The 40,751-nt window shown below is 31.9% G+C and carries 28 protein-coding genes and 4 pseudogenes; 28 read left to right on the top strand and 4 right to left on the bottom strand.

Features of this window, described 5'->3' with window-relative positions; translation table 11 throughout:
• On the top strand, window positions 1-756 hold a 756-nt coding region (locus tag COL05_RS15700; RefSeq protein ID WP_142337530.1), incomplete at its 5' end, for a serine hydrolase domain-containing protein.
• A gap of 562 nt (window positions 757-1,318) precedes the next feature.
• On the opposite strand, the gene COL05_RS15695 is transcribed toward COL05_RS15700, so the two are convergent.
• Entirely contained in the window at window positions 1,319-2,470 is a 1,152-nt protein-coding gene (locus COL05_RS15695; RefSeq protein WP_098669296.1) for an anion transporter, read from the bottom strand.
• A 958-nt stretch (window positions 2,471-3,428) separates the two neighbouring features.
• Between COL05_RS15695 and COL05_RS15690 the strand changes: the two genes are divergently transcribed.
• From COL05_RS15690 to COL05_RS15560, 25 genes and pseudogenes are all read left to right on the top strand, one after another.
• On the top strand, window positions 3,429-4,853 hold the full coding sequence (locus COL05_RS15690) for an alanine/glycine:cation symporter family protein (RefSeq protein ID WP_098669295.1): 1,425 nt from the start codon (window positions 3,429-3,431) through the stop codon (window positions 4,851-4,853).
• A 124-nt stretch (window positions 4,854-4,977) separates the two neighbouring features.
• Window positions 4,978-5,958 carry a glutaminase GlsA gene (gene glsA / locus COL05_RS15685; protein ID WP_098669294.1) on the top strand — a complete coding sequence of 327 codons (981 nt, stop codon included), beginning with the start codon at window positions 4,978-4,980 and terminating at the stop codon, window positions 5,956-5,958.
• A gap of 233 nt (window positions 5,959-6,191) precedes the next feature.
• Window positions 6,192-7,508, top strand: coding sequence for a sensor histidine kinase (locus tag COL05_RS15680; protein ID WP_098669293.1), 1,317 nt, complete (start codon window positions 6,192-6,194; stop codon window positions 7,506-7,508).
• 4 nt (window positions 7,509-7,512) lie between these two features.
• A complete protein-coding gene (locus COL05_RS15675; RefSeq protein ID WP_000274068.1) occupies window positions 7,513-8,457 on the top strand; it encodes a response regulator in 945 nt (314 codons plus the stop codon).
• 675 nt (window positions 8,458-9,132) lie between these two features.
• Window positions 9,133-10,707, top strand: a complete 1,575-nt coding sequence (locus COL05_RS15665) for a spore germination protein (RefSeq protein ID WP_142337529.1) — start codon at window positions 9,133-9,135, stop codon at window positions 10,705-10,707.
• A gap of 26 nt (window positions 10,708-10,733) precedes the next feature.
• Window positions 10,734-11,825 (top strand): spore germination protein, encoded by a 1,092-nt coding sequence (locus COL05_RS15660; protein WP_098669291.1) that lies wholly within the window; start codon window positions 10,734-10,736, stop codon window positions 11,823-11,825.
• The gene (locus tag COL05_RS15655; protein ID WP_098669290.1) at window positions 11,822-13,015 is read left to right on the top strand and encodes a Ger(x)C family spore germination protein; all 1,194 of its coding nucleotides are present in this window, start codon (window positions 11,822-11,824) and stop codon (window positions 13,013-13,015) included. Before COL05_RS15660 ends, COL05_RS15655 begins: the two co-directional genes overlap by 4 nt.
• Before the next feature lie 220 nt (window positions 13,016-13,235).
• On the top strand, window positions 13,236-14,228 hold the full coding sequence (locus COL05_RS15650) for a DUF4046 domain-containing protein (RefSeq protein ID WP_098669289.1): 993 nt from the start codon (window positions 13,236-13,238) through the stop codon (window positions 14,226-14,228).
• Between the two features lie 91 nt (window positions 14,229-14,319).
• The gene (locus COL05_RS15645) at window positions 14,320-15,564 is read left to right on the top strand and encodes an NAD(P)-dependent malic enzyme (RefSeq protein WP_098669288.1); all 1,245 of its coding nucleotides are present in this window, start codon (window positions 14,320-14,322) and stop codon (window positions 15,562-15,564) included.
• A 167-nt stretch (window positions 15,565-15,731) separates the two neighbouring features.
• Entirely contained in the window at window positions 15,732-16,079 is a 348-nt protein-coding gene (locus tag COL05_RS15640; RefSeq protein WP_098669287.1) for a DoxX family protein, read from the top strand.
• A 314-nt stretch (window positions 16,080-16,393) separates the two neighbouring features.
• The gene (proC, locus tag COL05_RS15635) at window positions 16,394-17,212 is read left to right on the top strand and encodes a pyrroline-5-carboxylate reductase (protein ID WP_098669286.1); all 819 of its coding nucleotides are present in this window, start codon (window positions 16,394-16,396) and stop codon (window positions 17,210-17,212) included.
• Between the two features lie 200 nt (window positions 17,213-17,412).
• Window positions 17,413-18,765, top strand: a complete 1,353-nt coding sequence (gene brnQ5 / locus COL05_RS15630) for a branched-chain amino acid transport system II carrier protein BrnQ5 (RefSeq protein WP_098669285.1) — start codon at window positions 17,413-17,415, stop codon at window positions 18,763-18,765.
• Window positions 18,766-19,039: 274 nt separating this feature from the next.
• Window positions 19,040-20,455, top strand: a complete 1,416-nt coding sequence (locus COL05_RS15625) for an amino acid permease (protein WP_098669284.1) — start codon at window positions 19,040-19,042, stop codon at window positions 20,453-20,455.
• Between the two features lie 166 nt (window positions 20,456-20,621).
• Window positions 20,622-21,263, top strand: coding sequence for a nucleotide excision repair endonuclease (locus COL05_RS15620; RefSeq protein ID WP_098669283.1), 642 nt, complete (start codon window positions 20,622-20,624; stop codon window positions 21,261-21,263).
• A gap of 198 nt (window positions 21,264-21,461) precedes the next feature.
• Entirely contained in the window at window positions 21,462-21,680 is a 219-nt protein-coding gene (locus tag COL05_RS15615; protein ID WP_098669282.1) for a small, acid-soluble spore protein, alpha/beta type, read from the top strand.
• 1,252 nt (window positions 21,681-22,932) lie between these two features.
• Entirely contained in the window at window positions 22,933-24,162 is a 1,230-nt protein-coding gene (locus tag COL05_RS15600) for a helix-turn-helix domain-containing protein (RefSeq protein ID WP_098669281.1), read from the top strand.
• 1,191 nt (window positions 24,163-25,353) lie between these two features.
• On the top strand, window positions 25,354-26,673 hold the full coding sequence (gene hblC, locus COL05_RS15595) for a hemolytic enterotoxin HBL lytic component L2 (RefSeq protein ID WP_098669280.1): 1,320 nt from the start codon (window positions 25,354-25,356) through the stop codon (window positions 26,671-26,673).
• Window positions 26,674-26,734: 61 nt separating this feature from the next.
• Window positions 26,735-27,955: a hemolytic enterotoxin HBL lytic component L1 gene (gene hblD, locus COL05_RS15590; RefSeq protein ID WP_000714435.1), complete on the top strand. Its 1,221-nt coding sequence runs from the start codon at window positions 26,735-26,737 to the stop codon at window positions 27,953-27,955.
• A gap of 36 nt (window positions 27,956-27,991) precedes the next feature.
• A complete protein-coding gene (hblA, locus tag COL05_RS15585) occupies window positions 27,992-29,119 on the top strand; it encodes a hemolysin BL binding component B (RefSeq protein WP_098669279.1) in 1,128 nt (375 codons plus the stop codon).
• Between the two features lie 374 nt (window positions 29,120-29,493).
• Window positions 29,494-30,894, top strand: coding sequence for a hemolysin BL regulatory component HblB (hblB, locus tag COL05_RS15580; protein WP_098669278.1), 1,401 nt, complete (start codon window positions 29,494-29,496; stop codon window positions 30,892-30,894).
• A 21-nt stretch (window positions 30,895-30,915) separates the two neighbouring features.
• Window positions 30,916-31,158, top strand: a pseudogene (locus COL05_RS32340) (IS4 family transposase); the annotation flags it as partial.
• A 415-nt stretch (window positions 31,159-31,573) separates the two neighbouring features.
• On the top strand, window positions 31,574-33,979 hold the full coding sequence (locus COL05_RS15575) for a PAS domain S-box protein (RefSeq protein ID WP_098669277.1): 2,406 nt from the start codon (window positions 31,574-31,576) through the stop codon (window positions 33,977-33,979).
• 367 nt (window positions 33,980-34,346) lie between these two features.
• Entirely contained in the window at window positions 34,347-35,846 is a 1,500-nt protein-coding gene (locus tag COL05_RS15570; protein WP_098669276.1) for a spore germination protein, read from the top strand.
• 20 nt (window positions 35,847-35,866) lie between these two features.
• The gene (locus tag COL05_RS15565; RefSeq protein ID WP_098669275.1) at window positions 35,867-36,949 is read left to right on the top strand and encodes a GerAB/ArcD/ProY family transporter; all 1,083 of its coding nucleotides are present in this window, start codon (window positions 35,867-35,869) and stop codon (window positions 36,947-36,949) included.
• 2 nt (window positions 36,950-36,951) lie between these two features.
• Window positions 36,952-38,031, top strand: coding sequence for a Ger(x)C family spore germination protein (locus tag COL05_RS15560; protein ID WP_098669274.1), 1,080 nt, complete (start codon window positions 36,952-36,954; stop codon window positions 38,029-38,031).
• A 380-nt stretch (window positions 38,032-38,411) separates the two neighbouring features.
• Here COL05_RS15560 and COL05_RS15550 read toward each other — a convergent pair.
• The 3 genes and pseudogenes from COL05_RS15550 to ansR form a co-directional block, all read right to left on the bottom strand.
• Window positions 38,412-38,525, bottom strand: a pseudogene (locus COL05_RS15550) (IS3 family transposase); the annotation flags it as partial.
• Between the two features lie 103 nt (window positions 38,526-38,628).
• Window positions 38,629-38,831 (bottom strand): annotated as a pseudogene (locus COL05_RS31900) (DUF1304 domain-containing protein); the annotation flags it as partial.
• Between the two features lie 69 nt (window positions 38,832-38,900).
• Complete coding sequence (gene ansR, locus COL05_RS15540; protein ID WP_098669272.1) at window positions 38,901-39,278, bottom strand: HTH-type transcriptional regulator AnsR; 378 nt, start codon at window positions 39,276-39,278, stop codon at window positions 38,901-38,903.
• Between the two features lie 184 nt (window positions 39,279-39,462).
• Between ansR and ansA the strand changes: the two genes are divergently transcribed.
• Window positions 39,463-40,467 carry an asparaginase gene (gene ansA, locus COL05_RS15535; protein ID WP_098669271.1) on the top strand — a complete coding sequence of 335 codons (1,005 nt, stop codon included), beginning with the start codon at window positions 39,463-39,465 and terminating at the stop codon, window positions 40,465-40,467.
• Between the two features lie 53 nt (window positions 40,468-40,520).
• Window positions 40,521-40,751, top strand: a pseudogene (locus COL05_RS15530) (lyase family protein); the annotation flags it as partial.

Raw genomic sequence — 40,751 nt, 5'->3', positions numbered from 1 at the left:
GGTGTCATTCAAGGAAACGGATATGATGGTAACCAGATTACGATCCGGCAAATATTGAATCATACAAGTGGTATTGCTGACTATATAAATTCAAAAGACTTTGATATTACGGATATAAAAAAATCGTATACGGCTGAAGAATTTGTAAAGATGGGGATTTCTCTTCCACCAGACTTTGCTCCAGGGAAGGGTTGGTCTTATTCAAACACAGGATACGTAATACTGGGGATCCTTATCGAAAAAGTAACAGGAAACAGCTATGCGGAAGAGGTTGAAAATCGGATCATTGAACCGCTTGATTTGTCAAATACATTCCTACCTGGCAATTCAAGCGTGATTCCAGGAACCAAGCATGCCCGTGGATATTTACAACTAGACGGAGCAAGTGAGCTAAAAGACGTTACTTATATTAACCCAGGTAGCTCGGATGGAGATATGATCTCTAATGCTGACGACTTAAACAAATTCTTCTCTTACTTACTCAGTGGCAAATTACTGAAGGAACAACAACTAAAACAAATGCTTACTACTGTTCCTACAGAAAGAGAGGGAACTAGATATGGTCTTGGAATTCTTGAAATTACGCTTCCGAATGGTGTTACGGTATGGGGACACAGGGGTGCTGTTCCAGGGTTTTCCACTTTTGTTGGTGGAACACTTGGAGGAAAACGTACATTTGCTATCAATGCGAACAGTTTAAACATTAATAATCCGGAATTTTTTAAAGATATTTTACTTGCTGAATTTAGCAAGTAGGCAAAAAGGAAAAACGTAAAAATTTTGTCATTTGTAATTTCAATTGGAATGGATTATCGTTTGAAATGAGTATAGAGGGGGTTAAGTATATAGAAACAATCAAACCAATCATGAGAGATGGCTAAGTAAAAGGATTGATTTATACATTGGCCGATTAAAAGAGCAACAGATATAATGAGTGATTAGTATGTATATAGTATTGTATTTGTGTTGGTATCGTCACTGCATTTTAATAAGGAAATGTATTTTCTTTTGAAGCTAAAAAAAATGAGTGCTTTTTAATTTATTAACTTTAGAAATTAAAAATTTTTGTTTTGTTAGGCTGATGGGCATGCTATACGATCTCAAAGCCATTAACCTAATAGATTTATTAATTACATAATAAAAAATGAACTGAATTCTAATAAATAACGTAAAAGCTAAAAGATTTTCGCTTTGGGAACATCTCAAAATATTAAATTGATGGTAACTTTGTTGTATCTCTTTAAACATACCTATATTAAAACCCAAATTTCTCAATTTAATGCTGAGAAATTTGGGTTTTTCTAAAGTAATCAATTTTTTAAAAAATTTTTAGAAATTTAAAGATAAAGTATTGTATACATGTAAGTATGATTAAAAATGAAAAGTTGTAAATGCTAAATTTAATGAAATACGCCTTACTCTCTTTACCATTGGCCTGAATGAATAGTTTATAGGAGATTACACTGGCTAAAGATGCGATAATTGTTCCCAGCCCTCCAATATTTACTCCTAGTAATAAAGCTTTCCAATCAGAAGTAAAGTTTGATAGAAGAATTGAAGTAGGAAAATTGCTAATCAATTGACTCAAAAATATGGAACTAAAGAAGACTGAAGTATCTCCTCTTAAATTAGCGCGAGCGAAGGTCTCCAGCGCATCAGAATGAGAAATGTTTCCAATAAAAATAAAAAAACAGACAAAGGTTATTAGAAGAAAGTAATCAACTTTTAATAGTAAGTTTCTATCTAACGTAAAAGCTGCCATCAGTGTAACTATTAGCGCAATGTAATAATTAATGAAACCAAAAATAGATGCAATGATAGTGATAAGTATCAAAATCCAGATGGTAGCTTTTTTTCGATTCTTCAGGGTAATAACAGGTAGTTCTATTTTTAAATCTGTTTTTTGAAGTTTTTGAGTAAATATAAATAACAAACTAATTCCAAGTACAGCTAAAAGCAGGATTGAACCTAAAAATGGGATGAGCTTAATTCCATAGTAAGAATATAAGTATAAATTTTGTGGGTTTCCCATAGGCATCAAGCTACTACCGATGTTTGCCGCAATTGTCTGCAGGATAATTGTATCCATCATGTTCATTTGTGTTTTTTTACTAATGACAAGTGTTATTGGTACAAAAGTGAGGAGAGCGACATCATTTGTTACAAACATGGAGCAAATAAAGCATAACAAAATTAGAATAATAGATATTGACCTGCTGTTATTGCATTTATTTAAAATCGCAACGGCAAGTTTGTCTAATATCTTTAGCTGTTCCAAGGCCTTAATGGCCACCATTAGATTAAATAAGCTAATTAACACTTCAAAGTTAACATATTCGATCTTTGGCGAATGTATTAAGCAGCTTACAATTGCTAGTATCAGTGAAATGGTAAGTACTAAATCCTTTTTTAAAAATTCCAATTTCATAAGGAGTCTTTTTTTATTTTGAACGAATACTATTTCTTTCACAATACACCACCTGTAATCTATGTTAGTAAATATACGTTTTTGGGGATAACTCGATATTGTTAGAAAAGAGGATGTCATAAGGTCCTAAATAAGAGTTTTGTAATGTTTCATCCCTTCAACAAAATCCTTTTTTTCTTAGTGTCTTTAATGTTGTAAATATGTGCAATATAGACGAACCCAACTAGGGGGATTAATTGAGAAAACAAATGTTTTTTGTATGATACCATAAATAAATTAAATGTTTTATTTTTTAAATATTCTTATAATATCCTGTTGATTCTTGATTTCAAATACTTTATATGAACTTCTAAAAGAGAAAAAATATGCATGTTTTTATGAAGAAAATAGAGGCTTGTCAAAGGTTAGGTAGAACGGAATCCGCGACGTTTGAATTCTGTATAAAATTCACAAAACCTCAGTGTTTTTTAGATGAAAAAACCTTAAAATATTTTTTTGTTTTTATAAAAACCTGTACTTTTTCGTAACATTCTGTACTTTTGATTATAAATTAAAGACAAGCTTCACTTAGTTGAAGATTGAAAGCGCTTCATAGTTTTTCTGTGAATTTTTTACCTAGCCTATTTTTGAGATTAGTAGTGAGAAAGGAGATATTTCCATGTTCTTGAGAAAATTAACAAAAAATCAGTTAATCACTAATGATTATTATGATTTAAATGTAAATCACCGGTAAACGAAACAAACATAATAGTACAACATTAGTGGATAAGAATATTAGTTTTACAGAAGGGGATAGAGCACCGGGTGTATAAACGTGAAGTTCTTCAAAATTTCAGTTTTACAGTTGCATATTGTGATGTTTGCTTAAACAGACCAATCCTATTAGTATAGAAAATTTTTATCCTTGTTGTATTTGAATATGAATGAGGTATTTATGCCAGGGAATATAGGTGATTTTATATAGATTATAATAGATAAATTTTTGGTATGGAGTGATAATATGGAAAGGTTTTTTGTAGATTTAGTTGGATCAACGAATGATTTTTTATGGTCTAAATTGTTAATTATTATGCTTGTAATTTGCGGAATTTATTTTACATTTAAATTGAATTTTGTACAGTTTCGAATGTTAAAAGAGATGGTCCGTGTATTAATGGAGGGAAAAAGTGGTTCTAAAGATCAAATCTCTCCTTTTCAAGCGTTTTGTATTGGTATGGCAGCCCGTGTTGGGACAGGGAATATTACAGGAATTGCGATTGCGATTGCATTAGGTGGTCCTGGAGCTGTATTTTGGATGTGGATTATTTCTATTATTAGCTCGGCCTCCAGTTTTGTCGAAAGCACATTAGCACAGATATATAAAGTAAAAGATAAAACTGGTTTCCGCGGTGGTCCATCCTATTATATGGAAAAAGGGTTGAATAAACGTTGGATGGGAGTACTATTCTCTATTTTAATCACAATTACTTTTGGTCTTGTATTTAATTCAGTACAATCAAATACAGTTACAATTGCTTTTCAAAACTCATTTGGTACAGATCGTCTAACAGTTGGGATAATCATGGCCATTGCTTTCGCTACGATCATCTTTGGTGGTGTACAACGTATTGCAAAAATGGCTGAATACAAGGTGGTATTTTTAGCGGTATTATACATTGGAGTTGCATTATTTGTTGTAGTTACCAACATATCAAAAATGCCGGAAGTTCTTTCTCTTATTGTTCAAAACGCATTTGGTTTTAAACAAATAGCAGGAGGTTCAATTGGTGCAGCACTTATGAATGGAGTTAAACGTGGTTTATTTTCAAATGAAGCTGGTATGGGAAGTGCACCAAACGTTGCTGCAACAGCAACAACAAGTCATCCGGTGAAACAAGGACTGATTCAAGCATTTGGTGTATTAACGGATACACTGATCATTTGTACTAGCACTGCCTTTATTATTTTGCTTTCTGATGCATATAAACAACCGGGGTTAAATGGTATTGCACTTACACAAGCAGCATTAAGTGAACACATCGGTTCTTGGGCATCGGGTTGTCTTGCTATCTTTGTTTTTTTATTTGGATTTGGTGCGTTAATTGGCAACTATTATTATGGTGAAACAAATATTCGCTTCTTACATACAAGTAAAGTGTGGTTAATGATATACAGAATAAGTGTGTTGGCTATGATTGTATTTGGTTCTGTTGCAAAGATCCAAATTGTATGGGATTTAGCGGATTTATTTATGGGCTTTATGGTTATTATTAATTTAATTGCTATTACCTTACTTTCAAAAGTAGCATTTGCGGCGTTACAAGATTATATAAACCAGAAAAAAGCTGGTAAAGATCCTATTTTTTATAAAGAAAACATTAAAGGGCTTGAAAATATTGAATGTTGGGATAGTTATGAGAAAACTTCAAAAAAGAAAAGTGTGTAATAAGAAGGATATTCAGACTGCAATATGTCTGAATATTTTTCTTGGTTCTAGCGCAAATATTATTGATTATAGTAAAGAAAAAATCATTCTATATAAAGTTAATAGTACGGGGGAATATGATTAAATGATAAAGGATTCAAGCGTTCAAGTTGAGGGTCAAGAAAAAGTTTGCTTAGATCAATGGGTAGCTCATTATCGAACGTATGCAGCTAAGGGACAAAGCGCCAGTTATATTCCAGCTCTGGGGGAAATAAATGTATCGCAGTTAGGTATTTGTATAGTAAAGCCAGATGGAACAATGATAAAGTCAGGAGATTGGGAGATACCTTTCACATTACAAAGTATATCAAAAGTAATCGGTTTTATAGCCGCTTGTTTAAGTCACGGTATTTCTTATGTATTAGAACGAGTTGACGTAGAGCCAACTGGAGATGCCTTTAATTCAATTATTCGTTTAGAGATACATAAACCAGGAAAACCTTTTAATCCTATGATTAATGCTGGAGCGATTACGATAGCTTCACTTTTGCCAGGGACATCGGTGCAAGAAAAATTAGAATCTATATACGTATTAATTGAAAAAATGATAGAGAAGCGTCCCGCTATTAATGAAATAGTATTTCAATCAGAATGGGAAACGGCTCATCGTAATAGAGCATTAGCATACTATTTAAAGGAGAACGGTTTTCTAGAATCAGATGTGGAGGAGACACTAGAGGTTTACCTAAAACAATGTTCGATTGAAATAAATACAGAAGATATTGCCTTAATAGGGCTTATACTGGCACATGATGGATATCATCCTATTCGCAAAGAACAAGTGCTCCCTAAAGAAGTAGCTAGGTTAACAAAAGCTTTAATGCTTACTTGTGGAATGTACAATGCTTCTGGAAAATTTGCTGCTTTCATTGGATTACCAGCTAAGAGTGGGGTATCTGGCGGAATTATGACACTTGTTCCCTCAAAATCTAGGAAGGATTTATCGTTCCAAGATGGATGTGGTATTGGTATTTACGGACCAGCCATTGATGAGTATGGGAATAGTTTACCAGGAGTTATGTTGTTAGAACATATTGCAAAAGAATGGGATTTAAGTATATTTTAAAAAGGAGCACAGATATTTTGGTGTTAGAGCGAGTCCAAAAGTGTTCAGACCTTATATTGTGTCTGAACATTTTTGAGTTATAAAGTATCTTTCTAAAGTAGAAGAGTGTAATAAATACTCACAATCTATAATGCTTTCGTTTATATCTTATTTATCAGTTTTTGAAAAAAATAGAGTAAGTATTGTATTAATGCAAATAGGTTTGTATACTGACTGTTAGGCGAAAGTGAGAAGTGATTATTTTGAATCTTAGTAATTTAGTAAAAAAAGACATCTATATTCTCGTTTTAATGATACTTACAGTACCCTTAGTAGGTGAAATAAAGTCATTTCCTTTAAATGAAACATTTAGAATGAGCTTTGGTGCACCAACATTTTTCTTTTTTTTGTTATTGTTTCGACGAATTCCAGCATTTTTACCGGGTTTTTTAACAGCGATAGTCGTGGTAGTATTTCGTATCTCAATGGATGTCATTATAAAGGGAAATATGGATTGGCTAGCCGCTTTTCATACTCACTATCCTAGTTTTTTCTTTTATTTTACTTATTCGTATCTCTTTCATTTAGCAAAAATCAAACGTTTTTATCATCAACCACTCATGATTGGTTTTATTGGTTGCATGATTGAAATACTGTCAGACTGTGTGGAATTAATGATTCAATATTTCGTATTAAAAACATCAATCACATCCGAGGCAATAAATGAGATCATTGTTATCGCATGTTCCCATAGTTTTATAGTTCTAAGCTTTTTCAATATGATGAAATTGTATGAAGCGCAATCAAGGGAGAGACACATAAAAAAACAAAATGAACATATGCTTATGCTCATCTCTAATTTATATGAAGATGCTGTTCATTTAAAAAAAACATTACAAGATGCTGAGAATATAACAAAAAAATCCTATGATTTATATAAAACCTTAGACTCTTTTGAGCATAAACAGATGGATTTTCAGTTTCAGGATTTAAGGCAACAGGCATTACAAATTGCTGGCGAGGTTCATGACGTTAAAAAGGATAACCAACGCATTTTTGCGGGACTTTCAAAACTAATTTCTGATGAAAGTTTTACAGATTATATGTCTGTACATGAACTAGTAAACATCATTATACGGGCAAATACGAAATACGCACGGTTGCTAGAGAAAGACATCCAATTTGTGTATAAAATTGATGGTGTGCATTCTCATTATCATATTTATACCATCTTATCTATTATAAATAATATCGTTACAAACGCTGTAGAAGCTATCCAAAGTATGGGAATCATCACAATTGACATTAATAAAGACCATCATTTTGTTGAATTTCGAGTAGGAGATAACGGTCCAGGTATTTCTTCAAAATATAAAGATTCAATTTTTGAGCCTGGTTTTACTTCTAAATATGATGATTTAGGCAATCCATCGACAGGCATCGGACTATCGTATGTTAAAGAAATGGTCGAACAACTAGAAGGTGATGTTACGCTTGAGGACAGAACCGAAGGAAAAGGATCAATTTTTATAATTAGATTAGGGATTGATCATATAATTTCGAAAGGGTGATTCTATGTATTTTTATATAGTAGATGATGAAAAAGCGGTTCGCTCAATGTTGGCTCAAATTATCGAGGATGAAGATCTTGGAGAGGTTATAGGAGAAGCTGAGGATGGTTTATCTTTAGAGCAACACATGCCAATCCTTAAAAAGATTGACATTTTATTTATCGATTTGTTAATGCCGATTCAAGATGGAATAAAAACAATTCGTCAAATAAAGCCTTCGTTTAAAGGGAAAATCATCATGGTTTCTCAAGTAGAATCAAAAGAGTTAATTGCTGAAGCTTATTCGCTTGGCGTTGAATACTATATTATTAAGCCAATTAACCGGATTGAAGTCTTAACAGTTGTTCGGAAAGTCATTGAACGAATTCGTTTGGAAAAATCGATAAAAAACATTCAAGAATCGCTTAATATGGTATTAAAATTGGATAGTAATTCAAGTGCGCAAGAAAAATACCGTAATGAAAAACATTTAAATACTTTTAATCACTTTCAAAATTCCATTCATTTTCTTTTGTCTGAATTAGGAATAGCCAGTGAAAGTGGAAGTAAAGATTTAATGGATATGCTAGATTATTTATATAAATATGAACAAGATAACACGTTGGAACAAGGTTTTCCCTCACTAAAAGAGATTTTTATGAATTTAGCTCAAAAAAAACTTGGGGATTCAGCTGAAGACGCCGAATTAAAAAGGTTTATAGAAGCTTCCAAACAACGGATTCGGAGAGCAATTTATCAATCATTAAACCATTTAGCTTCCCTTGGACTTACTGATTTTTTAAACCCGAAGTTCGAAAATTATGCTTCTAGATTTTTTGATTTTACTACCGTAAGGAGAAAGATGACAGAATTGAATAATGAACCAACAGTACCTGCTCGTATTGATACGAAAAAATTTATTCAAGTTCTTTATTTTGAAGCAAAACGAATACACTTGGAATTAAGATGATAAACTCTTGCTCATTATTATTTTCAATTAATAGATTGATAGTTGTTTTCATGTATTTGTTTTATATAGTCTTTCTAAGAGAGTAGTTTCCTTTATTTCATATCGGTTTTAAAATCAGAAAATTCCGTATAAATTTGGTAGAAATGTACTAACTTGGAACAAAAGAATATGTATTTTTTACACATTAATATTCATTTAAAAAACGAGTATTTCTAAAATAAAATATAACTACATAGTAAGTTGAATTGAAAAAAAGATGCTATCTTCTAGCATCTTTTTTTCTTTAAGAGAAAATATCATTGATATTTATATTATTTGAAATTCAAATGCAGGCATATAAATAAAGGAAAAGGAGATAATATTTAACAAATTATAATTGGAAATGGTATTTTAGGTCAGAAATGTTTCTAATTAGGTTATTGGTACTAAATAAGCATAATGTCTTGCTTTTCTGCTCTTTAATCTTACAGTTATTTTTTTATTAAGTACATACCGTTCTTTAGAAGTCTCAATCCTAGCAGAGTATATAAATTGGGTGATAAACATGTGGAACATAATAACTTCTTATCTTCCAGATTGGAAAGTCTTTGTACAAGCTTTTATCTTGTTTTTAATACCGTATACTATCTCAAGATTTTTTCATTGGGTTCGTATGTCAGAGAAAGAGTGGGAAGAATGAGTTGGTGGAAGTCAAGAGACAAACAAGTGAATAAAAATAATATTCAAAGTAAAACGAAACAAGAGTATAAACCTTCTCAAAATGCAACCGTTCATTTCACAAATGATTTTGCCTCTAACTTAGAACTTATAAAGCAACAGATCGGACATAATTCTGATGTTCGTTTTCGGAAGTTTAATATTGGACGCACAGATATTCAAGCTGGGATCATTTTTGTTGATGGTCTATCAGATAAAGAGATCATTGACAAACACATTATGAAGTTACTAATGGATGATTTTTCTGATGAATATAAAAATGAATCTTCTTATGTGGAGGGGACTGTTTCAAAAGAATATATTAAAAATAAAGTTCTTACAATTAGTGAAGTAGCAGAAGTCCATTACATAAAAGATTTGATATCCAAAGTATTGATAGGTTCAACAGCTCTCTTAATTGATGGTTTAGCAGATGTGTTTATTCTTGGTACAACAAAAGCAAATAAACGAAACATTGAAGAACCAGTATCAGAGGCATTAGTCAGAGGGCCACGGGTCGGTTTTACTGAAGTATTAAGTGATAATACCTCACTTTTGCGACGGCATTGTGCGGATGAGAACTTATCATTAGTAAAGCTACCAGTAGGAGAACGTGCAAAGAAAGAGTTAGTTATCGCATTTATTAAAGATCTTGCTAGTATAGAATTGGTGGAAGAAATAAAAATTAGAATTCAGAAAATTGACATAGATAGTGTACTCGAATCTGGTTATATAGAGCAACTCATTGAAGATAATTATCTCAGTCCTTTTCCGCAGATTCAAAATACAGAACGACCTGATCGTGTTATTAGTGCTTTGATGGAAGGTCGAGTAGCTATTTTGTTAGATGGAACACCATTTGTTTTAATTGCTCCAGTTACATTTAGTTTGCTGCTGCAATCACCAGAAGATTATTATGAAAGGTGGCTTCCTGGTACGCTTCTCCGCTTATTACGCTTCATGACAGCTTTTGTTTCATTATTTGCTCCAGCACTGTATATTTCTTTTATTTCATTTCATCCAGGATTAATTCCCACTAAGCTCGCTATTTCTATTATCGGATCGCGAGAAGGAGTTCCTTTTCCCGCTTTAATAGAAGCGTTAATTATGGAAGTAGCTATCGAAGTTTTGCGAGAAGCAGGTTTACGTCTGCCTAAACCGATTGGACCTGCAATGGGAATTGTGGGCGGTTTAATAATTGGTCAGGCTGCCGTAGAAGCAGGAATTGTTAGTCCAATAATGGTTATCGTTGTTGCGGTAACAGCTATTTCTTCTTTTACTATTCCGCAATATAGTGTGGGAATTACGTTACGCATTCTTCGTTTTATAGCTATGTTTTGTGCTGCGATATTTGGCTTGTATGGAGTTATTCTCTTCTTTCTTTTACTTTGCAGTCATTTAGTGAAACTGAAAAGTTTTGGCATTCCTTATACCAGCCCTGCTGTTCCATATCGATTTAGTGACTGGAAAGATTTTATGGTTCGCATGCCATTAAAAATAATGAGACGTCGACCGAAAATAATGCATACTAAAAAAACTATCCGCAAACGGTAGCTGATGACGAAAGGAAGTGGCCTTCAGTGATTACTGAACCTAAAGACCGAATAACAACTTCGCAAGCAGTTGTTATTATTGTAAATTACATACTTGGAACAGGAATCCTCACTCTGCCCAGAGCATCTGTGGAAAAAGTGAAAACACCAGATGTATGGCTAAGTGTGATATTAGGTGGGATACTCGCAATGGTTTCAGGAGTAATTATGGTCAAATTAAGTCAGCAGTTTCCAAATAAAACATTTTATCAATACAGTCAAGATATTGTAGGGGAATGGATAGGCAGGTTTCTTAGTTTTCTTATTATAGGGTATTTTCTTACAACCTCAGCATTTCAAATTCGTTCAATGGCAGAAGTAATAAGCTTTTTTTTGCTGGAAGGAACTCCTACATGGGCCATTATTATGCCTTTTATGTGGATAGGTCTCTATTTGATTATGGGTGGTATTAACTCGATTGCACGGATGTTTGAAATAATATTTCCTATTACTTTTTTTATTTTTTTACTCATTTCCTTTATGAGTATCGGAATATTCGAGATAGATAATCTCCGTCCCGTATTGGGTTTGGGGATTAAACCAGTGTTAGATGGGATAAAAACAACGTCTCTCGCATATACAGGTCCTGAAATTATGTTAATTCTTTTGGTATTTATGGAACAACGAAATAAAGCAGTAAAAGCTATTTTATTTGGAATTTCTATTCCGTTAATCTTTTATGTAATAACTGTTGTAATGGTCATTGGTGCATTATCAATTGATGGAGTTGTAACAAGAACATGGCCGACAATTGACCTTATGCGCAGTTTTGAAATTTCTGGATTGATATTTGAACGTTTTGAATCTTTACTGCTTGTAATATGGATTATGCAAATATTTGCTACCTATACGATTAGTTATTATGCAGCTGCATTAGGATTAGCGCAACTCTTTAAAAAGAGTATTCATCCGCTTATTTTTGCTTTGATTCCAATCATTTACATCATTGCTATGACTTCGAAAAATATAAATGACTTGCTTAAATTGGGGGATATGCTCGGTAATGCTGCTTTATTTTTATTTGGTTTACTGCCACTGCTTCTTCTTATTATTACGCGATTAAAAGGAGGAGTAGTGTGAAAAATAAATTTAATTATATGCGGTTCTATTTGGCTTTGTTATGGACGCTTTTGCTTCTATTTTTAACAGGATGTTGGAGTAGTAAAGAAGTAGAAGAGTTGAGTTTAACTGCAGGTATAGCACTAGATAAAGGGAAGGATTCAACAATTGAGAAAGAGGATGAGGAAGGAGGTTATCCTAAAAGAAATCTTATAACAGCTACTTATCAAATTGTTAGTTCGCAAGCACAAAGTAAAGGAAATGGACAACAAAAACGTTATATAAATGTTTCTGAGACCGGTGATTCCATTCATCAAATTGTTCGTGAGTTTTCATTGAAAAGAGAGAGCACAATGTTCAGCCCACATTTAAAAAACATTGTTATTAGTGATAGTCTTGTACGTACATACAGTTTAGAACAATTACTTGAACAGTATCTCCGTGACAATGAAGTTCGGCTTAGCTGTATGCTCTTAATTAGCAAGGGTTTAGCGAAGGAGGTATTGGAATCAAACAAAAAAGGAGAAATCCCAGCATTTCGTTTGTCTGGAATTGCAGATAATAGAAATAGAACAACAAGGATTTTACCTCCTGTATCGCTTGCTAAATTGGAAGGAAAGATGCGGTCAGAGTCCAGTTTTCTTTTGCAAAATGTAATCTCGATAAAAGGGGAAACAAAATTTGCAGGAGCTGCTGTAATTAAAGGGAAGACAAAAAAGTTGATGGGCTTTTTAAATGAACAGGAATTGGAAGGAGTAGTATGGATAAACGGAAAAAGGAATGGTGGTGTGGTAAAAACTTTTGATAAAGAATCAAAGAAACTCATTATATACGAAATAAAGTCAATAAAAAGCAAAATCATACCACATGTTAATGGAAATAATATTTCCTTTGATGTAAACATTGAATCAGAAGGACGTTTGTCTGAAAATTGGATGCAATCAGGAAAAAAATTTAAAAATAAATTTTTAAAAAAGGAAGAAAAAGCTATTGAAAAAGAAGTAAGGCACTTAGTACATCATGTTACAAAAAAAATGCAAAAAGAATATCAAGTCGATATTGCGGGTTTTGGCAACCAATTAAGAATTAAACACCCAAGAACATGGGAGAAAGTCAAAAAAGATTGGGATCAAACATTTAGTAAAGTACCGATTAAATATCATATAAATGTAACTATACAAGATTATGGAGCGTCAAGTTTAAAACGATGAGACGTCTCAATTGACCTTATATTTACACAAAAACAAAAAGTTACAAAANNTTTTGTAACTTTTTGTTTTTTTATGTCCTTCTTATTATAAATTAAAGAAATGATTTTACCTTATACGTTTTTTTGCGTTATAAAAGTAGATCACAATAGTTACTATTGGCTTTTTATTTAACGTTAGGAAAGAGGAATCGTTATATGTCTTGAATAGGAGGGAGTTTGAAGTGCAAGCGAAAGCAGTGCAAATAGAAGAAATCTATCAAGAAATATTAGAAGGTAAAAGAAGTAGGTTTCCACCGAGTACATGGAAAGAAGATAGCAATAGAGAGCTATCTAAAAGGGTCACAAAATATTTAATTGAAACAATTTTAAAATGGAATGAAGAGAATATTAAACAAAAATGGAATACGTCTATAATTATAAAATATCGATTACTCGGCGCGCTCAAACATAGTTATGATAACAGTCCATATAAGATGATTGAAGACTTATATCCTAATAGATTTAAAGAGTGGGAGTTTGGTATGGCACCACTAAATTTTTGGACTAAAGAAAAAGCTCTTGAAGCATTAAAATGGACTGTTGAAGAAAAAGAAAAGCTAAGTAAAGTAGAACTACTCAAATTCTATAGTAAAAAATGGTTAGAGAAAAATAAACTCAGTGCACCATTAGTTATGTATTGGAATGGTAGCCCATATGCAATGATAAATTCTTTATATCCTAATAAATTTAAAGAGTGGGAATTTAGTATGACTCCTAACAAGTTTTGGACTAAAGAAAAAGCATTGGTAGCATTAAGGTGGACTATTGAAGAAAAAGAAAAATTAACTTCTTTTCAATTATTACAAGTTTACAGTGTAAAATGGCTTACTATTCATAAATTAATTTCTCCTTGTCAAATATTCTGGAATAACAGTCCGTACGCCATGATCAACGAATTATATCCTGGTCAAAATAAAGAATGGGAATATAAATTCACACCTACCGGATTTTGGACTAAAAAAAAAGCATTAGAGGCGCTGAAGTGGACTATTGAAGAAAAAGAAAAACTAACAGAGGGGCAATTACTATCTATTTACACACAAAGATGGTTAATTAAACATAAGTTATGGACACCATTAAGAAGATATTGGAAGGGAAGTCCATACAATATGTTAAATACTTTATACCCCAATCGTTATGCAAAAGATATGTTAAAAGGTTATAAAAATAAATAATGATTATATTAGAAGTCTTACTTATATCATGCAATATCAAGTTTAAGATAGAGTTAATGAACTCTTAACTTAATTATAGGAGCGAAATTATATGTCACCTTTACGAGATGAAACATTAAAAATGCATAAAGAAAAACAAGGGAAGATTGGTGTTTATTCTAAAGTTAAAGTACAAAATTCAACAGATTTAAGTCTCGCTTACTCGCCAGGTGTTGCTGAGCCATGCTTAGAGATTTATAAAGATGAAAGCAAAGTATATGATTATACAATGAAAGGGAATCTAGTTGGCGTTATATCTGATGGAACTGCAGTATTAGGTCTTGGGAATATTGGGCCTAAAGCAGCTATGCCAGTGATGGAGGGGAAAGCTTTACTTTTCAAATCATTTGCTGAGATCGATGCTTTCCCTATTTGTTTAAACACTAATAATCCGGATAAGATTGTTGAGGTTGTTAAATTATTAGAACCAAATTTTGGCGGGATAAACTTAGAGGATATTGCAGCACCTCAATGCTTTGAAATTGAGGAGCGCCTAAGAAAATCTTGTGATATTCCTGTTTTCCATGATGATCAACACGGTACAGCTATTGTAACGATTGCTGGCCTAATTAATGCACTTAAGTTAATAAATAAAAAAATTGAAGATGTGCAAATCGTTGTAAATGGCGCTGGTGCTGCTGGGATAGCCATTGTTAAGTTGTTACTCCATATGCATGTGAAAAATGTTATTTTGTGTGACACAAAAGGGATAGTATATGAACAGCGACCAATTGGAATGAATGCGCTTAAAGAAGAAATAGCTCGTATTACAAATATAGAACAGAAGCGGGGAACATTAGCAGAGGCCCTTATTGATGCTGATGTATTTATTGGCGTATCAGCTGCAGATGTAGTTGATGAGGGTATGGTTCGTTCTATGAATCATAATCCTATTATTTTTGCCTTGGCTAACCCTACACCTGAAATTATGCCTAATAAAGCAAAAATAGCAGGAGCACTAGTAGTTGGTACAGGACGTTCTGACTTTCCTAATCAAGTAAATAATGTATTAGCTTTCCCCGGAGTTTTTCGTGGAGCTTTAGATGTACAAGCAAAAGAAATTAATGAAGAAATGAAGCTAGCAGCTGTTTATGCAATAGCTGAGTTAATTTCAGAAGAAGAGCTTCATGTCAACTATGTCATTCCAAATCCGTTTGATCCTAGGGTGGTGCCACATGTAGCATATGCTGTCGCACGTGCTGCAGTGGAAACCGGTGTTTCAAGAAAAAATATCAACATGTCTGAAATTAAGAACAATCTATTCAGGTTAACAAAAGAGGTAAATATATTAAAATAAATATTTTTCTTAAGAAAATATTATGTAGTAAAGGTTATCTACTTAGTTCTTAGCGTATAAAAAGTTAAATTATGTATATCTCCCTTTCAGATATTGGTAAAACGCATATATTTATTCCTTGTGAAGTATGAAAATTAACAAAGTATTAAAAGGAGCGAGTTTAAAAGATGATTGTTCTTCAGGTAGTTTTAGCAATTTTTATTGTAGTAGGGGGATTCATAAAAATTTTCCGTATATCTTTTCAGGTAGAACATTGGCAACAATATCAATATTCATTATGGTTTATGTCTATAATTGGTTTTGTTGAAATTGTTGGAGCAATAGGTATAATCGGTGGTATTTGGAATCAATACTTAGCGATAGGAGCAAATACATTATTAGCAGTTCTCATGGTCGGAGCCATTCATGCTCATATGTTTCGAGCAAAACAATCTATTTTAATGGCAATTCCTGCATTACTTTGTTTCATACTATCTACGGCGATAATTATTTGGAATTTAAATACATTTTATTAAGCTTAACCACAAGTTGTTAAAATAAGTAATTTTTAGAGGGATATGTAAGCTCTGTTTAAAATAGTGAATAGTTAAAGAATATTAATTCAAAAAATTATCATCATTTTACTCTTGTTTTTAATAGTTCTATGAATAGAAAGTTTCTTCATTTTTTTTATGCATGCTTGTAAACGACATACGAAAACATAACTCATTATAGGAAGGAGAATTTTTTAAATTCTATTGATAAAACCAGTAATTGTAATAGCCCTTATTTAGAATAATAATTTCAAAATCAATAAAGTTTAGAATAGAAGGAGCAAGATCAAATTATTATGAATAAACAAATAGGATTTATCGGATGTGGAAACATGGGTATTGCTATGATAGGTGGAATGATTAATAAAAATATAGTGTCTCCAAATCAAATAATTTGTTCAGATTTAAATGTCAGTAATTTAAAAAATGCTAGTGATAAATATGGCATAACTATAACTACTAACAATAATGAAGTCGCTAACGGTGCCGACATTTTAATTTTATCAATTAAACCAGACTTATACACATCGGTAATTAACCAAATAAAAGACCAAATAAAAAATGATGTAATTGTTGTAACTATTGCTGCAGGAAAAAGTATTAAGAGCACTGAGAATGAATTTGATAGAAAGTTAAAGGTTATTAGAGTAATGCCTAATACACCGATACTTGTTGGGGAAGGAATGTCTGCATTATCTTTTAATGAAATGGTTACAGAAAAAGATATAAAAGAGGTACTAAATATATTTAATAGTTTCGGCCAGACGGAGGTCGTAAATGAAAAACTAATGGATGTTGTTACATCTATTAGTGGTTCTTCTCCAGCATATGTGTATATGTTTATAGAAGCCATGGCAGATGCTGCTGTACTTGACGGTATGGCGAGAAAACAAGCTTATAAATTTGCGGCTCAGGCTGTATTAGGTTCTGCAAAAATGGTATTGGAAACGGGAGTACATCCAGGTGAATTGAAGGATATGGTTTGTTCTCCCGGCGGAACGACGATAGAAGCTGTAGCAACACTAGAAGAAAAAGGTTTAAGAACAGCTATCATTTCAGCAATGAAACGTTGTACGCAAAAATCTATGGAAATGTCTCGTTTAACTAGTAAGTGAGAGGCTTTGTTTAGACGTAACTTCACATCCCTTAATGTAAGCTGTTATTTTAATTTAAAAGCTTGTTGCTATTCTCTTATAGGGAGCGGGGTCATACATTGCCTTTCGTAACGGTGCTCTAGGCTGGAATAAACTATATTAATATATAAATTATGGGGAAAATAAAGAGCGTATACAAATGTGTAATCGGAGGAGTTGTTATGTCAAATAAAGTTCCTACTTCCTTTATCATTATTATAGGATTGATGCTGTTTGCATTGTTTTTTGGAGCAGGAAATTTAATTTTTCCACCTATGCTTGGTCAAATGGCTGGAAAAAATGTATGGATAGCTAATGCAGGATTTTTAGTTACTGGAGTTGGTTTACCGTTGTTAGCAATAACAGCATTTGTCTTTTCAGGTAAAAGTGATTTGCAATCTTTAGCTAGTCGTGTGCATCCGGTGTTTGGTATTGTATTTGCGATCGTTCTCTATCTAGCAATTGGTCCCTTTTATGCTATCCCTAGATCTGGAAATGTCTCATTTGAAATTGGAATTAAACCGTTTTTATCAAATGATGCAGGTCCTGTTGCATTAACTGTATTTACAATCTTATTTTTCACAGTTACATGCTTATTATCCCTTAATCCTACAAAAATTATTGATGTAGTTGGAAAAGTTTTGACTCCTATCAAATTGACTGTTATTGGGATTCTCGTAGTCGTTGCTTTTATTCACCCAATTGGAAGAATTCAAGCACCTATTGAAGTGTACGTATCAGATGCATTTTTTAAAGGTTTTCAACAAGGATATTTAACATTAGATGCTCTTGGAGCTTTTGTTTTTGGAATCATTATTGTGAATGCAATTAGAGAAAAAGGAGCTACGACTAAAAAGCAACTTATGATTGTTTGTGTAAAAGCTACGGCTATTGCTGCTACACTCTTAGCTCTTATTTATACTGCCCTTTCCTATATGGGCGCTTCTAGTGTAGAAAAACTAGGTCGTGTAAATAATGGGGCTGAAGTTTTAGCAAAAGTTTCGGACTATTACTTTGGTTCGTATGGTGCAATTTTCTTAGGTGTAATGATTATAGTAGCATGTTTAATCACAAGCGTAGGACTTATCACTGCTTGTTCTTCTTTTTTTCATAAATTATTTCCAAAGATTTCTTACAAAAAACTTGCCATTATTTTGTCTGTTTTCAGTACACTAGTTGCGAATATAGGATTAACACAATTAATTAAGATTTCAATCCCTGTATTAATAACTATGTATCCAATTGCTATTAGCTTAATATTCCTAACATTTTTACATTCTGTATTCAATGGTAGATTTGAAGTATATCAAGGGAGTTTGATATTGACATTTATTTTTAGTTCGTTAGATGGATTAAAAGCTACCGGAATAGAAAGCGAAATAATCAATAATTTTTTTGAGCATTTTCTTCCTTTATATAGTGTAGGTTTAGGGTGGGGGGTTCCGGCTATTATAGGCGGTGTATGTGGGTATATTGTTAGTATATTACGGAAGAAAAATACCGTAAGTTGTAGTGAAACTCAATTAAATAAATAAATTCTTTTTGTTTATCATACCATTATCGGGGACACAAAACTAATTATCCATTTGAAATGACAAAATCTTTTATTTATATTTTTGGAGATAAATTGAATGGGCTATAACACATTATAGCTGATGTTTGTTGAACATTGGAGGAAAGAGAAAAAATAGAATGTTTCAAAATTATTTAACGTAAAAGAAATATTATAAGACTATGTAATAACTAAATAAATTTATATACAACAATAACGAGAAGAACAAACCTTATTTTAAAGGGGATACAGAGAATATGAGTAAGTTATTAAAAAAGAAATCCGTTACAAAATTGTTAGAGCATAATCAAAGCAAGACCTTAACGAAAACATTAGGAGCATTTGATTTAATTATGTTAGGGGTAGGCTCGATAGTTGGAACGGGCGTTCTTGTGTTAACTGGATTAGTTGCAGCAAGAGATGCTGGTCCAGCAGTTATTTTTTCATTTGTACTTGCAGCAATTATATGCGGATTTATAGCATTATGTTACGCGGAAATTGCTTCTACACTCCCGGCGTCTGGTAGTGTATATACATACTCATATGCAACAATTGGTGAGTTTGTTGCTCATCTAGTAGGTTGGTCATTGCTGTTAATATATATCGTGGCAACAGCGGCTGTCGCTGCTGGATGGACAGGCTATTTCCACAATTTAATAAAGGGATTTGGATTAGAGATACCTAAAGCTCTAGTAACGATTCCTTCGCATGGTGGTATGGTAAATCTACCAGCAGTAATTATTACATTAATATTAGCATGGATGTTATCCCGTGGTACGAGGGAAAGTAAACGAATCAATAATATAATGGTATTGATTAAAATTGGTATGATTTTATTGTTTATTACAGTTGGTATATTCTATGTAAAACCAACGAACTGGATACCAATTGCACCATACGGTTTAAGTGGGATTTTTACGGGTGGAGCAGCTATTTTATTCGCTTTCACGGGTTTTGATATATTAGCAACTTCAGCAGAAGAAGTAAAAGATCCGAAACGTAATCTTCCCATCGGTATTATTGCATCATTAATCATATGTACAATTATTTATGTTATGGTATGCCTTGTTATGACAGGAATGGTTTCCTATAAAGAATTAAATGTTCCTGAGGCAATGGCTTATGTAATGGAAGTGGTAGGACAAGGGAAAGTCGCTGGTACAATTGCTGCAGGTGCTGTAATTGGCCTTATGGCTGTTATTTTTTCAAATATGTATGCGGCAACACGAGTATTCTTTGCAATGAGTCGTGATGGATTGTTACCGAAATCATTTGCGAAAGTTAATAAGAAAACTGGAGCACCCACTTTTATAACTGGATTGTCAGGAATAGGGAGTTCTATAATAGCTGGGTTTATTGATTTGAAAGAATTGGTTAATTTAGTTAATATCGGTAGTTTGGTGACATTTGCGTTAGTTTGTCTATCAGTTATTATTCTCCGTAAATCACACCCAAATTTAAAACGTGGATTTATGGTACCTTTTGTACCTGTATTACCAAGTGTTTCAATTGTTTGTTGTGTGTTTTTAATGCTAAATTTACCGTTGAGAACATGGATGTACTTTAGTATTTGGATTACTATTGGGGCGGTCATATATTTCTTTTATTCGATAAAACACAGTAATTTAAATAAGGAAACGATCTCGAAATTACATGATAAAATTGCGAGATAATAATGATAGAAAATTTTATTAATAATCATATTGATAGTTGAGTAACATAGAAACAGTTTTTTGACATTTAGCAAGAAATAAAATGAAAAATCCTAGGACAGCTGAGTGCATTTTTTAGAAACTTTGCCTGTTTTTCATGATTTAAAACTAATAAGGAGAGGAAAGTATGAGTGAATTGCATTTTATGAGTCTAGAAGAACTGGATAATGAATTAGAAAAAGATGACAGTGGTATTTATTTTATTAAAGATTATAATGACAATATTATTTATATAGGCAAGGCTTTTAGTATAAAAAGTAGAGTATTAGCTCATTTTAATAGTTATTCCAATATTAAGGAATATGTACATTTATTTAATAAAGTAGCGTATCTCATTGAAGATAGTTTGTTAAAACGCTCATTGTTACAAGTTACTTATATGATTAAATATAAACCAGTATTAAACAAAGAAGTCCAAAAAGAATTCCCAGAGTTATATACTCAATACATTAAGCAAACAAATAAAAAATCCATGTTGTTAGAAATGGATGAAGCTAAAGAAAAAAGGGATGAGTTAAAGAATAGATTAGTAAAATTAGTAGGCGGAAAAACTATGTTTTATGACATAATTTCTCTGTTAAACAATGGATATAACTATCATGTTCTCGCAAAAGTATTGAGCATAGAACTTCAAACTTTAATTATAATGAAAGAACACCGAAATAAATTCCCGATACCACATAATTATAAGAGGACAATAAAACATCAAGATATAATGTATGCTTTATCTGGAAAAAAGAATTTAAGTACTTCAAGGTTAAACACTTAACTTTAAAGTAGTAAATTAGTTGCTTTTGTAGATTTTATTGTCATATTGAAATGCAATGTACATTTATGTTTCAAATTTAATTGGTGGCATAAGGGGAGGGAAAGGGTTCTCATAAAAATATTAGAAGAAATTAGGTTACTCATGCATAAATAGCATAATTAGGCACATGTTATTTATAAATATATTGGAAGTGCAATTATAAATATTCAAAGATACGAAAATAATACAAATGAAATTCTTACTTCTGCTACTACAAGTACTATTGAGCAAATGAAGTATGAAATTGCTTTTGAACTAGGAGTCACACCGGGACCTGATACATCATCATCTGGAAATGGTTCGATCGGTGGAGAGATTACAAAACGCTTATTTCGAATGCCTGAAAAACAGTTAACAGGTCAATACAGATTACACTAAGAAAATAATCCGTATACATACGGATTATTTTTCCTTTAATTTACAAAAAAAATAAATTTTGAAATTGAAAAAACCTCTCAGATTCCTTTGTAATAACCTTTTGTAGTTGTGTTAATGGAATAGGTATCGAAAGATAATTAATTCAATATGGATGATGTATGGGCCGTTAAAAGAGTTTTGGTATTGTTTGTAATTTTAATTCCATGATACTTAAGCTGCTATAATAAAAAAAAATATGTCTAAATCGATATAAAGGAATAATTATCAAGTGATATTTCTTTTTTATAGAATAAGTAAAAACTGATATTGTAGTAATTACTGTTTTGAGGTCAATTTACTGTGCACCTTAATTATTGAAGTTTTTTTGTTGATTAACAACTATTGTATTTGGAAATGAATAATAAGTTTATCCCGCTATTTGTGGGAAGTAAGACCCCTACCTCAAAATTTAGCGGAAGCAAAGAAGTTAGNNGTGGGGGATGAACAAAACCCCCACTGATTAAAGTTTCACTTTATGTGATGCGGTAATAAAACTATCTAGTTTGCTCTTCTTAGTATTTGTAAAGTATATATATTTTTTCCTCTTTTGTGGAAAGTAAAACTAATGTTGCGACTAGTTATAAAAATTTTGGGTATTCCATTCGTTTTTTATTCTTATTTTTTGTTGAGGAAAAGACCTTTCTCTCAATTAAATGTTTAATTGAGTACTTGAATTTCCTACACCTTGTATTTTTCAAAGCATAGTGCTTCAAAAATAGCCTTATCACTTTCAGCTGTTTCCAATTTCATGACTTCGTTATTATCTTTTTTAAATTTGGAACGAAGTGGTTTTTCAGTTTCATATTTAAATTAGCAGTATTTATTTTTTGAATTCAATTTGTATAAGTGATTGAATTGGAACTTTGACTGTTGTTTCTTGCGGTGATACAGTACCTCCTGTAACTTTCGCTGCATTTTAAACCTCTTTCCAGCTTGGTCCTCGCATTGACTACCACTGTATTTTGTAGTATTTCACTGTTTTCTCAAGTTCAATAATTATATCTTGTAGAATTAAGAAAAGAACTTAGTGTATTTCATTTACTTATCTACTCTGATATTTAGATGCTAACTACAATTAAATAATATATGATTTTTATAAAAAAGATATAGTAATATTTTGTTGTGAATTGTACTAATTTGATATTTTATAGTATTATTTGTCGTGAATTATATATAACAGAATATATTTTATGGATCTATAAAGGAGAATGTAATGAATACTTCCATCGATATACAACACTTGTGTGATCTTGCACATAAAGCATTTAATGCCCCTGTGCATATTTTATCTGTAGACAGAAAAATTTTATATCATTCTACATCTGATAATGTTTGTAGTCCTTTTTATTCTTCAAAAGAAGAACATCTTACTGATATTTATCAAGAAAATGATCCCTGTAACTTGCCACTTTTCCGAAGTAACAACTATCTTGAAAATTTTGTTCTAATTCATATAGAAAATCATGATGATATTAAAGGGACTATTATAATCGGTCCTACTATACATCCAAAAGATTCAGATGATATGATCATAAAATTTCAGAAAGAATTTAAATCAAATGATAACATTCAAGAAAGACTTGCCTATTATCAGTGTTTATCTGAGATTAAAAAAACTACATTAATTGATATGGGAATTTTATTACATTACATGATTTTCAATGAAAAGTTAGATGTAGATATTGTTTTGGAAAAAAATAAAGTACTAGAGGAAGTTCCTAATAAAATTGTGAAACCTGATTTATATATATTAAAACGCCGACAAAACAAACCTAAAACTCACAATATGGCATTAGTAAATGATTTCTTTTCGACTATCAAAGAAGGAAATAAAAAAAAGTTAATACAGTATATGTATGCGGTTTCGCAAGAAGATGTTGAACTTATGCTAATAGAGGATCCGCTCAGGAATCAAAAAAACCTTGGAATTATTGCGATTACCTTAGCCACTCGATATGCAATAGAAGGAAACCTGCCACCAGATATTGCTTTTGCTCATAGTATTTTATATATACAAACCTTAGAACAATTAGATAATGTAGAATCTGTAAAGCGATTGTCAGGGGACGCTTTACGTACCTTTGCAGATCGTGTGAAAGAATACAATGCAAAAAAGTATTCTTACGCGGTTACTACATGTATAAAACATATTAATAAAAATGTTTACGATGGAATATCTCTGAATGAACTTGCTAATCATTTAGAAATTACGCCTACTTATCTGTCTAAACTATTTAAAAAAGAAATGGGAATCACTTTAAGCGAATATATTCAAAGGGAACGAGTGGAAGAAGCAAAAAAATTATTAACACTCACTACTTATTCGTTATCAGATATCTGTGCTTGGCTTAACTTTAATGACCAAAGTTATTTTATAAGAGTTTTCAAAAAAATCACTAGCATGACTCCTAGGCAGTACCGTGAAAAATATACAATAATATAAGCTTGTTACCTGCTGTCTACAATGTAAAGACTTAAAGATGGGTATAAGTATCCCGAAAAATGAAAATACACTAACCATTATTTTGCTAAAGGAAACAAAAAGACAGAAGGCTGCAAAGTGCTCCAAGGAAACTTTGCAGCTTTTTTGTAATTTAAAACCTATGTTTATAACGATGATAAGTTTATAGACTAATATCTTCATAATGAATATTTGTTAATGGTGATATTAGGATGTTTTGTGGAAAAATCAACAATATAACATAGATTACTAAATATATCTATATTTTATGCAATTATACATAACTAAATAAAGGTAAAAAAGTATAAAAAGACCTATTATATTATTCTATAAGTATTTTTTCTAAAATAAAATTTCTTGGTTGATCTAAAATAGTTATTTTTTAACCGTATATACATTAATTTGTAATCATTACAATTACAGAAATGAAATTTACGAATAACTATATTTGTATAATTTTTTTCGGTTCATATTTTTATTTAACGGTAAATTATCGAGTATAATCGACAAAATTTTTCTATTTACGCATTAAAAATTTAATGTTTTAATGAACAACATAACTGGTATGACCAGACAGAAAGGAGAAGGTTACGCTAATAGGAATTATAGTGTAGTTGTAAGTAACATTGTGTCGGGATTAATTTTCTAAAAAATCAATCTATTTTTAAGGGGCCAAGAATCTTAAAAGAATCAAATTTGTAATAAAACTGTTCTAAGTTTCTGCATAACAAAAGTGAAGTTATTCCGCAATAAAAGTATAAGCAATGTACAGCATAATTTCACCTTTTGTAGTCTAGTAAGGATTTTGCTGACAAAACTAAGAGGTATATTATGAAATTGAAATTAAACAATGTTACGACAAGATTAACCGTAAGCATTGGTTTATTGATTCTCGCAGTTCTGTAAGTTAAACCGCAACCCTAGGGAAGAATTAATAAATTATTATTCATAGGATGCCTGATTCAAATATATTTAATAAATTTTTATTATTTATTTTTGAAAAATAGAGTATCGAAATGAGAGATAAATAAAATCCTTACATCCTATTAGAAGTGAAAAATAACAATATTAACCTATCTGAAAGATTTCTCCTTCCTAACCAGTTTACAAAGAGAAAGGTCGTACAAGTTATATGAATTAAGTTATAAAAACAGTGGTAAAGGAGTGTACGGAATGAAAAATAAAATAATTACAGGATTATTAGTCACATCCATTGTAACTGGAGGAAATATTCCTATCAATACTCTCGCAACACCAATCGTTCAAGCGGAAACTCAACAAGAAGGCATGGATATTTCCTCTTCATTACGAAAATTAGGTGCACAATCTAAATTAATTCAAACGTATATTGATCAATCTTTAATGAGTCCTAATGTACAGTTAGAGGAAGTCACAGCTTTAAATACAAATCAATTCCTAATCAAACAAGATATGAAGGAATGGTCATTGGAACTCTATCCACAGTTAATTCTATTAAATTCAAAAAGTAAAGGATTTGTAACAAAATTTAATAGCTATTACCCGACATTAAAATCGTTTGTAGACAATAAAGAAGATAGAGAAGGGTTTTTGGATAGACTTGAAGTACTTCAAGAAATGGCTATGACGAATCAAGAAAATACGCAACGGCAAATCAATGAATTAACAGATCTTAAATTACAGCTTGATAAAAAGTTAAAAGATTTTGATACTGATGTGGCAACTGCGCAAGGCATACTAAGTACAGATGGAACCGGAAAAATAGATCAGTTAAAAAATGAAATATTAAATACCAAAAAAGCAATTCAAAATGATTTACAGCAAATTGCATTAATACCAGGGGCTTTAAATGAACAGGGATTTGCTATATTCAAAGAAGTTTATAGTCTTTCAAAAGAAATTATTGAACCAGCTGCTCAAGCAGGGGTGGCAGCGTATAACAAAGGAAAAGAAATTAACAACTCTATTCTAGAAGCTGAGAAAAAAGCAGTGCAAGAAGCAACAGAGCAAGGTAAAACTGCTCTAGAGATTGAATCAGCAAAAAAAGCAGCTCGTGAAGCAATTGAGAAAAGCAAACAAGGTGAAATAGCAGCCGCAGCCGCAGCAAAAACACAAGAGTATGACCTGATGAAGGTCATTGATACCGAAAAGATTAAGAAAACATTTGGCGTTTTTGCTGAAGTAAATAAATTAACAGCAGAACAGCGAGCATATTTAGATGATTTAGAGAAACAAAATCAAAAAATATACGATTTAACAACAAAATTATCAATAGCTGATTTACAAAAATCAATGCTTCTTCTTACACAAAATGATTTGCATACGTTTGCAAATCAAGTAGATGTAGAACTTGATCTACTAAAGCGCTATAAAGAAGATTTAAATCTAATAAAAAATAGCATTACAAAATTATCTACTAATGTTGATACAACTAACGAGCAGTCTCAAAAAGATACATTAAGACAATTAAAAAATGTAATAAATTACCTTGAAGAACAATCATATAAATTTTAATATTACGTTTTTGGGGAATTCATAAAGATTATAAGCATTTAGCGAAAGAAGGAGAATAGTCATGAAAAAATTTCCATTCAAAGTACTAACTTTAGCTACATTAGCAACTGTTATAACTGCTACTACCGGTAACACTATTCATGCATTTGCACAAGAAACGACCGCTCAAGAACAAAAAGTAGGCAATTATGCATTAGGCCCCGAAGGACTGAAGAAAGCATTGGCTGAAACAGGGTCTCATATTCTAGTAATGGATTTATATGCAAAAACAATGATTAAGCAACCAAATGTAAATTTATCTAATATCGATTTAGGGTCAGAGGGGGGAGAGTTGCTCAAAAATATTCACCTTAATCAAGAGCTGTCACGAATCAATGCGAATTACTGGTTAGATACAGCGAAGCCACAGATTCAAAAAACTGCTCGTAATATTGTAAATTACGATGAACAATTTCAAAATTATTACGACACATTAGTAGAAACTGTACAAAAGAAAGATAAGGCAGGTCTAAAAGAGGGTATAAATGATTTAATTACTACAATCAATACAAATTCAAAAGAAGTTACAGATGTGATTAAGATGCTACAAGACTTCAAAGGGAAACTATATCAAAATTCTACAGATTTTAAAAATAATGTTGGTGGTCCAGATGGGAAAGGTGGATTAACTGCAATATTAGCAGGTCAACAGGCAACGATTCCACAACTTCAAGCTGAAATTGAGCAACTTCGTTCTACTCAGAAAAAACATTTTGATGATGTATTAGCATGGTCAATTGGTGGTGGATTGGGAGCAGCTATTTTAGTTATTGCAGCTATTGGAGGAGCGGTAGTTATTGTTGTAACTGGCGGTACAGCAACACCGGCTGTTGTTGGTGGACTCTCGGCTCTTGGTGCAGCTGGTATTGGTTTAGGAACAGCGGCTGGTGTCACAGCATCTAAGCATATGGACTCCTATAATGAAATTTCTAACAAAATCGGAGAATTAAGTATGAAAGCAGATCGTGCTAATCAAGCAGTTCTTTCGCTTACTAACGCGAAAGAAACATTGGCATATCTATATCAGACTGTAGATCAAGCGATATTGTCTCTAACAAATATTCAAAAGCAATGGAATACAATGGGCGCAAATTATACAGATTTACTGGATAATATCGATTCTATGCAAGACCACAAATTCTCTTTAATACCAGATGATTTAAAAGCCGCTAAAGAAAGTTGGAATGATATTCATAAAGATGCAGAATTCATTTCAAAAGATATTGCTTTTAAACAGGAGTAGAACTAAAATTTAAAACCTAAATTGGAGGAAAATAAAATGATAAAAAAAATCCCTTACAAATTACTCGCTGTATCGACGTTATTAACTATTACAACTGCTAATGTAGTTTCACCAGTAACAACTTTTGCAAGTGAAATTGAACAAACGAACAATGAAGATAAAGCTCTTTCTGCAAATGAAGCGAGAATGAAAGAGACCTTGCAAAAGGCTGGATTATTTGCAAAATCTATGAATGCTTATTCTTATATGTTAATTAAGAATCCTGATGTGAATTTTGAGGGAATTACCATTAATGGATATGTAGATTTACCTGGTAGAATCGTACAAGATCAAAAGAATGCAAGGGCACATGCTTTTACTTGGGATACGAAAGTAAAAAAACAGCTTTTAGATACATTGAATGGTATTGTTGAATACGATACAACATTTGACAATTATTATGAAACAATGGTAGAGGCGATTAATACAGGGGATGGAGAAACTTTAAAAGAAGGTATTACAGATTTGCGAGGTGAAATTCAACAAAATCAAAAGTATGCACAACAACTAATAGAAGAATTAACTAAATTAAGAGACTCTATTGGACACGATGTGAGGGCATTTGGAAGTAATAAAGAGCTCTTGCAGTCAATTTTAAAAAATCAAGGTGCAGATGTTGATGCCGATCAAAAGCGTCTAGAAGAAGTATTAGGATCAGTAAACTATTATAAACAATTAGAATCTGATGGGTTTAATGTAATGAAGGGTGCTATTTTGGGTCTACCAATAATTGGCGGTATCATAGTGGGAGTAGCAAGAGATAATTTAGGTAAGTTAGAGCCTTTATTAGCAGAATTACGTCAGACCGTGGATTATAAAGTAACCTTAAATCGTGTAGTTGGAGTTGCTTACAGTAATATTAATGAAATGCACAAGGCGCTTGATGATGCTATTAACGCTCTTACTTATATGTCCACGCAATGGCATGATTTAGATTCTCAATATTCGGGTGTTCTAGGGCATATTGAGAATGCAGCTCAAAAAGCCGATCAAAATAAATTTAAATTCTTAAAACCTAATTTAAATGCAGCGAAAGACAGTTGGAAAACATTACGAACAGATGCTGTTACATTAAAAGAAGGAATAAAGGAATTAAAAGTGGAAACTGTTACTCCACAAAAATAGGGAAATATTAATTCTGTTGTAAAGTGATCTAAAACATAGAAAGTCTATGATTACACTGTTAAACAGAAAAGTGATAATTAATAAATCCTTATATAACAGAAAGGCGGAGTCTCATTAAAGACTTCGCCTTTCAATTATATATAAGTATTATTCGAATAAAAAATAACCTTGTAGTTTATTTGTTTTTTAAAATTTGCAACAGAATCGGTTAATTTGAAGCAGATTATATAAATTTTCTTTAATACTTAATGATTTGAAGGCAGCTAAAGAAAGTTCAAACGATACTGATAAAAGATGTAGAACTTATTTTGAAAGACATCGCTTTTTAATAAGATTAGAACTTGAAACCATACCCTATAGAGGAGGAATACGAAATGATGAAAAAAATCCCTAATAAACTATTCGCTGTATCAGCATTTTTAACTATAACAACTACTTATGCAGTCATACCAATAGAAACTTTTGCAATTGAAATTGAACAAACGAACACTGAAGATATGTCTCTTTCAGCAAATGAAGAACAGATGAAAAAAGCTTTGCAAGATGCTGGTTTATTTGCAAAAGCTATGAATGAATATTCTTATTTGCTAATTCATAATCCAGATGTGAGTTTTGAAGGAATAACTATTAATGGAAATGCAGATTTACCTAGTCAAATTGTACAGGATCAAAAGAATGCAAGATTACATGCTGTTACATGGAATACACAAGTAAAAAAACATCTTTTAGATACATTGACAGGCATTATAGAATACGATGCAAAATTTAGAAATCATTATGAAACAATAGTAGAGGCGATCAATACTGGAAATGGAGATACTTTAAAAAAAGGGATTACAGATTTACAAGGAGGAATTCAACAAAATCAAAAGTCTGCAAAAGTATTAATAGAAGAATTAATTCAATTAAAAACTGCTATTGGAGAAGATGTTAGAACATTTGGAAGTCATAAAGAGACATTGCTATCGATTTTAAAAAACCAAGGTGCTGATGTGGAGGCTGATCAAAAGCGTCTAGAGGACCTTTTAGGACAAGTAAAATATCAGAAAGACATAGAATCTAAGGGATTAGACATGGTGAAAATCCCCTTTATTCCAACCTTGATTGCTGGTGGCATAATGATAGGTGATGCAAGAGGTAAGTTAGGTTGGCTAGAGCCTGAATTAGCAAAATTGCGTCAGACTGTAGATTATAAAATAACATTGAATCGTGTAGTTGGAGTTGCATTTCATAATATTAGTGATATGCATAGTATGCTTGATAGTGCTATCACTGCTCTTACTTATATGTCTACGCAATGGGAGGATTTAGATTCTCAATATTCGGGTGTATTGGGACATATTGATAAAGCTGATCAAAAAGCTGATCAAAATAAATATAAATTCTTAACCCCTAGCTTGAATGCAGCGAAAAACAGTTGGAACACATTAAAAACAGATGTTGTCACTTTGCAAGAAGGGATAAAAATTGCAGAGAAAAAAGAACAGGATTTTTTGAATCAGCTTCGTCCAGCAAATGTTTTCTACTTTTATAAAAAAATTCATAACGCATACACTTTTGAAATAAAGACGGGAACAAATGCGCCAAATGCGTCTTATAAAGTTATGAATTTAACTAAAAACACTGTTCATAATATGTGGAGTGGAGGGGCTAATACTAACATGTGGGTTGATTGGCTTTCATTCAATCCAAATGATGAATTTGCGGTAGTAGCAGTAGTGGATGGTAAAGAATATGTTGTGTATAAAGACAAAGTACAAAATATAATGAACTGAATCTGAAAAGTAACGAAGTAATTGGAGCTGGACAATAAACTAGAAACCAAGATAATTGAAAAATTGCAATGGCATATATCTCCTTATGTCCTAGAATACTTAGCTCAAGAAAAAGAACTCGTTCAGCGAAAAAGTAAATATTGAACCAAGGCGTTAGTTGCATTATGTGGATGGTTTTACTGAAAGGTTTCAAATACATTACTCATACAATTATGTAGTTATCCTGAAGTATCTACAGGTGTTCTAATCAACCCTGAAGAACTACTTAGCTTCTTAAGTGGAGTAATTTTATACAAAATTAAGTGAATGTTTTTGTACATAGATTAGTTGACATTTATATAGGTTTTTTCCAGTTTTAAAGATAGTTTTGTTTTTTGTGTTATTTTTCAAAAATTACAGATGAAATTTCTATATTCATGAACTCAGCGCATAATGATTGTTCGATGAAAGGACATACCACGTCCCTTTAGAGTTTCAGACATATTACGATAACTTAAAGAAAAAAGATAATAGTAGTAAACGGTTGCTATTATCTTTTTCGAACTATTTTTCATTAAAATACCTCATTTGCTGTGCTCCTTATTTACTTTTCTAAGTTTTATGCATCTGAACTGTTTATACTATTTGTAGGATTTTTAGCTTTTTTGTCGAATACACTTAATGCAAGGAGGGACATTACATGATTATTAAAGATTATTTCATCAATCTTTCTATTTTTTCTTTATTAGTTAGCGCAGCAATATTTATTCAAGTGTTTACAATTCATCCTAGTCGATATTTAGAAAAACTCTATGGAGGGATTATTGCAGTTACGTTAATGTTCTTTTCTTTTCCATACATGGGATTTTCTTACGATCTTCGAGTTGTTCCTCTTATTCTATCTTTTATTTACTTTGGTCGTATTGCTGGTTGGATTACGTTAATTAGCATAATTTTAATGCGTATCTTTTACATTGGAGGGTATTGGGAACCTCCTGTTATTGCTTATTTAGGTATGGGGATTCTATTTTCTACTTTTAAAACTTATTTAAAAAAACTACATCCTTTTAAAAGTGCATCTTTATATTTTTCTGTTTTTATTGGAATAAAGTGGTTAGTTGGCGTATTATTTAATACTACATTACTTTACACAGGAGGCTTATTATATATAGCGTTAGGACTTTTAATTGGGCTATTTCTTATGGAAGCCTACCAGAGATTGTATTATTTAACAAAGGACTTATCTAAAATGAATCGAGAATTAAAAAAATCGAAGCAAGAACTTACAGATACCGTACATGAGCTTCAAGGAGGAATTTTTAAATTTAAAAAAGTGGATAAGCACTTTATACACACTTTATGTGATGGACAGTTTTATTATCAAAACGGATTTTATTCTGAACAGGTGGTAGGAAAAAGCTTACGTACTATTGATGCTTCTATTATTCCTCCACATTTAGTTCCACAATTGATGAAGTACTATCTTCAGGCATGGGAAGGAAAAGAAATTATATTTGAATTACCTTGGCCAAATGATAAAACTATTATTCTTATTGCACTTAGGCCAATTAAACGAAATGGACAAGTTATTGAAGTTGTTGGTTCTGCAGTTGATATAACTGAAAGGAAAAAGGTAGAATCAGAATTAAGTGCTACCAAAGAATTATTAGAATCATTTATAAAGCACAATCTAGATGCAATTACCATTTCTGATCGAGAAGGGCATATTTTACAAGCTAATAAAGCTTATGAAAAGATATTTGGGTGGTCATCACAAGAAATCATAGGTAAGAGATTACCTTGTGTACCAGATTTTTTAATGGAAGAATCGCTTGAAAATATTCAGAAAATTCTAACAGGTGAATCGGTAGTTACTAGATTAGAAACTGTTAGACAACGGAGCGATGGGAGTCTTCTTGATATCAGTCTGACAGTTTCTCCTATACTAGATGTAAGAGGAAATGTGATAGCTTTATCAGCAATATGTAGAGACATCTCTGAAAGAAAACAAGCAGAAAGAGAACGGCATCGATTACACCAGCAATTAAGAGATAGTGAAATGAAGTACCGTGCACTAATCGAACAAGCAACTGATGCGGTATATGTAGTAGAGCTGAATGAAGATAATGTTCCAAGTCGATTTATTGAGGTAAACCCTGTTGGGTGTAGAAGATTTGGATATAGTAGAGAAGAGTTGCTCTCATTATCATTTTCAAATATAGTACCACAAGATTCTCAAATGATCGTAAGGATATTAGAAAAAATTAAAAAGGGACAAACTTCCTTCACTTTGCAAGATGAATATGTTTTTCCAACAGGAAAAGTAATAACAACTGAGTTTAGTGTTCGTGTTTTTAACTTAAATGGTAAAAAAGTTTTCCTAAGTATTTCTCGTGATATCACTGAACGGCTAAAAACAGAAGAATTATTACGAAAATCTGAAAAACTTGCTGTTGTAGGACAATTAGCGACTGCAATGGCTCATGAGATTAATAATCCATTAACTGCAATGAAAGGGTTCATACAATTACTAAAATCAACGGAAAATGAGAATAATCAGGGGTATATTAATATAGTATCATCAGAGATTGAGCGTATAGAGAGTATTACAAATGAATTTATGACGGTAGCCAAACCACAGGTGATAAAAATACAACTTAATGATATTAGTGTGCTAATGGATCAAGTTTTAATGCTACTACAACCTCAAGCAATGATGAACAATATAAAAATTAGAATCGATCTTAACCCTGGTATTCCATTAATTTCATGTGAAGGAAATCAGTTAAAGCAAGTATTTGTTAATATATTAAAAAATGCAATTGAATCTATGCCGATGGGAGGGGAAATTCTCATTCAATTAAATATACTTGATAATAATCAATTAAGCATTCGTTTTATCGATCAAGGGTGTGGGATTCCAAAAGAACGTATACCATACCTCGGAGAACCTTTTTATAGTATTAAAGAAGAGGGGATTGGCTTAGGATTAATGATTTGTTATAAAATTATTGAAACACATCAGGGAAAGGTATTTATTGAAAGTGAAGTGAATAAGGGAACTACAGTTGAAGTCACCCTCCCTATTTGTACACCTCGAAATTAATATATTCTTTTACTGAAATTTTTAAAAAACCATACAGAATGTAGTGCTAATGTTACTTAATGAAATAATAAAGAGAAGAAAACTGGTAAAATTTACCCTATAGAATAGAAACTTGAAAAAGCCTGTTATAAAAACATCCTTTCTTTAGAACCAAAAAGAAGGGATGTTTTTAATATCGTAATTCTACTTTAAAATTTTTCTAATATTTACTTGTAATACATTTTTTAACTAATTTTGGTTAAATTAATTTTAAAGGCGTTATTATTAATTCAATAAGTATACTTACATATCACCAGCTCTAATTTTAAAAATTGCAATTTCCTGAAAACTATATATAAGTTCTTTCTGAAAGGAAGGGTATTATCAATTGAAACCACATGAAAGAATATCTGTTTGCCCTATAGAATCTTTGCAGGATTTAATGAAATTACTAAAAAAATCTAAAGATTTTATAACGTTGGAAATTGCTTCTAATAATTCCTCTATAGTCATTTCATATTTTAGAACATTAATTGATGTAAATATATTTCATGAAGAGGTTTTGACGTATATAAAAGAGAAGAGCTTCGATTCGTTACAAGATATTCAGTCTGTCTTACCCTTTGAGAATTCAAAAATAATAAATCAAATGGAAGATATTCAGGATAGTATTTTAAATGGCTATATACTTATTCAGTTCGATACAGATGAATTAAATTGTTTATTAGTAAATGTGTCAAAGAAAGAAAAAAGGGATATTACAAAAGCTGAAATTGAATACAATATTGTGGGTCCGCAAATCGCATTTGTCGAAGATTTAGATGTAAATTTAAATTTAGTACGTAGAAAGCTTCCAACACCTTATTTACAAATGAAGGAATTGAAAGTAGGCTCTCTCTCTAACACAACTGTTGCAATTGTATTTATTGAGGGAATTGTAAATGATCAAAATCTACAAGAAATTATAAAACGGGTAAGTCAAATAAAAACAGACCATGTTTTGGATAGTACTTATTTGATTCAGTTAATTGCAGACAACCCGAATTCTATATTCCCTCAATTTTTGAATACAGAACGTCCAGACCGTGTGGCAGCTGTATTAGCAGAAGGGAAAATTGCACTTTTTGTAGATGGCTCGCCTTATGCTATCACTCTTCCAACAACATTAATTGACTTTTTTTCAACGACAGAAGATTATACCATGCCTTGGATTATTTCTTCTTTTTTTCGACTGCTAAGGCTTTTTGCTTTTATTTTTTCTGTCTTAACAACTCCATTATATGTTGCAGTCTTAACATATCATTACGAGCTAATTCCGAGAGAACTTCTTGAAACTTTAATCATATCAAGAAGTAAAGTACCTTTTCCTCCAGTCATTGAAGCACTTTTTTTAGAAATAACGATCGAATTACTGAGAGAAGCAGGGGCACGTTTACCAACTAAAGTGGGTCTAACTGTCGGTATCGTAGGTGGTATTGTAATTGGACAGGCATCGGTAGAGGCAAGTCTTACAAGTAATGTACTTATTATCATTGTTGCACTTTCAGCCCTTAGCTCATTTACAGCACCAATATATCGAATTGGTAATACAATTCGAGTGATTCGTTTTCCTTTTATAATATCTGCACACCTGTTGGGCTTATTAGGAATTGTTTTAACAAGTTCTTTACTTTTAGCACGCCTATTACGTACAGAATCATTAAGACGTCCTTATTTGTTCCCTTTTTATCCTACACGCCTTACAGATTGGAAAGACAGTGTTATACGTATGCCAATTTCAGCAATGTTTCGACGTCCTATTTTTTCAAGGTCTAAACAGCGTTTTCGCTTTAATCCAGAAGAGGTAGAGAAAAATAAAATCAAATCACGAAATGATTTTGATGATTGAATTTAACAGGGAGGAGCATTATGAAACAGATCCCAATTGAGTACCAAGTCTCTCCATATATGGTGTTTTTTTTAATTATTACTATACAGATGGGGGTTGGTATGCTTGGTTTTGAAAGGATTAGTGCAAAATTAGTTGGAAATGATGCGTGGATTAGTACGCTACTTTTTGGAATATCTGTTAATCTTATGATTTGGATCATATATCAGATTTTAAATCAGGGTAATGGAGACATCATTGCAATCAATCAAAACGTACTTGGAAAATGGATTGGTGGATTGTTTAACTTCATTTTTTTATTATATATTGTATTGTTAGGTGCAACAACACTACATACATATATTGAGGTAGTACATGTTTGGATGTTTCCTTCCATTTCATCTTGGGTTATAGCTGGGGCTTTTTTAGGCTTATGTTATTACATTGTGACTGGAGGATTTCGTGTGGTAGCCGGGATTGGCTTCTTTGGAATCGTTATCCCGAGTATCCTAGTTTTCACATTTTTTTATCCTTTGCAGTATGCAGATTTTCAAAATTTATTTCCAATTGCACAGCATTCATTCCTAGAAATTATGAAAGGAATGAAAGGAAATATGTTTAGTTTTTTTGGATTTGAAATGTTATTGTTGTACTACCCATTTATTAAAAAGGCAAGAACGTCTCAAAAATATGCGCACTATGCAAATTTAGTAACGACTATTGTCTACACATACCTTATGATTTTAACTCTTGCGTTTTTTAGTGAAAAACAACTAGCGAGCGCGATATGGGCATATTTAAGCATGATTAAAATTATACAATTTCCCTTTATAGAGCGGTTTGAATACATTATTGTTTCTGTTTGGGCTTTTTTTATATTACCCAATGTTTCCTTTACATTATGGGGAGTAAGTCGTGGTATAAAAGAGGCACTGGGAATAAAGCAAAAATATGTTTTGCCAGTTATCATCGTATTCATCTTTGTTTTATCATTTTTCTTGAATAACCGTAATAAAATTAACTTATTAAATACTTGGACAGGTCAAATTGGCTTTGTATATATATATGTATACCTACCTGTACTATGGCTAATTCAAACCGCCAAAATAAAGTTAAGGAGATAAACATGAAGCGATGGATACTTTTCCTTATAGTAAGTGTCTTCTTAATAGGTTGTGCTAAAACGAAAATTGTGGATGACATTGACTTAGTTCAAGTTGCGGCATATGATACTGAAGCAGAAGGTAAGTTAAAAGGAACCTTTGCGATTTCAGCTTATAAAGGAGGCGGGGAAGGTGAAACGAAAATCTATTCAGCATCAGGCCAGACTGGTAGAGAAGTTCTTGCAAGAGCATCCGAAAAGTCTTCTGGACCTCTAGAGTTGGGGCAATTGCGTGTTATTATATTTAATGAAAAAATAATTGAAAAGGGAATGCAGGAAATTTTAGAGACTTTGAACCGAAATCCTAGTGTAGGAAATGCAATTTATTTAGCAATTACAAATGTAAAAGGGGAATCATTATTAAAGGGGAACTATTCTAAAGAAAAAGAAATTGCTTCCTATCTATCCTCTTTACTGGAGCAAAATATGGACAATGGAACGCAACCAAAAACAAATTTTTTTATGTTTTTAAATCAACTTAATGATGATGCGAGAGATTCTTATTTACCGATGATATCTAAAAAAGGTAACGTGTTGGAGTTAGATGGAATAGCACTTTTTAAAAGATGCAAAATGGTTGGTAAAGTGAACCCTAAAGATTTATTTGTATTTAAATTGTTGACAGATAATTTTAAACAAGGTACATACCAATTCAAACTACCTGGTTCTTCAAATACTTACGCCACGATAGAGAATATAAAAGCCAGAACAAAATATAAGATGGAGGGGAATAGTAAGCATCCATTCGTAAATGCTCATATTCAAGTTAAAGCTGAAATTCAAGAATTTACAAAAACAAAAAATCTAGATAATCCTAAAGAAATAAAAAAATTAGAAAAAATTATGGAAACAGAAATAGAAAAAAAAGCAACTACATTGATAAAGAGATTTATTAAAAAAGGCACAGATCCTATAGGACTTAGAAAGCTTGGTAGAACTCAAGTAAGAAGATGGAACAGTCAAGAATGGGAAGAATCCTATAAACAGTTACGTTTTCGTGTAACAGCTGATGTAAAAGTAACCCAATCTGGTGTTACAGAATAAATAAATCAATAAGATATGAAAAATTTCAATAAAAAAATATAGTCTCGCAGGAGATTAGGGAGAAGAGAAACGATTAACAAAGGATTTTTATAAACATTAAGATGCTTTGTTAATCGTTTTTATATCTGTAGCTTTATCACTTACAGTAACCATAATTATAATAAAAGAACACCGAAATAAATTCCCGATACCACATAATTATAAGAGGACAATAAAGCATCAAGATATAATGTATGCTTTATCTGGAAAAAAGAATTAAGTACATCAAGGTTAAACACTTAACTTTAAAGTAGTAAATTCGTTGCTTGTAGCACTTCAACTAGATTGTATCACTGAAAGTTAGAAAGGTCAGTTTATTAAGTAGCCTCTGGGGAATGAGCCTAGTACAATATTGGGTTCATTCCCTTTGATTCTTCCTTGATTCTTTCATGATTATAGTACTTTATATACTTTGCTAATTCTTGTTTGAAATCTGTTATACTTCCAAATTCTTTCGATACAGAAATAGACATACAAAAACGCCATCCTTTCCTATGAATCTACAGAAAGAATAGCTATTTTTTCAAAAGTGAGTTCTTTTATTGAAAAGCTTTGGTTCTATATGACAGATAAAAGAGAAAGCGGCGCTAAAATAGCGAGGAGTCCTTGTTTCACGATAATTAATTTATTGGATGTGAAACCTCCGAAAATAGCTGCTACCACCACACAAATGATGAAAAATAATTAAGCATATAACCAATGGAATTGTTTCCAAGTATAAGTCCCAAAATGAGGCTAGCTGCTAAGAATCCATTATATAAACTGTTTACCAATTAATTGTCTAAGTATTTATAAGTTCAAAGAGTGCAGTGTCTTCGTTCTTTATTGAATCAACTTTCAAATGTTGGTTCAATATTTTCTATTCTCTTGGAACTTAGTTCTCGTTTACTTCTCACAAAAGCAATAAAATCTATTATCTCTTCTGTTGACAGTGCTTCTCCATCTATTAAAAGTGTTGGATCTGAATCGTTTAGGAGTCTTGTAATATCAATTACATCTTTGTTTTGATGTGAATGTTCAATTCGACCTAATATATAATCTACAGACGTATCAAATAAATCGGCTATTTTAGATAAAGATTGTAATGAAGGTAATCTATAACCATTTTCATAACCAGCATAGGTGCTTTTCGCAATCCCAAGTCGATCTGCTGTCTCTTGTAAGGACCATTTTTGATTTTTTCTTAATTTAGATAAACGTTCCAGCATTCGTCTCCTACCCCATCTAATTTTATTAAATTAATTATAACATAGAAAAAGAATCAAGAATAGAAAAAAAGTACGCGTATTGAATACAAAATCTTGATTAATTCAAATTAAGTTCTATAATGATAAATATAAATATGCATTACGCGAACGATATATCGTTGTTTATTTTATGGAGGGGTTGTGTATGAGGAAAATTTTATTACTTGCAACTGGTGGGACAATTGCATCTGTGGAGGGGAATGAAGGGCTTGTTCCAGGGTTGTCCGCTGAGGAATTATTGAATTATTTTTCGAAGTCGTCTCGAAACTTAGAACTAGATTGCAAAATCTTAATGAATATTGATAGTACCAATATGCAACCTGAGCATTGGAAGGAAATAGCTAATGCTGTTTTTAATCACTATGATGACTATGACGGGTTTGTGATTACACATGGAACGGATACGTTAGCTTATACATCTTCTGCGTTATCTTATATGCTTCAAGGTTTAAGAAAACCAGTTGTTTTAACAGGCTCACAAGTACCTATTAGTTTTAAAAAAACAGACGCAAAGAAAAATGTAGCTGATGCTCTTAGATTTGCCTGTGAGGATGTTGGTGGTGTGTTTATTGTTTTTGATAGTAGGGTGATTATTGGGACGAGAGCAGTTAAAATGCGAACAAAAAGTTATGATGCATTTGAAAGTGTGAATTATCCATATGTTGCTGAGGTAAATGAAGATGAAGTGAAATATCATTGGAAGCCAACGTCCTCCCATAATGAACTTTCAATAAATACTAATTTATGTACGGATGTTTTTCTTATGAAATTGTATCCAGGTACAAAGCCAGAGATATTTGATTGTTTGAAAGATTTGTATAAAGGGATTATTATTGAAAGTTTTGGTAACGGTGGATTACCTTTTGAAGGAAGGAACTTGCTTTCGAAAATTCAGGAGTTGACTGAAATGGGGATTGCTGTAGTGATTACTACTCAATGCCTGGAAGAGGGAGAAGACATACTTCTCTATGAAGTAGGACGGAAAGTGGCGCAACATCAAGTAATATTATCTGGTGATATGAATACGGAAGCCATCATAGCAAAATTGATGTGGACGCTTGGAAAAACTAATAAATTAGAAGAGATTAAAAAAATTATTGAAGAGCCTTTAGCCTACGATTTAACAATAAAGTCTGATAAGGATTGGTAATAACTTCATATGATTTATTTAGGTTTTACATTTAATATAGGGGAGAAATTAAAATGTCAATAACAAACAAGAACATGCGAGTGGAGAAGGATTTTTTGGGAGGAAAGGAATTACCTACTGAAGCATATTACGGAATTCAGACTTTACGCGCTGTTGAAAATTTCCCGATTACAGGGTATAAAATTCATGAAAGTTTAATTAGAGCGTTCGCAGTTGTAAAAAAAGCAGCAGCGCTTGCTAATACAGATGTAGGAAGATTGGAACTGAACAAGGGCGGTGCGATC

It is taken from the genome of Bacillus sp. AFS059628 (genome assembly GCF_002571225.1).
In the GTDB taxonomy this organism is placed as follows: domain Bacteria; phylum Bacillota; class Bacilli; order Bacillales; family Bacillaceae_G; genus Bacillus_A.
Note: the sequence above shows the minus strand (reverse complement) of the source record. Positions and strands in the feature narration are given on the sequence as shown.

What these genes read in the sequence shown, in the direction of transcription:
- COL05_RS15575 (WP_098669277.1), top strand. Translation starts at nt 31,574, where the DNA reads ATGATTATTAAAGATTATTTCATCAATCTTTCTATTTTTTCTTTATTA.
- hblC (WP_098669280.1), top strand. Translation starts at nt 25,354, where the DNA reads ATGAAAAATAAAATAATTACAGGATTATTAGTCACATCCATTGTAACT.
- hblB (WP_098669278.1), top strand. Translation starts at nt 29,494, where the DNA reads ATGATGAAAAAAATCCCTAATAAACTATTCGCTGTATCAGCATTTTTA.
- COL05_RS15665 (WP_142337529.1), top strand. Translation starts at nt 9,133, where the DNA reads ATGAGTTGGTGGAAGTCAAGAGACAAACAAGTGAATAAAAATAATATT.
- glsA (WP_098669294.1), top strand. Translation starts at nt 4,978, where the DNA reads ATGATAAAGGATTCAAGCGTTCAAGTTGAGGGTCAAGAAAAAGTTTGC.
- ansA (WP_098669271.1), top strand. Translation starts at nt 39,463, where the DNA reads ATGAGGAAAATTTTATTACTTGCAACTGGTGGGACAATTGCATCTGTG.
- COL05_RS15620 (WP_098669283.1), top strand. Translation starts at nt 20,622, where the DNA reads ATGAGTGAATTGCATTTTATGAGTCTAGAAGAACTGGATAATGAATTA.
- COL05_RS15560 (WP_098669274.1), top strand. Translation starts at nt 36,952, where the DNA reads ATGAAGCGATGGATACTTTTCCTTATAGTAAGTGTCTTCTTAATAGGT.
- COL05_RS15645 (WP_098669288.1), top strand. Translation starts at nt 14,320, where the DNA reads ATGTCACCTTTACGAGATGAAACATTAAAAATGCATAAAGAAAAACAA.
- COL05_RS15600 (WP_098669281.1), top strand. Translation starts at nt 22,933, where the DNA reads ATGAATACTTCCATCGATATACAACACTTGTGTGATCTTGCACATAAA.
- proC (WP_098669286.1), top strand. Translation starts at nt 16,394, where the DNA reads ATGAATAAACAAATAGGATTTATCGGATGTGGAAACATGGGTATTGCT.
- COL05_RS15640 (WP_098669287.1), top strand. Translation starts at nt 15,732, where the DNA reads ATGATTGTTCTTCAGGTAGTTTTAGCAATTTTTATTGTAGTAGGGGGA.
- COL05_RS15625 (WP_098669284.1), top strand. Translation starts at nt 19,040, where the DNA reads ATGAGTAAGTTATTAAAAAAGAAATCCGTTACAAAATTGTTAGAGCAT.
- COL05_RS15690 (WP_098669295.1), top strand. Translation starts at nt 3,429, where the DNA reads ATGGAAAGGTTTTTTGTAGATTTAGTTGGATCAACGAATGATTTTTTA.
- hblD (WP_000714435.1), top strand. Translation starts at nt 26,735, where the DNA reads ATGAAAAAATTTCCATTCAAAGTACTAACTTTAGCTACATTAGCAACT.
- brnQ5 (WP_098669285.1), top strand. Translation starts at nt 17,413, where the DNA reads ATGTCAAATAAAGTTCCTACTTCCTTTATCATTATTATAGGATTGATG.
- COL05_RS15675 (WP_000274068.1), top strand. Translation starts at nt 7,513, where the DNA reads ATGTATTTTTATATAGTAGATGATGAAAAAGCGGTTCGCTCAATGTTG.
- hblA (WP_098669279.1), top strand. Translation starts at nt 27,992, where the DNA reads ATGATAAAAAAAATCCCTTACAAATTACTCGCTGTATCGACGTTATTA.
- ansR (WP_098669272.1), bottom strand. Translation starts at nt 39,278, where the DNA reads ATGCTGGAACGTTTATCTAAATTAAGAAAAAATCAAAAATGGTCCTTA.
- COL05_RS15565 (WP_098669275.1), top strand. Translation starts at nt 35,867, where the DNA reads ATGAAACAGATCCCAATTGAGTACCAAGTCTCTCCATATATGGTGTTT.